Source organism: Lonsdalea quercina (assembly GCF_900107885.1).
Classification (GTDB): domain Bacteria; phylum Pseudomonadota; class Gammaproteobacteria; order Enterobacterales; family Enterobacteriaceae; genus Lonsdalea; species Lonsdalea quercina.
Genome location: NZ_FNQS01000002.1, coordinates 1 through 57,671, shown reverse-complemented (window position 1 = coordinate 57,671; position 57,671 = coordinate 1). Strand labels below are relative to the sequence as shown.

Annotated in this window: 51 protein-coding genes, 1 tRNA gene and 1 pseudogene; 26 read left to right on the top strand and 27 right to left on the bottom strand. The window is 53.1% G+C overall.

Features of this window, described 5'->3' with window-relative positions:
- Positions 1-83: 83 nt before the first annotated feature.
- From prc to BLU64_RS03130, 3 genes are all read right to left on the bottom strand, one after another.
- Positions 84-2,102, bottom strand: a complete 2,019-nt coding sequence (gene prc / locus BLU64_RS03140; protein ID WP_026742370.1) for a carboxy terminal-processing peptidase — start codon at positions 2,100-2,102, stop codon at positions 84-86.
- Positions 2,103-2,121: 19 nt separating this feature from the next.
- Positions 2,122-2,844, bottom strand: coding sequence for an RNA chaperone ProQ (gene proQ / locus BLU64_RS03135; protein WP_026742369.1), 723 nt, complete (start codon positions 2,842-2,844; stop codon positions 2,122-2,124).
- Between the two features lie 95 nt (positions 2,845-2,939).
- Positions 2,940-3,434: a GAF domain-containing protein gene (locus tag BLU64_RS03130; protein ID WP_074728050.1), complete on the bottom strand. Its 495-nt coding sequence runs from the start codon at positions 3,432-3,434 to the stop codon at positions 2,940-2,942.
- Positions 3,435-3,700: 266 nt separating this feature from the next.
- On the opposite strand from BLU64_RS03130, the gene rsmF reads away from it, so the two are divergent.
- Both rsmF and BLU64_RS03120 read left to right on the top strand, forming a co-directional pair.
- Positions 3,701-5,149, top strand: coding sequence for a 16S rRNA (cytosine(1407)-C(5))-methyltransferase RsmF (gene rsmF / locus BLU64_RS03125; RefSeq protein WP_026742367.1), 1,449 nt, complete (start codon positions 3,701-3,703; stop codon positions 5,147-5,149).
- Between the two features lie 117 nt (positions 5,150-5,266).
- Positions 5,267-5,458, top strand: coding sequence for a YdfD/YebW family protein (locus BLU64_RS03120; protein ID WP_026742366.1), 192 nt, complete (start codon positions 5,267-5,269; stop codon positions 5,456-5,458).
- A 205-nt stretch (positions 5,459-5,663) separates the two neighbouring features.
- On the opposite strand, the gene BLU64_RS03115 is transcribed toward BLU64_RS03120, so the two are convergent.
- Positions 5,664-6,533: a phage repressor protein CI gene (locus BLU64_RS03115; protein ID WP_026742365.1), complete on the bottom strand. Its 870-nt coding sequence runs from the start codon at positions 6,531-6,533 to the stop codon at positions 5,664-5,666.
- 460 nt (positions 6,534-6,993) lie between these two features.
- On the opposite strand from BLU64_RS03115, the gene BLU64_RS03110 reads away from it, so the two are divergent.
- Positions 6,994-7,158, top strand: a complete 165-nt coding sequence (locus tag BLU64_RS03110; protein ID WP_235195089.1) for a hypothetical protein — start codon at positions 6,994-6,996, stop codon at positions 7,156-7,158.
- 1,147 nt (positions 7,159-8,305) lie between these two features.
- The gene (gene smrA, locus BLU64_RS03105; RefSeq protein ID WP_026742363.1) at positions 8,306-8,872 is read left to right on the top strand and encodes a DNA endonuclease SmrA; all 567 of its coding nucleotides are present in this window, start codon (positions 8,306-8,308) and stop codon (positions 8,870-8,872) included.
- A 48-nt stretch (positions 8,873-8,920) separates the two neighbouring features.
- Here the strand turns inward: smrA and BLU64_RS03100 are convergent, their stop codons facing one another.
- A complete protein-coding gene (locus BLU64_RS03100) occupies positions 8,921-10,264 on the bottom strand; it encodes an MFS transporter (protein WP_026742362.1) in 1,344 nt (447 codons plus the stop codon).
- A 423-nt stretch (positions 10,265-10,687) separates the two neighbouring features.
- Between BLU64_RS03100 and BLU64_RS03095 the strand changes: the two genes are divergently transcribed.
- The 6 genes from BLU64_RS03095 (at position 10,688) to BLU64_RS03070 (ending at position 17,702) form a co-directional block, all read left to right on the top strand.
- A complete protein-coding gene (locus BLU64_RS03095; protein WP_071999771.1) occupies positions 10,688-10,891 on the top strand; it encodes an ogr/Delta-like zinc finger family protein in 204 nt (67 codons plus the stop codon).
- Positions 10,892-11,224: 333 nt separating this feature from the next.
- On the top strand, positions 11,225-12,535 hold the full coding sequence (gene guaD, locus BLU64_RS03090) for a guanine deaminase (protein WP_026742361.1): 1,311 nt from the start codon (positions 11,225-11,227) through the stop codon (positions 12,533-12,535).
- A 434-nt stretch (positions 12,536-12,969) separates the two neighbouring features.
- Positions 12,970-14,820 (top strand): bifunctional diguanylate cyclase/phosphodiesterase, encoded by a 1,851-nt coding sequence (locus BLU64_RS03085; protein ID WP_051625484.1) that lies wholly within the window; start codon positions 12,970-12,972, stop codon positions 14,818-14,820.
- Between the two features lie 365 nt (positions 14,821-15,185).
- Entirely contained in the window at positions 15,186-15,506 is a 321-nt protein-coding gene (locus BLU64_RS03080; RefSeq protein ID WP_026742360.1) for a phage holin family protein, read from the top strand.
- A 309-nt stretch (positions 15,507-15,815) separates the two neighbouring features.
- Positions 15,816-16,049, top strand: coding sequence for a hypothetical protein (locus BLU64_RS03075; protein WP_074727906.1), 234 nt, complete (start codon positions 15,816-15,818; stop codon positions 16,047-16,049).
- 1,275 nt (positions 16,050-17,324) lie between these two features.
- The gene (locus tag BLU64_RS03070) at positions 17,325-17,702 is read left to right on the top strand and encodes a helix-turn-helix domain-containing protein (protein ID WP_026742358.1); all 378 of its coding nucleotides are present in this window, start codon (positions 17,325-17,327) and stop codon (positions 17,700-17,702) included.
- Between the two features lie 154 nt (positions 17,703-17,856).
- Here BLU64_RS03070 and BLU64_RS17570 read toward each other — a convergent pair.
- From BLU64_RS17570 to ftnA, 3 genes and pseudogenes are all read right to left on the bottom strand, one after another.
- Positions 17,857-18,081: pseudogene (locus tag BLU64_RS17570) on the bottom strand (IS256 family transposase); the annotation flags it as partial.
- Between the two features lie 652 nt (positions 18,082-18,733).
- Complete coding sequence (locus BLU64_RS03065) at positions 18,734-19,072, bottom strand: YebY family protein (RefSeq protein WP_026742357.1); 339 nt, start codon at positions 19,070-19,072, stop codon at positions 18,734-18,736.
- A gap of 175 nt (positions 19,073-19,247) precedes the next feature.
- The gene (ftnA, locus tag BLU64_RS03060; RefSeq protein ID WP_026742356.1) at positions 19,248-19,757 is read right to left on the bottom strand and encodes a non-heme ferritin; all 510 of its coding nucleotides are present in this window, start codon (positions 19,755-19,757) and stop codon (positions 19,248-19,250) included.
- Between the two features lie 319 nt (positions 19,758-20,076).
- Here ftnA and BLU64_RS03055 point away from each other — a divergent pair, with 319 nt between their 5' ends.
- The gene (locus tag BLU64_RS03055) at positions 20,077-20,307 is read left to right on the top strand and encodes a DNA polymerase III subunit theta (RefSeq protein ID WP_026739311.1); all 231 of its coding nucleotides are present in this window, start codon (positions 20,077-20,079) and stop codon (positions 20,305-20,307) included.
- Positions 20,308-20,470: 163 nt separating this feature from the next.
- A complete protein-coding gene (gene purT, locus BLU64_RS03050) occupies positions 20,471-21,649 on the top strand; it encodes a formate-dependent phosphoribosylglycinamide formyltransferase (protein WP_074727904.1) in 1,179 nt (392 codons plus the stop codon).
- A gap of 402 nt (positions 21,650-22,051) precedes the next feature.
- Here purT and BLU64_RS03045 read toward each other — a convergent pair whose 3' ends face one another.
- From BLU64_RS03045 to zwf, 3 genes are all read right to left on the bottom strand, one after another.
- On the bottom strand, positions 22,052-24,763 hold the full coding sequence (locus BLU64_RS03045) for an AAA domain-containing protein (protein WP_074727902.1): 2,712 nt from the start codon (positions 24,761-24,763) through the stop codon (positions 22,052-22,054).
- A gap of 553 nt (positions 24,764-25,316) precedes the next feature.
- Positions 25,317-25,958, bottom strand: a complete 642-nt coding sequence (locus BLU64_RS03040; RefSeq protein WP_026741381.1) for a bifunctional 4-hydroxy-2-oxoglutarate aldolase/2-dehydro-3-deoxy-phosphogluconate aldolase — start codon at positions 25,956-25,958, stop codon at positions 25,317-25,319.
- Positions 25,959-26,078: 120 nt separating this feature from the next.
- On the bottom strand, positions 26,079-27,557 hold the full coding sequence (gene zwf / locus BLU64_RS03035) for a glucose-6-phosphate dehydrogenase (protein WP_026742353.1): 1,479 nt from the start codon (positions 27,555-27,557) through the stop codon (positions 26,079-26,081).
- Between the two features lie 360 nt (positions 27,558-27,917).
- Here zwf and BLU64_RS03030 point away from each other — a divergent pair, with 360 nt between their 5' ends.
- On the top strand, positions 27,918-28,787 hold the full coding sequence (locus BLU64_RS03030) for a MurR/RpiR family transcriptional regulator (protein WP_074727900.1): 870 nt from the start codon (positions 27,918-27,920) through the stop codon (positions 28,785-28,787).
- A 155-nt stretch (positions 28,788-28,942) separates the two neighbouring features.
- The gene (gene pyk / locus BLU64_RS03025) at positions 28,943-30,385 is read left to right on the top strand and encodes a pyruvate kinase (RefSeq protein ID WP_026742351.1); all 1,443 of its coding nucleotides are present in this window, start codon (positions 28,943-28,945) and stop codon (positions 30,383-30,385) included.
- 214 nt (positions 30,386-30,599) lie between these two features.
- Here the strand turns inward: pyk and BLU64_RS03020 are convergent, their stop codons facing one another.
- The 4 genes from BLU64_RS03020 to znuA form a co-directional block, all read right to left on the bottom strand.
- Entirely contained in the window at positions 30,600-30,953 is a 354-nt protein-coding gene (locus tag BLU64_RS03020) for a hypothetical protein (protein ID WP_026742350.1), read from the bottom strand.
- A gap of 331 nt (positions 30,954-31,284) precedes the next feature.
- Positions 31,285-32,247: a lauroyl-Kdo(2)-lipid IV(A) myristoyltransferase gene (lpxM, locus tag BLU64_RS03015; RefSeq protein ID WP_026742349.1), complete on the bottom strand. Its 963-nt coding sequence runs from the start codon at positions 32,245-32,247 to the stop codon at positions 31,285-31,287.
- Positions 32,248-32,398: 151 nt separating this feature from the next.
- Positions 32,399-33,778, bottom strand: coding sequence for a murein DD-endopeptidase MepM (gene mepM / locus BLU64_RS03010; RefSeq protein ID WP_026742348.1), 1,380 nt, complete (start codon positions 33,776-33,778; stop codon positions 32,399-32,401).
- Between the two features lie 12 nt (positions 33,779-33,790).
- The gene (gene znuA, locus BLU64_RS03005) at positions 33,791-34,837 is read right to left on the bottom strand and encodes a zinc ABC transporter substrate-binding protein ZnuA (RefSeq protein WP_026742347.1); all 1,047 of its coding nucleotides are present in this window, start codon (positions 34,835-34,837) and stop codon (positions 33,791-33,793) included.
- Between the two features lie 75 nt (positions 34,838-34,912).
- On the opposite strand from znuA, the gene znuC reads away from it, so the two are divergent.
- Positions 34,913-35,665, top strand: coding sequence for a zinc ABC transporter ATP-binding protein ZnuC (gene znuC, locus BLU64_RS03000; RefSeq protein WP_026742346.1), 753 nt, complete (start codon positions 34,913-34,915; stop codon positions 35,663-35,665).
- A complete protein-coding gene (znuB, locus tag BLU64_RS02995) occupies positions 35,662-36,447 on the top strand; it encodes a zinc ABC transporter permease subunit ZnuB (protein WP_026742345.1) in 786 nt (261 codons plus the stop codon). Before znuC ends, znuB begins: the two co-directional genes overlap by 4 nt.
- Before the next feature lie 137 nt (positions 36,448-36,584).
- Here znuB and ruvB read toward each other — a convergent pair whose 3' ends face one another.
- The 6 genes from ruvB to aspS all read right to left on the bottom strand — a co-directional run bounded on the left by ruvB (position 36,585) and on the right by aspS (position 41,872).
- Positions 36,585-37,595 carry a Holliday junction branch migration DNA helicase RuvB gene (ruvB, locus tag BLU64_RS02990; protein ID WP_026742344.1) on the bottom strand — a complete coding sequence of 337 codons (1,011 nt, stop codon included), beginning with the start codon at positions 37,593-37,595 and terminating at the stop codon, positions 36,585-36,587.
- Positions 37,596-37,602: 7 nt separating this feature from the next.
- The gene (gene ruvA, locus BLU64_RS02985; RefSeq protein ID WP_026742343.1) at positions 37,603-38,220 is read right to left on the bottom strand and encodes a Holliday junction branch migration protein RuvA; all 618 of its coding nucleotides are present in this window, start codon (positions 38,218-38,220) and stop codon (positions 37,603-37,605) included.
- An 84-nt stretch (positions 38,221-38,304) separates the two neighbouring features.
- Complete coding sequence (gene ruvC / locus BLU64_RS02980; RefSeq protein WP_026742342.1) at positions 38,305-38,826, bottom strand: crossover junction endodeoxyribonuclease RuvC; 522 nt, start codon at positions 38,824-38,826, stop codon at positions 38,305-38,307.
- A gap of 37 nt (positions 38,827-38,863) precedes the next feature.
- Positions 38,864-39,607 carry a YebC/PmpR family DNA-binding transcriptional regulator gene (locus BLU64_RS02975; protein WP_026742341.1) on the bottom strand — a complete coding sequence of 248 codons (744 nt, stop codon included), beginning with the start codon at positions 39,605-39,607 and terminating at the stop codon, positions 38,864-38,866.
- Positions 39,608-39,630: 23 nt separating this feature from the next.
- Complete coding sequence (nudB, locus tag BLU64_RS02970) at positions 39,631-40,074, bottom strand: dihydroneopterin triphosphate diphosphatase (protein ID WP_026742340.1); 444 nt, start codon at positions 40,072-40,074, stop codon at positions 39,631-39,633.
- 1 nt (position 40,075) lies between these two features.
- Entirely contained in the window at positions 40,076-41,872 is a 1,797-nt protein-coding gene (gene aspS / locus BLU64_RS02965) for an aspartate--tRNA ligase (RefSeq protein WP_026742339.1), read from the bottom strand.
- A 309-nt stretch (positions 41,873-42,181) separates the two neighbouring features.
- Between aspS and BLU64_RS02960 the strand changes: the two genes are divergently transcribed.
- From BLU64_RS02960 to cmoB, 5 genes are all read left to right on the top strand, one after another.
- Positions 42,182-42,763, top strand: a complete 582-nt coding sequence (locus BLU64_RS02960; RefSeq protein WP_026742338.1) for a hydrolase — start codon at positions 42,182-42,184, stop codon at positions 42,761-42,763.
- 17 nt (positions 42,764-42,780) lie between these two features.
- On the top strand, positions 42,781-43,596 hold the full coding sequence (locus tag BLU64_RS02955) for a DUF72 domain-containing protein (protein WP_026742337.1): 816 nt from the start codon (positions 42,781-42,783) through the stop codon (positions 43,594-43,596).
- Positions 43,597-43,751: 155 nt separating this feature from the next.
- Positions 43,752-44,147, top strand: a complete 396-nt coding sequence (locus BLU64_RS02950) for an MAPEG family protein (protein WP_026742336.1) — start codon at positions 43,752-43,754, stop codon at positions 44,145-44,147.
- 120 nt (positions 44,148-44,267) lie between these two features.
- Positions 44,268-45,011 carry a carboxy-S-adenosyl-L-methionine synthase CmoA gene (cmoA, locus tag BLU64_RS02945; RefSeq protein WP_074728048.1) on the top strand — a complete coding sequence of 248 codons (744 nt, stop codon included), beginning with the start codon at positions 44,268-44,270 and terminating at the stop codon, positions 45,009-45,011.
- Complete coding sequence (cmoB, locus tag BLU64_RS02940) at positions 45,008-45,979, top strand: tRNA 5-methoxyuridine(34)/uridine 5-oxyacetic acid(34) synthase CmoB (protein ID WP_026742334.1); 972 nt, start codon at positions 45,008-45,010, stop codon at positions 45,977-45,979. Before cmoA ends, cmoB begins: the two co-directional genes overlap by 4 nt.
- A 398-nt stretch (positions 45,980-46,377) precedes the next feature.
- Here cmoB and cutC read toward each other — a convergent pair whose 3' ends face one another.
- Positions 46,378-47,136, bottom strand: coding sequence for a copper homeostasis protein CutC (gene cutC / locus BLU64_RS02935; protein WP_026742333.1), 759 nt, complete (start codon positions 47,134-47,136; stop codon positions 46,378-46,380).
- A 131-nt stretch (positions 47,137-47,267) separates the two neighbouring features.
- Positions 47,268-47,867, bottom strand: coding sequence for a VOC family protein (locus tag BLU64_RS02930; protein ID WP_026742332.1), 600 nt, complete (start codon positions 47,865-47,867; stop codon positions 47,268-47,270).
- Positions 47,868-48,528: 661 nt separating this feature from the next.
- Between BLU64_RS02930 and argS the strand changes: the two genes are divergently transcribed.
- A complete protein-coding gene (argS, locus tag BLU64_RS02925; RefSeq protein ID WP_074727898.1) occupies positions 48,529-50,259 on the top strand; it encodes an arginine--tRNA ligase in 1,731 nt (576 codons plus the stop codon).
- A gap of 277 nt (positions 50,260-50,536) precedes the next feature.
- On the opposite strand, the gene murJ is transcribed toward argS, so the two are convergent.
- Positions 50,537-52,072 (bottom strand): murein biosynthesis integral membrane protein MurJ, encoded by a 1,536-nt coding sequence (gene murJ / locus BLU64_RS02920; RefSeq protein WP_074727896.1) that lies wholly within the window; start codon positions 52,070-52,072, stop codon positions 50,537-50,539.
- 187 nt (positions 52,073-52,259) lie between these two features.
- Positions 52,260-52,844 (bottom strand): ribosomal protein S5-alanine N-acetyltransferase, encoded by a 585-nt coding sequence (rimJ, locus tag BLU64_RS02915; RefSeq protein ID WP_026742329.1) that lies wholly within the window; start codon positions 52,842-52,844, stop codon positions 52,260-52,262.
- 307 nt (positions 52,845-53,151) lie between these two features.
- Between rimJ and mdtH the strand changes: the two genes are divergently transcribed.
- From mdtH to BLU64_RS02900, 3 genes are all read left to right on the top strand, one after another.
- Complete coding sequence (gene mdtH / locus BLU64_RS02910; protein WP_026741407.1) at positions 53,152-54,357, top strand: multidrug efflux MFS transporter MdtH; 1,206 nt, start codon at positions 53,152-53,154, stop codon at positions 54,355-54,357.
- 173 nt (positions 54,358-54,530) lie between these two features.
- Positions 54,531-55,181: a glutaredoxin 2 gene (gene grxB / locus BLU64_RS02905; RefSeq protein WP_026742328.1), complete on the top strand. Its 651-nt coding sequence runs from the start codon at positions 54,531-54,533 to the stop codon at positions 55,179-55,181.
- Positions 55,182-55,332: 151 nt separating this feature from the next.
- Positions 55,333-55,896, top strand: a complete 564-nt coding sequence (locus BLU64_RS02900) for a lipoprotein (RefSeq protein ID WP_026741409.1) — start codon at positions 55,333-55,335, stop codon at positions 55,894-55,896.
- Between the two features lie 69 nt (positions 55,897-55,965).
- Here BLU64_RS02900 and BLU64_RS02895 read toward each other — a convergent pair whose 3' ends face one another.
- Together BLU64_RS02895 and BLU64_RS02890 are read right to left on the bottom strand one after the other, a co-directional pair.
- Complete coding sequence (locus BLU64_RS02895; RefSeq protein ID WP_074727894.1) at positions 55,966-56,535, bottom strand: TorD/DmsD family molecular chaperone; 570 nt, start codon at positions 56,533-56,535, stop codon at positions 55,966-55,968.
- A 31-nt stretch (positions 56,536-56,566) separates the two neighbouring features.
- Positions 56,567-57,304 carry a phosphatase gene (locus BLU64_RS02890; RefSeq protein WP_026742326.1) on the bottom strand — a complete coding sequence of 246 codons (738 nt, stop codon included), beginning with the start codon at positions 57,302-57,304 and terminating at the stop codon, positions 56,567-56,569.
- A gap of 260 nt (positions 57,305-57,564) precedes the next feature.
- Between BLU64_RS02890 and BLU64_RS02885 the strand changes: the two genes are divergently transcribed.
- A tRNA-Ser gene (locus tag BLU64_RS02885) sits at positions 57,565-57,654 on the top strand.
- Positions 57,655-57,671 lie beyond the last annotated feature (17 nt).

Below are 57,671 nucleotides of genomic sequence, written 5' to 3'. Positions count from 1 at the left end.
AAAACAGGGATAAAAACGGGGGATAGAAACAAACAGGCCCCGGCGTTATTCGCCAGGGCCTGTTATTCATACTGCGAGGTTTATCATTTAGCCTGTTTTTGCAGAGCTAAATCTTCAGCAATCTGCACAGTTTGATCCAGATACGGATCCGGCTCCTGATAATCCTTCGGCAACGCATCCAGAGACTTCAGCGTCGGTTTCCCCTGACGGGCCAACCGCTCATTGATTCGCTGCAGACGAATTGCTTCATCGTCATTGTTCTCTTTCTGGCGCTGAGCCAAATTCAAAGAAACACGGTCGCGTTTCTCCTTGAGCGCCTTGAAGCGAGCGACATCCTGCTGGATGTACTGGAACTCGGGATCTTTGGCGATACGCTGGTCGTAATCCGCCTTCAGGACCGGCAACAATGCGGTGAAATCACCCATTTTGGTGTAATCAGCCGGTTTGATACTGTCCCACGGCAAGGCGTTGTCTTCGAACTTCTCTCCGGTCTCAATCGTTTCCAGCCCAGTCGGCATAATGATGTCAGGCGTTACGCCTTTACGCTGGGTGCTGCCGCCATTGATACGGTAGAACTTCTGGATCGTGTACTGCACCGAACCGAGCGCTGGCCAATCCGGGCGCAGCATCTGATCGTAGATGCGATTTAGGGACCGATATTGCTGCACAGTGCCTTTACCGAAGGTCGGTTCGCCCACAATCAACGCGCGTCCGTAATCCTGCATCGCCGCGGCGAAGATTTCCGACGCTGAGGCGCTGAAGCGGTCTACCAGAACTACCAACGGACCTTTGTAATAGAGGGTGGCATCGGTATCGCTGTCCTCACGGATCTTGCCGTTATTATCGCGAATCTGTACCACGGGACCGCTCGGGATAAACAGTCCGGAAAGGCTGACGGCTTCAGTCAGCGCTCCGCCGCCGTTACCCCGTAGGTCAATGATCACGCTGCTGACGTTCTCGGCTTCCAGTTTCTGGAGCTGAACTTTTACGTCATCCGTCAGCCCCACGTAGAAACCGGGGATATCCAGTACGCCGACTTTATCCTTACCGGCATTTTTGATGGTCATTTTGACCGCACGATCTTCAAGGCGAATACGCTCACGCGTCAGCGTTACCGTTTTGGCTTTCGTACCTTTGCCGGCCGGGAGGATCTCAAGGCGTACCTTGCTGCCTTTCGGTCCCTTGATCAATGCGACGACATCATCCAATCGCCATCCGATAACGTCCACCATCGGTTTTCCCGTCTGACCGACTGCGACAATGCGGTCGCCGACTACGATGCGTTTGCTCTTCATCGCCGGGCCGCCCGGCACCATGGAGTTGATCACGGCGTAATCTTCATCCATTTGCAATACGGCACCGATGCCTTCAAGAGACAGGCTCATTTCGGTATTGAACTGTTCGGTATTGCGTGGGGAAAGATAGCTGGTGTGCGGGTCTATCTCACGCGCGAGTGAGTTCATCACGAGCTGGAAAACGTCTTCGCTGTTGGTCTGAACCAGTCGGCGAATCGCCGACTGATAGCGCTTAGTCAGAATATCTTTGATTTCGCTGTCGGTTTTTTCCGTCAGTTTCAGGCTGAGCCAGTCGAACTTAACCTTCGCGTCCCACAGACGGTTCAGCTCGTCCTGCGAGTTCGGCCAAGGCGCTTTGTCTCGATCGAGGTCGATGTAGTCGTTGCCCGTAAGGTTCATCGGTTTGTTCAGCAGCGACAACGCATACTGATAACGCTCGAAGCGACGTTTCTGCGCCAGGTTGTATAACGCATAAGGCAAGTCCAGTCGACCATTGTTCAGGTCTTGACCCAACTGCCCTTTTTGCTTGTCGAACTGCGCTACATCAGACGCTAACAGCACATTGTGGCTGTAGTCGAGCATGTTGAGGTAGCGAGCAAAAATTTTGTCTGAGAACTGTTCATCCAGCATGAATTGCCGGTAATGGGAACGCAAAAACCGTGACGAGACGCGCTCACTAACGGTGGCATCTTGCGCTTCCGGCTGCAATTGTGGAATCTGATCGACCCGCGTGATGTTCTCATTGGCAAAACTGCTGCCCGCCAACAGAAGGCAGCTCAATACGGTCGATTTTACGAATTTGTTCATGCCGAGGTTGGCCTCCGTATCAGAACTGCAAGTGTTCTGCGCGTACGATCATCGCCATTCCTGAAGCCAACTGAACTCTGACTCCATCTTTGGCGACTTCAAGCACAGTGGCATCCATGGCGCTTTTGCCCGCTCTGACTTTGATTTCCTGGCCGATGTGCAGGCTGGAGATATCCGTCACAGCCTGTCGCGGCGCCTGCTGATCTTCTCGAGCCGCACGAGACTGGCGCGGTCGATCCGATGAGGATGTTGGTGCTGTACGAGAAGAAGGCTGGCGCGGCTTACGTGTGGTGGAAGCGCCGTTGTCGCGGCGGGGCGAGTTTTTACCCGCGGAAGGACGTCTACGTGCAGGTTCGGCAGCATCGCCCCCTTCCGCCCGTTTCTTAGCCTGCTGTTCAGCACGACGTGCCTGGACTCGGGCTTTCGCTTCTTCCAACTGTTTACGCGCATGCTCTACGTGCTGCTCTTCCAGCTCTCCGCAAGGATTACCGTCCAGATCGACACGCTGCGCTCCCAGCTTGATGCCATACAGATAACGCCAGCTGGAGGTGTAGAGCCTCAACGCTGAACGCAACTGCGTTTTACTGATGTTATCGGACTCGGGCACGCGAGCGGCCAGATCCTGAAAAATACCGATTTTTAACGGCCGTGCTTCGCCTTCAATGGAGAAACAGAGCGGGAAATGCTCTGCCAGATAAGCGATGACTTCTTTACTACTATTCAACTTAGGTTGATTTTCCATGAAATTTCCTGATTACAACGGGTTCGCCAACCGGCGCAGGCATGAACAGGCGTCATTATAATGACGTCATCGGCAATTGCTACGTTATCCGTGTCTCAACTGAGAGAATTGATGAAACTAAGTACATCGCTGTTTTCCAGTTGAGCATTGAGCGTTGAAACAACGGCACTCAACCCGGCTTCGTCATCGGCATCAAACCGCTGGTATTCCGGGCTATCGATATCCAGCACGCCAATAAATTGTTCATTGACCACCAGCGGCAATACGATTTCTGCATTGCTTGCCGCATCACAGGCGATATGGCCGGGAAATGCGTGAACATCCCCCACCCGCTGTACCTGTTTTTCCGATACCGCCCGACCGCATACACCTTTACCCGCAGGAATACGGACGCACGCGACGCGCCCCTGAAACGGGCCAAGGAACAGCGTGTCCTGATCGAGCAGGTAAAAACCGGCCCAATTAACGCGTTCCAGCCGTTCGTACAACAAGGCGCTGCTGTTTGCCAGTATAGTAATAAATCGGTTTTCACCCGCGATCAGTGACGATAAATCCCTCACCAACTCTTCGTAAAATTCTTGTTTTTTCATCATACGGTAAGATTTTCTTTCCAAACTGCCCAGTGTTTCACGCCGACGCGCCATTAAATAAGTATTCAGACCAGGATGCTACTAGATTTCTTCATTCGCATAAAATCAGCAAATGCGGATCCATTAAAATTCAGGACAGTCTCACTTCCCAACTGACGTCTTACCCGCTTATCCCCGGAACAAGGCGGCAGGGACCGCCCCGAACCAGCAAGTCATGACTTTATGCTAAAATCCGCGCTTTGCTTTTGCCCTAACGGAAATTGCCAGTGGCCAAACCTATCCCAGCAACGCTCTCAGCCGAATTCATCGATGCCACTCAGCGCATCATGCCAAGCCATCTCTCAATGGATGATTTCATTGCGGCCTGTCAACGACCTCTGCGTCGCAGTATCCGGGTCAACACCCTCAAGATTAGCGTAGCGGACTTCTGTGCGCTTGCCGCAGCCCATGGGTGGGCGCTGGAATCCATCCCCTGGTGTGAGACGGGATTTTGGCTGACGAATGCGGATGAAGAAGTGGTGCGGCTCGGCAATACGCTTGAGCACCTCGCCGGCTTGTTTTACATCCAAGAAGCCAGCTCGATGCTGCCCGTCAGCGCACTCTTTTCAGGTGGAGCGCAGCCACAACGTGTGCTGGATGTTGCAGCGGCGCCAGGCTCGAAAACTACGCAAATCGCAGCGCTGATGAATAATCAAGGCGGTATCGTCGCCAACGAGTATGCGGCCAGTCGGGTAAAAGTATTGCATGCCAATTTACACCGATGCGGTGTCAGTAATACCGCACTGACGCATTTTGACGGGCGCGTCTTCGGCAGCGCGTTGCCGGAGAGCTTTGACGCCGTGCTACTGGATGCCCCTTGTTCCGGCGAAGGCGTAGTCAGGAAAGATCCCGCAGCGATGAGTCACTGGTCGCTTGAAAGTATCGCGAACATCGCTGCAACCCAGCGCGAGCTGATCATGAGTGCGTTCCACGCCTTGAAGCCGGGAGGAACGCTGATTTACTCCACCTGCACCCTTAACCACCATGAAAATCAGGAGGTTTGCCGCTGGCTGCTAGCGCAATTCCCGGACGCCTGTGTGATTGAACCTTTAAACGACCTATTTCCAACAGCTCATCAGGCCGCGACTGAGGACGGTTTTCTGCACGTTTTCCCTCAGATTTTCGATAGCGAGGGATTCTTCGTCGCACGCCTGAGAAAAACCGCCAGCGTGCCGCCATTGCCGCATCCGGGCTTTAAAATGGGCAAGTTTCCATTTAGTCCGCTACAAGGCAAAGTAGCGCAGCAACTCATTGCCGCAGCTCGTGAACAAGGTATCGAATGGTGCGGAGAGCAACTTCAATTGTGGCAGCGCGATGATGAAATCTGGTTATTCCCCGTCGCGTTGACACCGTTGCTTGGAAAAGTCCGCTTCTCCAGAGTCGGGGTCAAGCTAGCCGAGCGCTATGCCAAAGGCTATCGCTGGCAGCATGAGGCAATTGTCGCATTGGGGGATGTAACCGCCTCCGCCGCGTTTGAACTAAATGCCGCAGAGACCCAGGCGTGGTTTCAGGGAAAGGATGTCTATCCCGAAGCGTTGCCCGATGTCAGCGAAGCACTGTTAATTTGGCGCAACGCCACGCTGGGAATCGCGAAACGCATCGGCAGCCGGTTTAAAAACGCGCTTCCACGGGACCTGGTTCGCGATGGCGCCAGCGCCGCTCCTTGCGGCGACTAATACTGTGACTTCCGGGATGCGGCTCAGGCATCCCCTTTCTTACTCACTTTCAACTACACTTCCCGCATTAGCCTGTTAGTTCTCAAGCCCTCATTCATCCAGAGAGGAAGGCATTTCATGTTCGTATTGATCATTTTTGTCTGCTATGTGGGCGGGAGTTGTGAAGACCTGGTTACGGGCATTTATGAGACAGAAACACAATGTTTGAAAACCATGGGTGAGCAACGCATTCGAAATGGCGGATGTTATCCCATCGAAGACTTTATCGACGGGTTCTGGCGCCCCGCGCAAGAATACCGCGACATGTAATCAGTCGCTAATGTCTGCACCGCATCACACTGGCAAGCAGCGGTATAAACCGATAAACACGGCGCACACGCACAGGACTGCGTCATCAGATTCAGCTTATCCACAAAGCGCGCTTTGTTAATTCCGCAAATTCATGCTCCAGTAAATCTGGTATGACCCATTCACCTGCGGTGACGTAGAGCGAAGCGATAGGCGCTTCGCCCCTTCAGACATTGCGGATAATGGTTAAGACCACCAGTCCAACCGGCGACACTTCATCAGCTCCGCACTGGAATTGCGCGGCACTGCCTGTCACGGAGATCTTTTTACCCGGCAGCAGCGAAACATCATAGATATCGTTTCTGCCGTCTATATCCAGCAGCCAACGACCGTTAGCCAGGCAGGTAACGCCAGTATCCACCAGCCATGACGCGGTACTGCCTTCCACTAACAGAGGCGAATGCACGCCTGCAGGCAGGAGCACGGAATCTGCTTTCCAGTCACTGTCTAGTTGAAGCTTGCCCGCCTTGAGCGTCTTACGCGGCACCAAAACGGTATCCCCGGCATCATTTGCGTCAGTATGCCTTATGTGATGGGGAGATCCTTTGCCGATAGCCAGCCACTCCAGCGATACGCCGGTATCCAGCGCGCACGCCACCACGACATCACCCGGGAAAAAATCACGGCGGATCCAGGTGCTGATGGTACCGGGCGCGATATCCAACAGCTCGCCCAGCTCTTTTTGCGTGCTAAAGCCGTAGGCATCAAGCATCCGCCGCAACACGGCACGACCGCCAGAAGCCAGAACTTGGTCATAGAGCGCTTTGCCCTTGAGATCGACGTCTTGATGCAACATCTCAGGCGTGTCAACGAACTCGCCGGTCACCAGCCACCCTGCATCAACGCCGTTATCAAGCGCGCATTTTAGGATAATATTGCCGGGGACACTGCCTCGCTGAACCCAGTTGCTGATGGTATTTGCCGGAATACCTGTCACTTCGCTCAATTCCTTTTGTGTTTTCACCCCATAGCTTGACAGGATTCTCCCCAGCACAGAAACCGCTGCTGTGGTATTGCTTTCTCTGTTCAAAAACACCTCTTGAGCATGGAAATAGATAAGATATGTGCCTTAACCGCCCTAAAAACCGTCACAGCTTTGATTATCGAAGTAAAACTGCGCGACATCTGATGATATTACAATTTTACCGCTATCCAGGATGGAAATATTGCGGCCTTTTCCCCAAATTTCCAGTGCAACGATTCAGTTAACTTACTTACTAATCAAAAAATCGCCACATCAGGCCGCAAGCCCGCTTTTTCCTTTCTCAAGATCACAACCAGCTTAACGACTCATTTTTAATCAATAGGTTATAATCATAGCACTGGGTGTAACGCTAAGAAGTCCATTTCTCAAATTCCGTGGGCAGTTATGGGTTGACGAATATGGCATTCTATAAAATACTGTACATAAATACAGTTAAGAAGACGGGCAGACTATTGTGGAACATCTCGAAAATCAAGAATTGACCTTAGCCAGAATCAAGCTAATTGCGGATATGACGCTACTCTCACATATCCGGCCTGACGAGATGCAAGTCGCGATGTCGTTGATTGCCGATCTGGCTCATGGTGCGGTAGAAGCGGAAGACTTTCAGCAAGCGCTGCAGGACAGCGGCGATATTCAGCGGCTCAAAGCCTGGTTAAATCGGCATTCCTTGTAGACAGCGTTCCCGCACGGCATCCCTGAATAGTTGATGTTTCTGTTAACAAAAAAGTCTTGTCCAAAGGCATTATCTTGCCGTCATTTTTGATATTTATCAGCCTGGACGCGGAAGTTAACAAACCTATTCTCATCCAGTGATTCATCAACACGGGTGACTCACTAAAAATAGTGTCGTTTTGACCTAATGTCTATTAACCGCCTAGGTAGGCTTGTTGGAATAATTTCCAATCTTCGATGGCAAGTCGTATGTGAAAATTTCTACTCGAACCTCAGTATCCCTATCAAGAACGCTTCATATGCAACGGTGATTACCTACCCGAGTCATCAATGATCATTATTATATTTCTTCTGTCAGGCGCACTGATGAATAAATCGTCGTTGGTTTTAAAGCTTTACCGTCAATTAGCCGCAGATTAGTAAAACACCCTCAGGAAAGCCCGACTATCACTGTATCAATCATTGATTTGCGGTGTAAGCACGGCCTTATTACCTACTTATTCTCCTCGGCCAGACAGACTTGCTCATGCGACTCTCGCGCATTACAGCAGCCCACGATAGATCCGGTCAGCCGTCATATGTGGTTAGCCGTGTCGCCGGGTTAATACGCGTCGCGCTTAAGAGGATGGAGCAAATGAAAGGATCGCTCATAGCAAACTTCCAATGCTCATGTTTTGAATTGTATTTTTCGCTGCCGCGACTACAGCTTTATCAGAAAAAAGTGAAATCCCCCTGAATACACAATGTTTTCATAGCATGAAAAATAGCGTTACGCGTCACTCGTCAACGCCTCTCTTTTTTATTTCTCAAGTCATCTGAAATGAATAATTTACTCATACAGAGCCGAACAGAAAACAATATTGTATTTCCTGCTTTTCCTACAGCACCACTGATTGATGTAAGCAATCCCAGAATGAAATATTGATGAAACCATGAATATTATAAGGTCAAATCAAGACATTGAAAAAAGGGAAAACAATAAGACTATGCGCTGATTTATGTCAGATAATTGTGCACGCCTTTATCGTCGCATCCCCTGGCATCCAGGATGGGGGCGTGCTCCGGTAACTGGATTCAAGCAACCCGATGATATTTTTTTCAGCTCCCGTTATAGTCATCATGCTCCGTAGCTAATTGAGGGGACTCACATGACGCCTGATGAAAAATTTCTGTTCAGACACGCGGTTGACGATGTCACGCCACTGCCCTCCTGCTGCACGAAGGTACACCTTCAAAAAGCGCCTGCTTTGAAGAAAAAAAAGAGTGTAGCGTTCAGCAAACCGACTAATTTCCTGATCAGCGGCTACATCGACATGCTTCCTCTGGATGAACCCTTGATGCACACTCAAGATGGGATCCAGCGAGGCGTACTGGATAAACTACGTCAGGGAAAATACTCGCTGGATGCCAGTCTGAATCTGATAAGAAAACCGGTGTCCGTCTGCCGTGACAGCCTATTTCAGTTTATGCTTCAGGCGGAGCACGACCACCTGCGCAATCTGCTCATTATTCACGGTAAAGGCCGCGATGAGGTATCTCATGCCAATATTATACGCAGCTACCTTGCCCGCTGGCTGTCTCAATTTGAGTCAGTACAGGCATTCTGCGTCGCACAGCCCGTACACGGCGGTCACGGGGCCTGTTATGTCGCATTAAGAAAGTCAGCGCGGTCGCGTCAAGAAAATTGGGAACGGCATGCGAAACGCAGCCGATAAAATGTGGAAACAGTATTGCCCCGGCATTCAGGGCAACACCACAGAAGTCTAATAGATAAAAGCGACGGAGCGATGACGACGACCAAGCTGTCCTTTCGCCAAGATCATTAAGGCCGTCAGGAAGGCTGGCAAAGCCAGAACGGCGAACATCATACCGAAGCTCCATTCCATGCCCAGCACCTGCGCGCCGGCAAATGCGCTCATGATCGCGCCCATACGCCCAACGCCATGCATCCATCCTGACCCCGTCGCACGCGCCGCCGTCGGGTAAAAACGCGCGGAAAGCGCATTCATGCCGGTATTCGCGCCGTTGAGACAAAAACCGCTGGTCGATGCCAGTAGGGCGAGTAAAACAAAATAGGATTCCGACAACCCGATCATCGCCGTCGCCGCGCCGCCCGCCGCGTAGATAACGCCGAGCGCCAGGTGAGGATTGATTCGATCCATGAGCCAACCGGCGAACAGAGAACCAAAAGCACCGCCAGACTGGTACAGCGCGGTGATAACCGTCGCCTGAGTGACCGTCATCCCGGCCTCTTTGATGACAGTAGGCAGCCAACTCCCTAACAAGTACACCATGAATAACCCAAAGAAATACCCCCCCCACAGCATGAAACTGCCGAAGCGGTACTCTTTAGATAAGACTAGACGTACGGCGAACGTGGCTTTTTTGTTTTCTGCGGGCATGGCGAACTGAGTCCCGCTGTGACTGACACCGGGAGCGATTTTTTCGACGATGTGATGAATACGCTCTGAATTTGCGCGTTTGGCCACCAGGAATCTGACGGACTCAGGCAGTTTCACCACCAGGAACGGCAGCAGCAATAGCGGCAGAATCCCGCCCATCAGCAGCACGGTATGCCAGCCCCACTGTGGGATCAGCCAGGAGGCGGCAAATCCGCCCGCCGCAGCGCCCACACTGAAGCCGCAGAATACGATAGTGATGATAAACGAGCGTTTCTTTTCCGGTGCGTATTCCGCGACCAGTGTGCCTACATTAGGCATGGCGGCGCCCAGCCCTAACCCGGTCAGGAAACGGAAAATAATCAGGTGCTGTACGTTTTCGGAGAACGCCGCCAATAGCGTCCACAGCCCAAACAGGAATACGCTGGTGATGATAACGACTTTGCGTCCGCGCCAGTCTGCAAGCGGGCCCGAAATCATCGCGCCCATAGCCAGCCCCACTAGTGCCGCGCTGATCACAATCGCCAGCTCAGCGTTGCCTATTCCCCAGGCGGCTTTCAGCGAAGGTCCGATAAAGCCCATGATGGCGATATCCATGCCGTCCAATGCAATGATGCAGAATGAAAGGATGACAATCAGCTTTTGATAGGCGCTAAGGGGACGTTCGTTGATGAGCTGCCTCACGTCTAAAGGGGTGGAACCTGTCACGCTTACTCTCCGATAACTCTTCTGCGGGCTGTTAACCAAGGCTTACACTGTAAACAATTATTTCCGACAGTAAAACAGCCCGACCATAATAATTTGCTGTCAAGACGGATTCCGTGACAGAGCGCGCGAATGATAGCCAACGCGCTCCACCAATGAAAGTACGAAACCGACATCCGCTCTCTTTTACACCGTTAACTGTAATATCATAAACTCATTTTGTGAACAAAAAATCAAATAAAAAACACTTTATCGAATCGTCAAATTTCGACAAACAAACAATAAAATATTGATAAATCGCGGTTTGTTTTCGCTACCCGTCTTTTTTTGCAAGAATTGCTTTAGAAAAAAGTTTGCAAATTCAAATAAAAGGTTTCACCATTAAGTTATGTCGAAAAGATGAATATGTTTGAGGAGATACCCAACATGATGCATTGCCCTTTATGCCACCACGCCGCCCATGCACGTTCCAGCCGATATCTTTCAGATGGCGCCAAGGAGCGCTACCACCAGTGTACTAACGTTAACTGCGGGCACACATTCGTGACCTTGGAAGCCGTCACACGATCAATCATGGTGCCAAGAAAAGTGGACCCCGTAGAACCTCTTGCCGATACCCCTCCGCCCTAATCACTTCCTCCCCCCTTGCTTAGTGAGGGGGAAACGCCCCCCATTCTGGCTATTACTGAAGAACCTTCGATTCGCTTATCAGCTTTATCATTTCAGCCGTCTTCTGTTATTGACGTCCGCCGGACCGTGCTTTTAGTATCAAGTGACTTTTACTGATTTTCAGTCACTTGCACCTATGGTCCTTCATTACGTACGTGCAAACAAACAGACGAATTCCTGCTACAGACAAGCACACTCAAAAATCAGCTGATGCCCTCCATTCTTCGCCATCGATGAATATTCAGAGGTCTCATTTATGGATAAAACCTGTTTTAGCTTCTCAGGGAGGTGTGAATGATTGATGCCGCTGACACTCAGGCGTACCGCGCCAGCCTGCTTCACTTTACCGCCGACCCTCGGCATAACCCCGCAGAAGCCACCCACTTTATTGAGGATGGCTTGTTGATTGTTCGCAACGGTAAAGTACTGAATGCGCTGAATTATAGAGACGTTGCTGCCAACGAGTTAGCGCCTCTGACAGTCAGAGATTATCGGGGCCGGTTGATCATGCCCGGGTTTATCGATACGCACGTCCATTTCCCCCAGATTGAAATGATCGCCTCTTACGGAGAACAATTGTTGGAATGGCTTGATACCTATACGTTCCCGACCGAGCAAAAATACGCGGATGCCGAATACTCTCGCCAGATGGCTGACATATTTATCCGGGAGCTGCTGCGGCACGGTACCACCAGCGCGATGGTTTTTGCGACCGTGCACCCGCAGTCTGTCGACGCACTTTTTACCGCAGCGGCGGATAAAGCGATGAGGTTAATTACCGGGAAAGTGTTGATGGACCGACACGCGCCTGACGCCTTATGCGATGGTGCGCAACAGAGCTACCAGGACAGCCGCGCCCTGATTCAAAAATGGCATCATCATGGGCGTCTTTTATATGCGGTAACGCCACGTTTCGCGCCGACATCCACGTCAGAACAATTAAGGCTGGCGGGTGAACTGCTGCGAGAATTCCCAGACGTTTATATGCAAACGCATCTCAGCGAGAACAAGCAGGAGATTGCCTGGGTGAAATCACTTTTTCCCGAGCATCGCCACTATCTGGATGTGTATCACCACCACGGTCTCACCGGTCCTCGCTCCCTGTTCGCACATGCCCTCCATCTCGAAAAGGAAGAAGTGGACACGCTGTCGCACAGCCGCTCTTCTGTCGCCTTCTGCCCGAGTTCCAACCTGTTCCTAGGCAGCGGACTGTTTCCGTTGCATTCTCTGAAAGCCGCCGGGATCCGAGTGGGGCTGGGCACGGATGTCGGAGCAGGCACCAGTTTATCTCTCCTGCAAACACTGAATGAGGGTTACAAGGTTCAGCAGTTGCTGGGCGAAAAACTGTCCGCCCGAGAGGGGCTGTATCAAGCGACATTAGGGAGCGCGGCGGCGCTGTCATTGGATGATAAACTGGGAAATTTTCTGCCGGGGAAAGAGGCGGACTTCGTGGTCCTCGACTGGGCATACACCCCCCTACAGCGCTTGCGACAGGAGCAGGCGACCACGCTGGATGAGAAGCTTTTTGCTCTGATGATGCAAGGTGATGACAGAAATGTGGCTAAAACTTACGTCAATGGCATTTGCGTCCACACACGCGAATAGTCGGCATAGAGCCATTGTAGGCGTCACTGGCTTATCACCTGACGAGTCCCCCTGAGCGGCCGATTGGCATAAACGCGTCGTTTTCCATATAATTTTTCTTTCATATTAGTGAGTTCGGGCGAGAAATCTCTTCACAAGGAAGTTTCTGGCTATAATTCAAATTAACAGCAGTCACTTACGCTACTGGCGGCCCGCGGCTGTGGAATAAATAACTAAAAGTTGCATTATGCTGAAATGGTAGCGTAGCGTTCTTTCCCGAAGAGGTTCGTTTCTTCTGTGGCTTGTCACCTCCTGAACAGGGTGAACTGGCGGCCAGTCTGGCGTGCAGGATTAATCGGCCTTACAACCTTTATACATGCCGGGATGGCCACTCTTTTTTGAACGACACTCCATCCGGGCATCGACCCTAACAGTAAATTACTTAAGGCATAACCATGACTCCGCCTCTCGATGCCGGCGCTAAGGAACAACGGAGTGCCCTCTTGCGCATGATGAACATCCTGGATACGCGACCGGTCGAAGAATTGGAACGTGTTACCCGCATTACCCAGTCCTTTTTCGAGGTCGATAGCGTGGTGATCTCTTTAATCGACTCCGACCGACAATGGTCGTTATCACGGCGAAACTTTCCCTATTCGGAGACGCCTTTATCGATCTCCTTTTGCGTTCACACGGTGGCTTCCAACGAACCGCTTATCGTTTCCGACGCACGGAAAGATCCCCGATTCAGCGATAATCCCATGGTGACGGGCAAGCAACAGGTCCGATTCCATGCCAGTTATCCGCTACGTTCGTTCTACGGCATCCCGCTGGGGGCGCTTTGTCTGTATCACAGCCAGCCCATTGAATTCGACAGCAAAAAGCTTGAACAGCTGAGCGACATGGCTTATGTAGTGCAAACCTATTTGCAGAGAGTCGAGATGCAGGCGGAAGCCGAAAGCACGCGAGATATGCTCCACAGAGCAGATTACGTCAACCGTCAGATCTTTTCTCAGGCGGCGATTGGCCTCGTACTGATGACGCCGGATAAAAAACCTATCAGGGTCAACCACACGATCTGCAAAATGATGGGATATTCCGAGGAAGCGCTGTTGCAGACCACCATGGAAAGTGTCACGTACCACGGTGATCTCGAGTTAACCAGAGAGCGTTATGACCACCTTTTAAAAATGGGCCATCGCAATACAACGTTCCAGAAGCGCTATTGCCGGATGGATGGCTCGCTGATGTGGGCGATGGTGTCGGTGGCGCTTCTGTACAATCCCGATGGCAGCCAGCATGGCTTGCTGCTGGCAATTACCGACATCAGCAATCAGAAAGCCTCGGAAGCCGCGCTTCTCACGTTAAGTAAAGAGTTGGAACAGCGTGTTGAACAGCGTACGGAAGAGCTGCAGCATAGCCATCAGTTCATCCAGGACATCACCGATAATATTCCCGCGATGATTTCATGCATCAGCCCTGACAACGTCTTCACCTTCGCCAATCGTCATCTTAAGCTGCTGCTGGGAAGTACGGGCGATGAGCCTATCAATTGCAGCATTAACACAATCTTGCGTCCTAAGGAGCGCAAGCTGTTTACCCCGTTGTTGGATAAGGTGCGCAATGATCGGCGGCCGTTGCATATTGAGCACACCGTCGACTTGCCTTCGGGGGAACGAATCACCTATCACACTCAGATGGTGCCCGCAGAGCCGCCAGAGCAAGGGGTATATGTGTTCTCCACTGACATCACCGACCTGACATCCCTGCGCGATCAGCTGAAATTCGAAGCCAATCACGATCATCTCACCGGATTACCCAACCGACGCGCCGTGATCTCCTACCTCAATCAGCTCGCAATGAAGCAACGACAGAGCGGTCTGGCGCTGCTGTTCTTCGATCTGGACAACTTCAAACACTACAATGACCGTTACGGACACGAATTCGGCGATCGAGTCATCAAAACCTTTGCACGCATTTTAGGTCAAAATACCCGCCCAGAAGATTTAATCGGACGGCTCTCAGGAGATGAGTTCGTGATGGTGCGGCATGAGCACCATGATATGGAGCACGAAGTGAATGAGCTTTGTCGTACACTAAAAGAGCGCTTTCAAAAGCCCATTCGCATCCGCGGCCAAAACATCCTCCTGTCCGCCAGCGTGGGTATCGCCATTTTGGGTAAAAATGACCGTCTGGATGTCAATCATTTCATCCACCAGGCAGACACGGCGATGTATCAGGCTAAACGCCAAAGTATTCACTCATCTCGCGGTTATAAACACGACGTGAAAAACAGTGATAAGTGACGCTGTCACCGAATAGATCAGCAAAAAAATTCTACCTGTCTATACTCCCTGTCGGTTGCCGCTGACTTCAGCGGCATGTTTCAACCCGGCTTTCCCTGCATTGGCAGACACACTGTTTGCTCCCCGCTTATACAACCCAAAGCGCTGGCTCCCAAGGGCCGTAAACTGATTACATAACGTGACTGGTATCGCAACGTTGCAATCAGGAATGATCCGCATGACAGCAACATTTCATCTTCCTTCCGACGCGTGGCGTGCCATCGGAAAGCTAGTCAAATCCAGCTTAGATGAACGTTTGGACGGGGTATGCGTTAGCCAAAAAGAAAATTCATCCCCATCAATGACCTACAAGAGGAGTTAACATAATGAGTGAAGCAGATAAAAGTGTATTGTCGCTATTCCTTATCGGCCTGCTGATTGCCGTCGGCAAGGTTTTGATCGGCGGCAAGCCCATCAGTATGGGACAATTTACCGGCCGGTTATTATTGGGAGGTTTTGTGTCGATGATTGCCGGAGTCGCATTGATACAATTCCCGACGCTGTCCCCAATTGCCATTAATGGGATTGGCGCAGCGTTGGGGATTGCGGGTTATCAAACGATAGAGTTATTCCTACAGCGTCGCGCCCGCAACCAAGGTGATAAGGATAAAAGTCGCGACACAAATGATAATAATCGGACAGAATAGTTATTCTGATCGTGGCGCGCCCCATCCCTGGGCTGACTTCAATCAAGGTTCACCTCATGACGCTATCAGGAGGCATTCTTAATACACGCAGCGGGTAATCAGTCAGCCCAAAACTTTCCTACGCTCTCCATATTCGTCACGATAGCCCCTTTCGATACCTTCATCAGCAAACGGAATGTCGCCTGGTGCCGTTGTCACCCGGCAGAACATTGCCACCTCCACCAGGAAGCCGAGCAGCGATAAGCTGCAGATGAGTTAAGAACCTAGGGACGGCAACGTGCTATACTGCCCTTCCCAGAGAATTTTAATATGAAATCAGAAGACGCCTTGAACTGGTATCCTGCCCAGCTACCGCCGGTCAAAATCATCTTAGGCAACGCCGTTCTGGAAGTGATCAAAGTCGGTCGTCCAGTCAACACGCGCACCCTGCTTGATTTTCTGCAAGTCATGCAAGGCAAGCAGAAACGGCGTGATGATAAAATTGCCATGCAAACCGCCATTGACGTTTTAAAAAATAATCAGAGTATACATGGCAGGATATAGAGCCTCACCCCGAAATATCGACGTGGTAGCCACACAGCTCAATCCTGGCTTATCCAAGTCTTAATCATCGCTTTTGATACTTCACTTTGTAGCAGATAGGGGCAAATGCACCTAATCGACTCCATGCTATTCAGCCGCCCCGCCACACCGGCTCGTATTTTTGTCAAGTTATAAGGGCATGAGCCTTTTCCCCGATAATTGTTGGAGAGCGCCAAAATAATCTCTTACCTTACCTGCTCATTGCCTAAAATAATTTTTTAAGACCAACGCTTTCATAAAAAATAAAGCCATAATCGCAATCGTTTTCACATTAATAATTTCTATCCAAACGTCCTTCTCAATCCTCTGTAAAATAAACCCTGTCATAGACAACATCTGTTGAATATTAAAGGTGCTACCCGAACTTGCCCCACACGTCTATGATCGTTCGAGAATAAAAATATTTGTTCAATTCAGTGAATTCTCATCAACTAATTTCACAGTAATAAACAACTAAAAATGATAAACCGGTTATAGTGAAAATCATTTACATAGCTGAGAAATAGCCTACGTTCAATGAAGGCGATGTTGTCCAAAGCCGATCCATTGGTTCTAAGATGGTTATCTATAAATGAAGGGTGACAAACTCTGGTGTGTCCAGGTCGATGATTCATTGAAAAAAGAAGTCATCGTTGCGGCTGACTCCGTGACACATTAGCGTGAAGAAGGTCCCTTGGTATTTGCGGCCGATGCCGCCTGAATCTCGCTTATTCTTCGCTGACTCTCGAATTTTTCTGGATGTGAGCGCTAAGCAACCCAAGGCTCTTATCCACATCGCCATGTTATGACCTGACTAAACGTTATATCTGATAAACTTCATTTTCTTAGACCCTATTGCCTTAATACGAATGGTTATCTCCTCCATGAGAATTCAACTTGAAAAGGTTCATCGATGCCGAATTAGACTATTCTCCCATTCAATTTATTACTAATAACTATTGCTCCCAAAACGTGAAGCTAGTTAAATATAGTCACGACTAAAGAAATTATGCGCCGATGTCACCCACTGTTTAAGAGGGAGGAAACATTACCAGCGTGACATCATTTCATCACACAGCATCAAAAGCGAATCAACCATTGAATGACACTAAGCTTTACTCACTGTTATATTTAACCAAATCATTGCTTAACATGATTTATCCTAAATATATCTATAGGGATATAAAGAATTACTTTATTAAAAAATCAATTTTCAATTAACCATGCCGAACTCAGTTCCGGAACACAATGAACGCTATGCCAATGAACGATTTTGATAACAGCCTTATTTCCAGGCTCGCTGAACTTAACAAAAAAGGTTTTTCCAAGGCCGATATGGCCAGAGCCGCAAACGTCAGCAAGCAAGCGGTTACTGGATGGTTTAAAACGGGAACCATTAGCAAAGCCTCCGCACTGGCCGTAGCGGATGCGAGTGGTGTTTCCATCGCCTGGCTCTTTGGTAAAAAGGTCGACGAAGACTCGGGCTTGAAAGATCGTGAAATTCGAATGCTTAATTTATTTCGTCAACTGCCTGAGCCAGAACAAGATCACATGATTGACTCATTTCAGGGGCGACTGAAGGAACTTGACGACTACGTCGAAAGTTATTTGCGTGGAAGAATGAAACAGGAATAAAGAAGCAATTTATTTCAACCTTATTCTAGGCTAGCTTTTTGGTGTGATCAGTTTTGTGCGATCACCAGGATGACTTTGATAAACGCGATGAATATTGCGGTAGAATTAGTTTTATTCGACTCTGTAAATAATTCTTTGTCACTTCTACCCGATTAAGGTGATCGCCCAGGCGGTCACCGAACTTGATAATAAAGCGGCTTATCGCCAGCCACCTGTTTTGGATCGGCATACCCCTTTTTTTGACGCATCCCCGACAGCCAGATAAATCACCTTCCGAGCTGAGTTGTCTGTCCGGAAGTCGGAAGACTGTGCATTTCGTTATCCCCAGCTGGATTACGCTGTTCCACGATTCGTTGGCGTTGGTGGTGTAGAAGGCTTTTTCGCGGGTCGTTATGCCTTCGCGTAGAGGAATTAAATCTGGTGTCCATCAGAGTGATACACTTCTGGCTTTTCTTTATCAACCGAGGCGCGAAGGTATTTTACCGAACACGAAGCGTGCGCAGTTCCGTCTCGCCGTCATCCCAAAGCAGGGTTTTGACGAATAGCCTGATCCTGACCCAAATTCTTGCTTAAGCAAAAAAGAGTAATCCTAATGTTGGACTTTCGAATAGCAGAAACCAGCTAGGGTGGCGGCGGTAAGTTCTGGCCCATTAACAACCGTGTTCAAAAGCCGGCTAACCGCTTTCTGCGCTTAATCGCTACTGAATGCTGACAACACGATAAGCTGATATGCATTTAGGGGGGCTAAACCAAATTGGAGTTTTCATAAATTAACCATAAAAAAAAGACCGAATACGATTCCTGTATTCGGTCTAGGGAAATGGCTCTAGGGTAGAGCCGTGCGCTAAAAGTTGGCATTGACGCAGGCTCCGAGGAACCCACGCTTTAAGCGTAGACGAGGCATTTCCCTTTTCCAGCTATGTATGAGCTGACTTAGTACTTCAGCGCCATCATTCGGCCCATTTTGTGATCGTTAGCTCAATCACTATACCTGCCGCACCTCGATAACCCTCGGGATAACGGCCCTATTGTCATTGGCACAGTTGTTCAGCGCGGGTCACAAAGGGTTGCAAACTTTTTTTCTGCCCAGGCTGTTTGGGATCGTCCAGCAGGATGATATCCAGTGGCTGAGCGTTGACTTTACCCTGTCTGACCTGCGTCCAGGCAACATCGTTAAGCGGATATTGCATCAGTGTGCTGGGATTGATGACATACAGCGCGTTGCCAGGTCGGCAGATCAACTGCACTTCTTCGCGAGTGAACGCCCAGTTGTCGCCATATTGCAGTTTGCTGATGTTGGCGATCCCCGTCGCCGCGAGCGCTGAAGAGCAAAAAGAGGTCGTTATCAGAAGCCAGATTAATTTTTTCATTTTGATTTCCAAAGCAAGACAGACCGTTGTATTTACAAGGTTTCTTGATTCAAGCCGTCAAGAATAAACCTCGGTAGAATCATACCGACGCACTGGGGGGAAGTCGAGCAAGGGGGGAATCAGGAGATATGCAGAGAAAAGGCGATGTCGGATGAACACCGCCTCTGTATCGTTATCAAGCAGAAGGCGTAGTGCTTGCCGCCATTCTTTTGAGGTCTTGGTCGATAAAGAACAACCCGCCTTCTGAGGTACTTACCATCGCTAGTTTATCCAGAATAGAGTTGAACAGCTTCTCTTCTTCATGCTGCTCAGCCACATACCATTGCAGGAAGTTGAACGTTGAATAGTCTTGCAACGTCATGGCCGCATGCGCCAACTCGTTAATTTTTCCGGTAATCAGCTGTTCGTGTTCAAAAGTCAGCTTGAAAATATCAGTCAGAGAATCGAACTCTACCGGGGGAGCTTCAATCGCGCCAAGGACAGGCATACTGCCGGTATCGTCAAGGTAGTCGAACAGACGCTGCATGTGCTCCATTTCTTCCTGAGAATGAGACTTCAGGAAAGCCGATGCGCCTTCGAAACCTTTATTTCCACACCACGCGCTCATCTGCAAATACAGGTTGGCTGAGTAGAACTCGAGGTTCAGCTGTTCATTCAGCTTTTGGATCATTTCTTTTTTTAACATGTTGAATCCTTTTCCACTGGCTAGGGACTATTTGAAGGGCATTATGCACGGAAAAATTAAAATTAAACACATACTATTAACGAATAATCTCATTATTTTTATCCTAAATTCAAAGTATTATCATTCATCTATGAGAATGGTTTTTATTACTTTTCATGGTATCGATTTCGTTTAAAGACAATGTTCAACATTGGCGTTTGAATTCATTCATTGCTCTTATTTTACTGTGATTAGGGATGAATCTAACGAGGGTTAGCGCGTCGCTTGCCATTTGAACCGGGCTGTTTTATGTTTGTCGCGCCACACACAGGAGGACATCATGGGACATAATCTGGCCGACCTCTCATTCGAAGAGATGGAAAAAGTAAACGTCGATCTCGCCGCTTCCGGTGTCGCTTTCAAAGAGCGCTATAACATGCCGGTCATCCCTGACGTACTCGAACAGCAGCAGCCTGCGCATTTACGCGATTATTTCCGTGAAAGGGTTAGCTTTTATCGTCAGCTTTCTTTGCAGTTCTCCACTCTGCCTTACGACCCCAACAGTAAATGATCCAATCGTACCGTCATCATCCGCAGGATGACGGTCTTTCTCTTACCCACCTTGACGCAATGAAATGTCGGTCAAACGGTCTTAAAGATGACCTCCGGATGCGTACGCAAACGGTTTCGTTTATACTGCGCCGGAATTCTTAACCGCATCGGATACGACGTTTATGTTAACAATTGGAACAGCCCTACGCGCCGGGGCCACCCGCGTCATGTTGCTGGGATCGGGCGAACTGGGAAAAGAAGTGGCTATTGAATGCCAACGTTTAGGAATTGAAGTCATCGCCGTCGATCGCTATACCGACGCACCCGCCATGCAGGTCGCACACCGTAGCCACGTCATAAATATGCTGGACGGCGAAGCGCTGGAACAGCTGATCGCTTTGGAAAAACCTGACTACATCGTTCCCGAAATTGAAGCCATCGCTACTGATACGCTCGTCGCGCTTGAGAAGCAGGGACAACGCGTCGTGCCATGCGCTCAGGCCACCCGATTAACGATGAATCGGGAGGGAATACGCCGGCTAGCGGCGGAGACACTAGGCGTTCCAACCTCTCCCTACCGGTTTGCCGATAGCGAGGAAGGCTTTCGCGCAGCCGTGGAGGACATCGGTTTTCCCTGCATCGTAAAACCCGTCATGAGCTCTTCAGGGAAAGGCCAGAGCCTGATGCGTGAAGCGCGGCAACTAGACTCAGCCTGGCGTTACGCGCAGGAGGGCGGACGAGCCGGGGGCGGTAAAGTGATTGTCGAAGGGCTGGTCAAGTTTGATGTCGAAATCACCCTCCTCACCGTCAGCGCCGTCGATGGCATTCACTTCTGCGCTCCGATCGGACACCGTCAGGAGGATGGCGACTACCGTGAATCCTGGCAGCCGCAACAGATGAGCGCTGTAGCGCTTGAGCGGGCGAAAGCTATCGCCGGCAAGGTCGTTAAAGCACTCGGCGGCTACGGCCTGTTCGGCGTTGAGCTGTTCGTTTGCGGCGATGAGGTCATTTTCAGCGAAGTGTCGCCGCGACCGCACGATACCGGGATGGTGACGCTGATCTCTCAGGATTTGTCGGAGTTCGCATTACACGTACGCGCTTTCCTCGGCTTGCCGGTGGGCGCCATTCGCCAGTACGGCGCAGCAGCTTCCGCGGTGATACTGCCGTATCTGACCAGCAGTGACGTTCGCTATCAGGGATTGGAACACGCCCTGCTGCCACAAACGCAAATCCGCCTGTTCGGCAAACCGGAAATCAGCGGCCAGCGTCGAATGGGCGTCGCATTAGCGATGGACGAGACGACAGACGCTGCCGTGCAACGCGCCAAGACCGTCGCGGCGGCGGTAAAAGTCAAGGGTTAGTGTTGAAGGCGCAGTCTGTCTGCGCCCTTTTCCTCGTTCGTGTCTCGCCGTTATGAGCCGGCTATTCTGGGTGTATTCCCCTTTATCTTCGCAAAATTAAGTGTGTAACTTAAACAGCCGAAAGCTGGTCGATGCGTCTAATTTCAGGCGCATATGCTTTGCATAGACAGGGCCGGCTAGCTTCGTATCCCTGTCATTGAAGGCGATTTTCAGCGCCACCCAATGGATACTGTCCTACATGCTGTCGGCGGGCGGATTTCATCCATAAAACAGGCCACCAAGAATGAGACGCAAGCTTAGCAAGTTGCGCCGTTGCACGCAGAGAGATCCTGAATACCCCGGCTTTATGCTGCTAACAATCGGTCTGGATCAAGGCCGATAATGTTGCACGCCGATGTCGCCTCACTCACTGCGCACAGGGCTGGCCCACCGGCCGATAAAGTCGGCGATTCTCTCTTCGATACGACTCTCGATGGTGCGTAGGCGCAGAATAGGTATGCCGCCTTTCGACAGAATACCGTTCTTTAAGGCATCCCGTGCCGCCTGGTCGGGTCGGTCATGGGAGCCGCCATCAACTTCAATCACCCCCAGAGGGGTCTTTCCTACCTTGTAATAGATCACAAAATCGCAGCTGGCACGCGCCATGAAGGCACGCTCGCGTTCTGTTAAATCAGGTACGCCCGGCGATATGATCTGATTAAGTTTGACCTGATCGTGACACAGCAACGCCCGGCACGAGGGGTCAGATAGCGCCTCGCGCAGCCGTTGCGCGACGATCTGCTCGGATTTATAGCGTGAGTCCTCAGGTCGCAATCGGGCATTCAACCGCGCCAGAGACTGATCGTATTCGCGGTACAGCAGGTCGAACGCCGATACCACAGGCGCGCGCACGATCTGCTCGTCCTGCGCGTAATAAGCGATGTAGCGCATCAAAGCGGCGAGATGCCCCTTATTACCGGTAAAGACCTCATCGCCCGTCACCAGTGTGAAGCGATGCTTGGACCGTGACACTGCAACGTTAATCATGCGCGGGTCATCGACGAAATGCAGACGCTTGGGGTCTTGGTTGTAACGTTTTTTGTCCAGCACGGTGGAGAAAACAATCTCATCACACTCCCTCCCCTGGAACTTGTGCACCGTATCCTTGACGAAATCCGTCGGCAGACATGTTCCGGAGAGGTCAACCTGCGCTCGGAATGGCGCGATGAAGCCGCGCCCGTCGCCGTCTACCCCCACGGCTTCGCCCTCGTCTTCCAGCAGCTTCAGCAGAGAGTCCAGCTCCCTCAAGTTAGTGTTCTGCCGGGTGTGATTGCCCTTGGCTGTCACCACCAGACGTAACGGCGCTTCACCTTTACCCTCCTTCGTCATAGGCACCAGCTCGTTGTCGTAGAACTGCTGGTTGCAGAATTGAATGATCCTGGGATGGCAGCGGTAATGTTCTTTCAACAAAGTCCGGGGCAGCGCCTGCTTGAATACTTTAATGCACGAATCCAGCAGGCTGTAGCGCTCGCAATCGTAAGCCTCCGCGGGTGCCTCCAGGCCTAACGCTACGGGAATATGCGCCAACTGACGGTTGTCGCCGACGACGATCAGATTCTTCGCGCAGCCCAACGCCAGAATCCCCGGCACAATATCCTGCAATGAAGCTTCGTCGATGATGACGTAGTCAAAGACAGCACCCGGCGCGATGGAATTGACGATGGAATGCGTGCCGCTGCCGAGGATGGGAAAGCGTTGCACAAAGGCATCGAATCGTTTGCGGTAGGTCTTATCATCGAAGCTGTCTAAAACCCTGGGCAATCCGTGCAGATGCTGCTTCAGGAGACACATCGACGCCCTCTTCAATTCCTCCAGAGCAGCCGTAAAATTTACGCTCTCCAGCGATGCTCGACACGCTCGCAGCTCCGCATCTTTTTCCTGTAACGCTTTGTCGTAGTAGTGCAGTTGCAAGGCATAGAAAACGGACAGGCGCGTGTCACCCTGAATGAATGGGCGGGCGCGGAAAATTCTGAAGTTGAATAGCAGCTCAATACGAGCTTTAAGGCGGATGCGTTGCTCTCCAAGATAGGCGAGGTAAGCCATCAGGTCGGCAATCTTGCGTGGAGACAGTCCGTACTTGTCCAGCGAGGCGACGGCCCGCACGCCGCTTTCTGCCTGCCACTGGTGCAGGTAACGCCGCTCAATCATCAGCTCGTCGAGTTCGACCTGTAATTGCGCCTCCCGATTGTGATTGTGCAAGTGCTCTTTCAAACGGGCCAGCATGGTTTGAATCTCGTTCAGAGTCGGTGCGGGTTCGGGTTCACTCGTTGGCTGAGACGGCAGGTTGGCGAAGAAGTCCTTGCGGTTGTCCTGATTGCCGAGTTTTGCAATCACATGACCCAAGCCGTATTTCTCCAGTTTTTCGTAGACATTATCCACCGCTGCATTGTTGTTGGAGAGCACGGCCACCGTCTGTCCACGCAACAAGATATTGGCGAGAATGTTTAAAATGGTCTGGGTCTTGCCGGTGCCCGGCGGGCCTTCAATCACGCTGACCTGGGCGCGGAAAGCTTGCTCGACCGCCTTAAGCTGGCTCTCGTTCACCCCAAATGGATAGATCAGACCTTTTCCCTCTGCGAGCGTTTTATTCCGCGCCGTGCAATAGGCCTCTAAGGCTGTGTCAGCGCGAGCGGGCAGTTTTTCTAATTGGCGAACGACATTGGCAGCAATCTCGCGGTCGCTCTTGCAGTCCGCCCTATCCTGCCGGGCATTCGCCACAGCCATAAAATAGCGGAAAACCGGGGTGTTTTTCATCGCCGTCGGCGCGACAAAGCTGATGCTCTCCAGCTTGTAGACATACGGCTTGTCGGCATCCGTGTAGTACACGACGGCATACCTCTCACCATAAATCGTTGCCTTCGCGATGGGCGTGACGATGGCGCTGCCGGCCTTGGTCAAGAACATCTCGCCCAGCTCGCGAACGGGCGAGATGTTGCAATCACAAAGAGGATGTTGGGTCGTTTCTTTATTGAAGTCAGTGCACCTCAGTTGTAAGCCTTCGTCCCTGTCGCTCCAGATCGACCAGTTGGCGATCTCTGCAGTCTTGTCCTTACCCCCCATTTGGATAGAAATCATATTTCCCTTATTTCCTCGCGAACAACATCCGAATTCAGTTTTATGCTGACGTTCAAATGTCGTTATGTCCCTGATGTGGAGATAATCTTGCCACCATTTTCTACATGGCAAAAGAGGGTCGTTTGATTGGCCTCGTTTTGTTGTAGACCAGCGTAGTTCCTGACGAACCATGTCCGAATAGCTGACTCCTTGCAGATGCTTCCTGTGGGATGTATCCGAGGTCAAAGCGCTCCTGACCGGGCCTTGGGTGGTGCTGCGGCAACGGCCACGAGGGAAGTTGCATTTTGCTGGTATAAAATCTCAGAAAATCCGGTCAGCCAGAAAAGCGCGGATGCCACATACAGGGTCAGTCAGGGTCAGTCAGGGTCAAGTTTGAAAGCTACGGCAGGATGGACTTAATAGAAGGATACGTTGAGGTAAGGGGCGCGCGGTCCGACGAAATACTAATCGGGGTCATCATCAAAAAAAACCACCTCCGAAGAGATGGTTCAGAAGCAAAATTTATACGCGGTTATCACGTCATTGACGCCCATTTACCGTGTGATGTGCCGAATCAGGCTTTAGCGCCTTCCACTGCTGTACGAGCCAGATCGGTGATTCGACCGTAATCGCCGGACTCCAGCGCATCAGCCGGCACCAACCATGAGCCACCGACACACAACACGCTTTTGAGCGCCAAATAGTCGCGGTAGTTATTCGGTGTAATGCCGCCTGTGGGGCAAAACCGGATTTTGCCGAACGGACCTGCGATAGCCTGCAGGGCTTTCACGCCGCCGTTAGCCTCAGCCGGGAAGAATTTGAACTCCGTCAATCCGTAATCCATACCCAGCATCAGTTCAGAAACGGTGCTGATACCCGGAATCAGCGGAATATCGCCCGCCGTCGCCGCTTTCAACAGCGGCTCAGTCAACCCAGGGCTGATGGCGAACTGCGCGCCGGCATCGACAACCTCGGCCAGCTGTTGCGGATTGGTCACCGTTCCCGCGCCCACAATCGCGTCCGGGACTTCTTTCGCAATCAGGCGAATCGCTTCTACCGCACATTCGGTGCGCAACGTGAGTTCCAGTACGCGGATACCACCAGCGACCAAGGCTTTCGCCATGGGAACTGCATGTTCCAGTTTATTCACGACGATCACCGGAATGACCGGGCTTGCCGTCAGAATTTGTTCCGCACTGGTTTTCCAGTTTTTCATTAAGCGCTTTCTCCACTCATGCCCAACGGGCATTGATTAATTGGGCGCGGTCCCTCCACAAGTGGACCGCGCCGTGATTCGTAACCGCTCGGCCCCCGACGAAACCGGGGCCGCGGATAATCACGACTCGACTTCGTTCCAGGAACGACCATCACGGGTGATCATCGCTACGGACGCAACCGGACCCCACGAGCCAGCCTGATAGGGCTTAGGCGCATCGTTGTCTTGATCCCAGGCTTCCATAATGGAGTCAACCCACTTCCAGGCTTCTTCCACTTCGTCGCGACGAACGAACAGCGCCTGAATACCTCGCATCGTCTCCAGCAACAGACGCTCGTACGCATCGGCCAAATGCTCCTGATCGAACGTTTCTGAGAAACTGAGATCCAATTTGGTCGTCTGCAGACGGTGTTTATGATCCAACCCTGGGATCTTGTTCAAAATCTGAATCTCAATGCCTTCGTCAGGCTGAAGACGAATAATCAGTTTGTTTTGAGGTAGTTGCTGATAAGAGTCGTGGAATAGATTCAGCGCCGGGTTTTTGAAGTACACCACGACTTCTGAGCATTTGCTGGGCAAGCGTTTACCGGTGCGCAGATAGAATGGCACGCCGGACCAGCGCCAGTCGTCGATATCCACGCGAAGGGCGACGAATGTTTCGGTGTTGCTGGATTTATTGGCGCCCTCTTCTTCCAGATAACCCGGTACCTTCTTGCCCTGAACAAATCCGGAAGTGTATTGGCCGCGTACAGTCGTCTCATGAATATTGGAACGGTCAATGCGGCGCAGCGAGCGTAGTACCTTGACCTTCTCATCGCGGATGCGATCCGTCGTCAGGTCAGACGGCGGCGACATGGCGATCATGGTCAGGATCTGCAGCAGATGGTTCTGGATCATGTCGCGCATCTGTCCGGCCTGGTCGAAATATCCCCAACGGCCTTCAATACCCACTTCTTCGGCGACGGTGATTTGAACGTGGTCGATGGTGCTATTATCCCAGTTATTGGCAAACAGCGAGTTGGCGAAGCGCAGCGCCAGCAGGTTCAGCACCGTTTCTTTTCCGAGGTAGTGGTCGATGCGATAAACCTGACATTCGTTGAAGTACTCCGCCACCTGATCATTAATCACCTGAGAAGAGGCCAGATCGGTTCCCAGTGGCTTTTCCATCACGACGCGAGCCGGCTCTTTGTTCAGCCCCGCTTTACCAAGACCGCCGCAGATAGCCCCAAAGGTGCTGGGCGGCATGGCGAAATAATTTATTGTTACGCGGCTTTCCTGGTCAAGCATCTCGCCCAATCGCTTGAAACCCGCGGCATCCTGTACATCCAAATTGCAGAAATCCAGCCGCCCGCTCAATGTTTTCCACAGTTTTTCGTCCAGCGGCTCTTTGAGAAAAGTATCCAGCGCTTCCCGCACGACTTTGGTATAGGCCTTTTTGTCCCATTCCGCTCGGCCAACGCCGATGATACGGGTGTCCGGGTGGATGTGACCTGCTTTTTCCAGTTGATACAGTGAAGGCAGCAATTTACGGCGCGCCAAATCCCCTTTTGCACCGAAAATCACCAAGTCACATGCCTGGGCCGTTGACGTTACCGCCATGTTCTATCTCCTCATTGCAGGATGCTGTAATTTTATTACAGATGTAATGTACTATTTTTGGCTGGGACCAGTAAACCGTTAGCCTGCGACATACCCTACAAATCGCGGTGTATCAACGTGATACCTAATATTCTCGTTGACACACAAATAACGATACGAGTCTGAGAGAGAAAATGAGCTGACAATTTTGACAGCGAGTGACTATTTTGAAAGTTAGACACACGTCATGTTCTGGTGAAAAAACCACACTTTCGCCGCGCCTTCCTCTGCCACGCCAGAATAGCGCATAGTATATTTCCACGAAATTCGCATCGATTCACCTTTGACTGAAATCGACATGACCATTGATGGTATCACTCTATGAAAATGCTGGATAACATCCGAACGCACCTACATTTGTTGAGTAAGTCGGAAAGAAAAGTGGCTGAAGCCATTCTCGCCTCGCCTCAGTCAGCTATCCATTCCAGTATAGCGACACTCGCAAAATTAGCGGGTGTGAGCGAACCCACCGTCAACCGATTCTGCCGACGGCTGGACAGCAAAGGCTTCCCCGATTTCAAACTGAAGCTGGCGCAGAGTCTCGCCATCGGCACGCCCTACGTCAACCGCAATGTGGATGAGGACGACTCGGTCGAGGCTTACACAGCTAAAATCTTCGAGTCCACTATGGCCGGTCTTGAACACGCCAAATCGTGCCTCGACATCGCCGCGATCAACCGAGCGGTCGACCTGCTCACCCAGGCCCGCAAAATTTCCTTCTTTGGCTTTGGAGCCTCAGCGGCCGTCGCGCATGACGCAATGAACAAATTTTTTCGCTTTAACATCCCCGTGGCCTATTTCGACGATGTGGTTATGCAACGCATGAGCTGCATGAATTCAAGCGAAGGCGACGTCCTCGTATTGATTTCTCACACTGGTCGCACCAAAACCCTGGTGGACATGGCACGTATTGCCCGCGAGAATGACGCGACGGTTATCGCTATTACCTCCGAAGGTACGCCGTTGGCACGAGAAGCGTCCTTGACCCTCCAGTTGGAAGTTCCGGAAGATACCGACGTCTACATGCCGATGGTGTCTCGCATCGCCCAACTCACGCTGATTGATGTTCTGGCGACAGGGTTTACATTACGGCGCGGCGCGAAATTTAGAGATAACTTGAAACGCGTCAAGGAAGCCTTGAAAGAATCGCGTTTTGATAAAGAAGGACCGTTCAGCACCCCTTATAACTGATTTGCATTCAGCCGGCGTCGCGCCTTTTCGTCGGTACGGTTCAACCGCCACGGTATCCCCATTGTGCGGATCGCCCTCTCCACTCAGAAAGGGGCGTCAGCCGTGTTTTAGCTACTTTCGCCCTATTTCAGCTTCACCAGTCAACGGAGTCATCCATGTCCAGACGGTTAAGAAGAACGAAAATTGTAACCACACTAGGGCCGGCAACCGACCGCGACAATAATCTGGAAAGAATTATTGCCGCCGGTGCGAACGTCGTCCGCTTAAACTTTTCTCACGGCACCGCAGAAGACCACCAACTACGTGCCGATAATGTGCGTGAAATCGCGGCAAGATTAGGCCGCCACGTGGCTATTCTTGGCGATCTCCAGGGACCGAAAATTCGCGTTTCCACTTTCAAAGAGGGCAAGGTTTTCCTCAACATCGGCGACAAATTCCTGCTTGACGCCAACCTGGCTCGCGGGGACGGCGACAAAGAAGCGGTCGGCATCGACTACAAAGGTCTGCCCGATGACGTTATTTCTGGCGACATCCTGCTGCTGGATGATGGCCGCGTTCAGCTCAAAGTACTCGAGGTCGTTGATTCGAAGGTCTATACGGAAGTGACGGTCGGTGGCCCCTTGTCGAACAATAAGGGCATCAACAAACTGGGTGGTGGACTCTCAGCGGCGGCACTGACAGATAAAGACAAAGCGGATATCGTGACCGCCGCTAAAATCGGCGTGGACTATCTGGCCGTGTCTTTCCCCCGTACCGGCGCCGATCTCAATTACGCCCGTCAATTAGCATTGGAGGCGGGCTGTGAGGCCAAAATCGTCTCTAAAGTCGAACGCGCTGAAGCCGTCGCGACAGACGAAGCCATGGACGATATTATCCTGGCTTCCGACGTCGTCATGGTGGCCCGAGGCGACCTGGGAGTAGAAATCGGCGACCCTGAGCTGGTCGGCATCCAGAAAAAATTGATCCGTCGCGCCCGCAAGCTCAACCGAGCGGTCATCACCGCGACGCAGATGATGGAGTCGATGATCACCAACCCGATGCCGACACGCGCAGAAGTCATGGACGTCGCCAACGCCGTGTTGGACGGCACCGACGCCGTCATGCTGTCAGCCGAGACTGCTGCGGGCCAGTATCCGGCGGAAACGGTAGCCGCCATGGCCAACGTGTGCTTGGGCGCTGAAAAAATCCCGAGTATCAACGTGTCGACTCACCGTCTTGACGCCGAATTCGATAACGTTGAAGAATCGGTAGCGATGTCAGCCATGTACGCCGCCAACCATTTGAAAGGCGTGACCGCTATTGTCGCGATGACCGAGTCTGGTCGCACTGCGCTGATGATGTCCCGCATCAGCTCCGGACTGCCTATTTTTGCGATGTCGCGTCATGAAGGCACGCTGAACCTGACCGCGCTGTATCGTGGCGTCACGCCCGTTCAATTCACTCGTTATTCCGATGGCGTGGAAGCCGCGAATGATGCCGTCATTCTGCTGCGCGACAAGGGATTCCTGATGTCCGGCGATCTGGTGATCGTCACGCAGGGCGATGTCATGGGCACGGTTGGCACGACGAATACGGTCAGGATCTTGCGGGTCGAATAAACGGATTATTATTCGCCATCATCCCTGGTGACGAGGATGTTTGGGATAGAAAAAAGCCGGAGCTTCCGGCTTTTTTATTAGGGTGAAGATTAAATGTTATCTGCAAGAGTCAATGCTTTGTCTCGGGATGTGCCATCAGCGTGTTTCTTTAATCAGCCGCGTTAAGTTCCTGACTTCATCACAACCCATGTCTATTGTTGACACCTTTGCCGTCTCATTTTTTCGGCGGGAATAATTCCTGCTGTTTATCTTTGGACGAATTCACCTTATTCTCGTGATGCACGATGGTTGATTTTTTCGTCTTCGCCTTTTCGTGCAATTGATTATTTTTCTTTTGTACCGCTTTTTGGCGACTTTCTGCGTGGGCTTTGGCAGCCTCACGTCCCGCCTCCGCTTTCTTCGCCGAATGCGTGCCGACGTCATGGCTAGCAGCTTCGATGCGCCCCGGGTCCGTTATCACCGGCGCCACAGAATTACCGTGAGCAGACTCGACAGCCGCGTTCGCCGCCGTATAACTCAATGCTGATGTAGCGAATAAGACACCTAAAAACACCGGTTTGAAATGCATAATCAATATCCTTTTACCGCATTATTTAATCAGTATGGTCAGTCATATAAAACGCGTCAGATATTTATCCTTCGCTTAATGGATAGGCCTGACACAAAAAGCCCTCTTAATGAGGACCGGAACAGAGTAATAACAAGCGACAGAAAATATTGATACGCGGAATTGTCCGAGAAAATAATATATCGGCCATAAATAAGGCGCTAATTATGTCTTGCGTTTGGATAGGGTAAGATTTAATGACTAATTATTTCCAGATTCACCGATGCCGTTATTTTCGACACCGGTGAAGTGTGATAAAGACGGCGTCATATTACACTCAGCAGTCTTTATTTTATAAATCTTTGCGCTGATAAGGTTCCGTTTCTCCCGGCTTGCGGGTCTTCAACAATTTCAGGATCCACGTGTACTGTTCCGGATTAGGACGCACTAAATACTCCAATTCTTCATTCATCCGGCGCGCGATGCCTCTATTATCCGCCTCTGCGATATCGCTCATCGGCGGACGGATATGAATATTCAACCGTGAAGTCCGAGCATTGTAGACCGGAAACAACGGAACGATCTCACTACGGCAGACTTTCATCAAACGACCAACTGCGGGCAGCGTGGCTTTGTATGTGGCGAAAAAGTCGACAAATTCGCTATGCTCGGCCCCGTGATCCTGATCCGGCAAATAGTAGCCCCAATAGCCTTCTCGCACTGAACCTATAAAGGGCTTGATACCGTCGTTTCGCGTGTGCAATCTGCCGCCGAAGCGGCGTCTCAGCACGTTCCACAGATAATCGACCAGCGCATTTTTCTGGTTGTGGATCATCGCCGCCATTTTCTGACCGCGCCAACTCATCAGCATCGCCGGCAGGTCGACCGCCCAGCCGTGCGGCACCATGAAAATCACATTACGATCCTGGTCTCTCAATGTATCGATGATGTCTTCGCCGTGCCACCGCACTCGCTCATAAACGCGTCTGGCCGGGAGAATAGCCAGCTCGACCATCAGTACAATGGACTGAATGGATGTCGCGAACATGTCATCGATAATCTTCTCTCGCTGGGACTCGGTTATCTCTGGCATACACAACAGCAGGTTGATGCGAGCGCGGCGGCGCGCGCCTTTAGATAGGCGGCCAACCGTTCGGCCTAACGCGCCCAGCACCGGATCGCGTAGCTTGGCCGGAAGGCAGGCGACTAGCGCCAGCGCACCTGCTCCCAGCCAAATTCCCCAATAACGTGGGAGAAAAAAAGCAGGTTGGAACTGGGGAATGAACTCGGACCGATTTTTCTTCACTTTTTCCATGCGTTTACTCTTGAGTACTTAACGGTGACCGCGTTGTGGGCAGTCAGCCTGGTAACAGTCATTTAGCCGGATCGCCGTCCTGAGAGGACGCGACCCACAAAAAAAAGCCGGTGGCGATGAGGCGACCGGCTGTTGCAAGACGTTGAGGAAGTTAATCCAGCTGCAACTGCGGCAGCATCTCGCGCACCTGAGCCAGATAGTCACGACGCTCTCTGCCGTCCAGCCCTTCAGAGCGCGGCAGCTGCGCCGTCAGAGGATTGACTGCCTGCTGGTTGATCCAGACTTCGAAGTGCAAATGCGGTCCGGTTGAGCGGCCAGTATTACCCGATAGCGCGATACGGTCGCCACGTTTGACTTTCTGTCCCGGTTTAACGAGAAGTCGGCTCAGATGCATATAGCGCGTAGTGTACTGGCGACCATGACGTAAGGCGATGTAATTACCTGCCGCTCCATCGCGCTTCGCGACCACCACTTCGCCATCCCCGATCGCCAACACGGGCGTTCCTACCGGCAACGCAAAATCGACGCCGCGATGCGGCGCCACACGGCCAGTGACAGGATTAAGCCGACGAGGGTTAAAGTTGGAGGAGATTCTGAACTGCTTCATGGTAGGGAAACGCATAAAGCCGCGAGATAACCCAGAGCCTTCACGATCGTAGTACTTCCCGTCTTCGGAACGGAAAGCATAATAATCTTTACCGCCGCTACGCAGACGAACGGCCAGCAGTTCGCTTTGTTCATTGTGTCCATTCAGCACTTCGCGGGACATCAGCACAGAGAACCGATCGTCGAGACGCAATTTACGGAAGTCCAATTGCCATTGCAGCGCTTTAATTACTTCACGCACTTCCCCGTTGGTTAGCCCCGCATTCAATGCACTGTTGACAAAACTGCCCGTCAGTCGCCCAGTCAACACTTTGTTGTGCCAGTCGCCCTGCATGTTTTCGATCGCTTCTTTGAAAACATCGCCCTTACGGGTGTAGGTGCGGACTTCGCGTCGGGAAACCTGCCAACGCAGACTTTGCAACTCCCCGTCCTTCCCAAGCTCCCAGGAAATCTGCTGACCAATCTTCAGATTGCGCAATGCGGAATTCTGCTCCGCTAAGGTCGCGATATCGGACATATCGATGCCGTACTGGGTCAGAATGCTGCTGAGGGTGTCACCGGTAGAGACGACATATTCATGCGCGGCGTTGCCGTCAGAGACGTTATCGTCCAGTTCATCCTTCGGAATATCGTCCGAGGGCGTCGGCTGGTCGAGCATCGAATTGTCGTCGCTGTCGGCGGAGTTCGCATTAGCGGATGAAGGCGCGTCAAGCGGTTCGCTGGCGGGAGGGGTTAACGTTTTAGGCTGATTTCTTTCATTATCAGCATCTTTAATAATCACAGGCGCATCATTGACCGGCGGATAAACCATGGGCCGCCAAACGGCGACGGCCAAGGTTACGATGGTCAGAGACCCCAACATCACTCGGTGAGGTCTTGGGAGGGTGTTATACGCCTGAGCGATAGTTCGGACTATCTGCTGCACTTATTCGTATCCTCATGATTTTTTCTCCAGGCAGCTCAGATACTGGTTAGACAATTGCAGCAGAAAACGTGCATAGCTGTCTTTATCCAGAGCGATGTCACTTCCCAACGGGTCCAGGACGCCCATGCGTACCTGCGTTCCCTTGGCGACAGCACTGATGACCGCTGGCCTGAATTGTGGCTCAGCAAAAACGCATTCCGCTTTGTGCTCAACCAACTGTGTTCGTATTTGATGTAAACGCTGTGCTCCGGGCGAAATAGCCGGATTGATTGTGAAGTAACCAAGTGGGCTTAATCCGTAGTGTTGTTCAAAATACCCATAGGCATCATGAAACACGAAATAGCCTTTGTTTCGCACAGGCGCGAGCATATTAACAATATTTTTATCCGTATGCGCAAGTTTCTCAGTGAAATGAGTCAGATTGGCGTCTAATTTGTCCCTATTCTGCGGCATTAGTTCCAATAATTTGTCATGAATGGCGATCGCAGACGCTTGCGCCATCTCCGGCGACAGCCAAAGGTGCATGTTGAACTCGCCGTGATGATGGCCGTCGTCATGCTCTTCATGTGTCGCCGCCGCGCCGTGCGCGTGCGCGTCGTCGTGCCCGGCATGCGCCTCTCCAGCGTGGGCAGCATCGTCATGATCCGCGTGCTCACTCTCTTCCTCATGTTCATTCTTGCCGTGGTGATGAGACGCTTTACTCATCGCCGCTTTGATTGCAGGTAGTTCGGAAAGCGTGATCTGGCGGTTTGCAGGAAGTTGGCTCAAGGGCTTTTGCAGAAAGGCTTCCATCTCCGGCCCGACCCAGATAACCAATTCAGAAGACTGTAAGCGCTGGACATCAGATGGACGCAGGGCATAATCGTGGGGCGACGCGCCGTCCGGCAGCAGCACTTCCGTCGGCGTGACACCGTCAGCAATCGCGGCGGCGATGAAAGCCAGCGGGCGAATGGACGTCACCACGTCCGCAGACGCGATTGGGGCAGCCCCAGCCGCCACCATTAGCGTGCTGGCCGTTAACGCTTTTTTTATCCATTGGTGTAAATTACGGCGTGTCATGATAGGTCATCCATCGATTTCAGAAAAAATTTTCGTTATATTATAACGTCACACGGTATCTGCAAGCAGAATTCTATGTCTACACTGGTTTCTCTCGATAACATTTCCGTCCAGTTCGGCAGCCGGCGCGTACTCTCAGACATCTCGCTGACGCTGCAACCTGGACGTATCCTCACGCTTTTGGGGCCAAACGGCGCCGGAAAATCGACGCTGGTCAGAGTCGTCCTCGGTCTACAGGACATTGCCAGCGGCACACTAACGCGAACCCCAGGCCTGCGTATTGGCTATGTGCCTCAGAAGCTGCATCTCGACGCCACCCTGCCTCTAACGGTCAGCCGTTTTATGCAACTCAGCCCCGGCGTTAAAAAGCAGGATATTCTCCCGGCATTGAAACGGGTTAACGCCGGACACCTGCCGGAGCAGCCGATGCAAAAACTTTCCGGCGGCGAGACCCAACGTGTACTGCTGGCTCGGGCGATTCTTACCCGTCCCCAATTGCTGGTGCTGGATGAGCCGACACAGGGCGTCGACGTCAACGGCCAGTTGGCGCTCTACGATTTGATCAATCAGCTGCGTCAGGAGTATGGCTGCGGGGTGCTGATGGTTTCCCATGACCTGCACCTGGTGATGGCGAAAACGGACGAGGTCCTGTGTCTAAACCAGCACGTTTGCTGCTCCGGCGCCCCGGAAGTCGTTTCTCTGCACCCTGAGTTTTTGGCGATGTTCGGCCAGCGCGGCGCCGAACAGCTGGCTGTTTACCGGCATCACCACAATCATCGACATGATTTAAATGGAAAAGTGATTCTGAAAAGGCAGGATGGCGTATGATCGAATTGTTATTTCCCGGCTGGCTGGCGGGAATATTGTTGGCTGTGGCGGCCGGACCTTTAGGCTCCTTCGTCGTGTGGCGCAGAATGTCTTACTTTGGCGATACGCTCGCGCATGCCTCTCTGTTGGGCGTCGCCTTTGGGCTGCTGCTGGATGTGAATCCCTTCTACGCCGTGATCGCCGTAACGCTGGCGCTGGCGCTGGGCCTGGTATGGCTGGAAAGGCGCCCTTACCTTGCCATCGATACGCTACTGGGCATTATGGCGCACAGCGCGCTCTCGTTGGGTCTGGTCGTGGTTAGCCTGATGAACAACGTTAGGGTCGATCTTATGGCCTACCTGTTCGGCGACCTGCTTTCCGTCACCACCGACGACCTGTGGTTCATCGGCTGCGGGGTCGTGGTGGTCGTGGTGGTTCTATACTGGCAATGGCGCGCGCTGCTATCCATGACGATCAGTCCGGAGCTGGCGCACGTCGACGGGGTCTCTCTGCAGCGCAGCAAACTCCTGTTAATGCTGGTGACCGCATTGACCATCGGTCTGGCCATGAAATTTGTCGGCGCGTTGATTATCACGTCTTTGCTGATCATCCCCGCCGCCGCCGCCCGGCGCTTTGCCCGCACGCCCGAACAGATGGCGGGGATCGCCATTCTCATCGGGATGATTGCCGTGACGGGCGGCTTGGCGCTTTCAGCCGATGCCAATACCCCGGCTGGCCCTTCTGTCGTGCTCTGCGCCTCTCTGCTGTTTATGCTGAGCCTGATGAAGAAGCAATCCGCCTAGTTTCTTCGCTGGTCTGCGTGATCCTCATTCAGGCCAGTTCAATCCCCTCTCCCCTGACTTTTGCCTTATCGGACGTTTTAAAAAGAAGAAGGCCGCACTATAGGCGGCCTTCTGCAAAACACCTTCAGACAAACACATCAGCGTGACTCTTCCCGCGTCAGACCGAAATGACGATAGGCGTGCTGCGTGGCGATACGCCCACGCGGCGTGCGCTGTAAAAAGCCCTGCTGAATCAAAAATGGCTCCAGCACATCCTCGATGGTTTCACGCTCTTCGCCGATGGCCGCAGCCAGGTTATCCAGCCCAACCGGGCCGCCCATAAACTTATCGATGACCGCCAACAGCAGCTTGCGGTCCATATAGTCGAAACCTTCGGAATCAACCGCCAGCATATCCAACGCCTGAATCGCGATGTCGCCGTCAATCACACCGTTCGACTTCACCTCGGAAAAGTCCCGTACGCGACGCAACAGCCGGTTGGCGATACGCGGCGTACCGCGCGCACGGCGGGCCACTTCCAGCGCACCTTCCTCCGTCATCTCCAGTCCGAGACAAACGGCGCTGCGGCCAACGATATGCTGCAAATCCGGAACCTGATAAAACTCCAGACGCTGAACGATGCCGAAGCGATCGCGCAGCGGCGAGGTCAACGATCCCGCACGGGTGGTGGCGCCCACCAGCGTGAACGGAGGGAGATCCAGCTTGATTGAACGCGCCGCAGGACCTTCGCCGATCATGATATCCAGCTGGTAGTCTTCCATCGCAGGATACAGCACCTCTTCCACCACCGGCGACAGGCGATGAATTTCATCAATGAAGAGCACATCGTGGGGTTCAAGGTTAGTCAGTAGCGCGGCCAGATCGCCGGCTTTTTCAAGCACGGGTCCGGACGTGGTGCGCAGGTTTACCCCCATCTCGTTGGCCACGATATTAGCCAGCGTGGTTTTGCCCAGTCCGGGAGGACCAAAGATCAACAGGTGATCCAGCGCATCGCCCCGCTGTCTCGCCGCCTGAATAAAGATTTCCATCTGCTCGCGCACCTTGGGCTGGCCGACGTACTCCGTCAGCAACTTGGGGCGAATAGCGCGATCCAGCACCTCTTCTTCGGAGACGACCTCGGGGGAAATTAAACGATCGGCTTCAATCATGGCTACCTCAAAGAACGGCGCGCAGCGCGTCTCGGATCAGGGTTTCACAATCAGCACCCGCTTTGGCGACCTTGCTAATCATCCGGCTGGCTTCCTGCGGCTTATAACCCAGCGCCACCAGCGCAGATTCCGCTTCGGCTTCAATATCCGCAGACGATGCTGCGGCATCCGTTACCGGCGGCAGCGTTAGATCGCTAGCTGAATTGAACAACTCGCCATTGAGTCCCTTAAAACGGTCCTTCATTTCCACGACCAGACGCTCGGCCGTTTTCTTGCCTACGCCGGGCAGTTTCACCAGTGCGCCGATTTCCTGACGCTCGACCGCGCCGACAAACTGCTGCGCCGACATACCGGACAGAATGGCCAACGCCAATTTGGGTCCGACGCCATTGACTTTGATAAGCTCTCGGAACAGGGAACGTTCCTGCTTGTTGTTGAATCCAAACAGCAGTTGCGCATCTTCACGCACGACAAAATGGGTGAAGATGATCGCTTCCTGTCCCTGCTCGGGCAACTCGTAGAAACAGGTCATCGGCATATGCACTTCATACCCCACGCCGTTGGCTTCAATCAATACCTGCGGGGGTTGTTTTTCCAGAATGATGCCTCTGAGACGACCTATCACGTGACGTTTCCTTTTGAATTTACGCTTAACGATGGGGTATAGCTTATACCATAAAAAAGGCTGGATGAATATCCAGCCTGGTCTCTAGCGAAGCCGCCCTCGCGCTAAGGTCAGCCTCTCCTGCCCCATGCGGGTCAAGTTCTGACTAAAGTGACAATGCGTGATGGCGATAGCCAGCGCATCAGCGGCATCCGCCTGGGGATTAGCGGGCAATTTCAGCAATGATCGCACCATATGCTGCACCTGGCTTTTTTCCGCAGCGCCGGTGCCGACCACCGTTTGCTTCACCTGCCGCGCCGCATATTCAAAAACCGGTAGCGATTGGTTGACCGCCGCGACGATCGCCGCTCCCCGCGCCTGTCCAAGCTTTAGCGCCGAGTCTGCATTTCGCGCCATGAAAACCTGTTCGATGGCGAAACAGTCCGGCTGAAACTGCGTGATGATTTCACTCACTCCCGCATAAATCAGCTTGAGCCGCCCTGGGATATCGTCTACCACAGTGCGAATGCAGCCGCTACCCAGGTAGCTGATCTGCCGCCCCTGCTGGCGGATGATGCCATAACCGGTGATTCGCGAACCAGGGTCAATACCTAGGATGATCGTCAACGCCTGTCTCCCCACCGGTTCATCGCCGGCAACGCCATTACAGCAGCGCCGCCACCTCGTCGGAGATATCACCGTTGTGGTAAACCTCCTGCACGTCGTCACAGTCTTCCAGCATGTCGATCAAACGCATCAGTTTCGGTGCGGTTTCTGCATCCATATCGGCCTTGGTCGAAGGGATCATGGACACTTCTGCGGCTTCAGCCACCAGACCGGCCGCATCCAGCGCATCTTTGACTTCACCGAAGGTTTCCCACGGGGTGTAAACGTCGATAGCGCCATCGTCATAGGTCACGACATCGTCAGCGCCCGCTTCCAGCGCCGCATCCATTACCGTGTCTTCATCCAGACCCGGCGCATAGGAGATCACGCCTTTCTTGGTGAAGAGATAGGCGACGGAGCCGTCGGTCCCGAGGTTACCGCCGCTTTTGGTAAAGGCGTGACGGACTTCGGAAACCGTACGGTTACGGTTGTCGCTCAGGCATTCCACCATCACCGCCGTGCCGCCGGGGCCGTAGCCTTCATAAATGATGGTTTCCATGTTATCAGCATCATCGCCGCCCACGCCGCGAGCGATCGCGCGGTTAAGGGTATCGCGCGTCATGTTGTTGGACAGCGCCTTATCGACCGCAGCACGCAAACGCGGGTTGGATGCGACGTCACCGCCGCCCAGACGGGCTGCCGTCACCAGCTCACGAATAATTTTGGTGAAAATTTTTCCGCGTTTGGAATCCTGCGCCGCTTTACGATGTTTCGTGTTGGCCCACTTACTATGACCTGCCATAAAAATCTCCGAAAAAAGCCTGTTCAGGCCGGATAAATAACAAATTCTTCAATCGCCTGCCGGTTACTCCATGACTTAGTCAGACGCGCCGCACTGGCCGCGTCCAGCCACTGATATGCGAGGTGTTCGCTGATCCGCACCTCACGTTCCGTAGGTAACGCCAGACAGAACCACGATTCCTTATTGTGCGTGACCCCCGGGGCATAGCGATGTCTTAAATGAGCAAAAAGCTCGAACTCAACACAGCGATGACAGTCGACAAGCGATAGCGCTTCCGCCGCGATATCGATGTCCACCTCTTCCTTTACTTCACGCTGTGCGGCATACCGCGCGGTTTCTCCCTCTTCCAGACTGCCGGTAACCGACTGCCAGAAGTCAGGATCGTCGCGCCGTTGCAACATGAGCACCCGCCCGGTATCACGGGCATAGATAACCACCAGAACCGAAACGGGTCGCTTATAGGTCATATCATGGATTCTCTGACCGTTGATCCTGTGCCGTTTTGCCTTTGCCCACGACTGCGATGGAGAGTTCATCTAATGCCGCCGGGTTGGCGAAGTTCGGGGCTTCGGTCATGAGACAGGCTGCCGCCGTGGTTTTCGGAAACGCAATGACATCTCGAATGTTGTCAGTCCCGGTCAACAGCATGACCAGACGGTCGAGACCAAATGCGAGACCGGCATGCGGCGGCGTGCCGAATTTGAGGGCATCCAGCAGGAAGCCGAATTTCTCGCGCTGCTCATGTTCGGTAATACCCAGAATGCGGAATACCGCCTGCTGCATGTCGCCATTGTGGATACGTACGGACCCGCCGCCCACTTCATAGCCATTCAACACCATATCGTAGGCGTTGGCGATGGCCGAAGTCGGCTCGGCTTCCAACTGCGCTGGCGTCATGTTGCTGGGCGCGGTAAACGGATGATGCATCGCCGTCAAACCGCCTTCGCCATCGTCTTCAAACATCGGGAAGTCGATGACCCACAGTGGACGCCAAGTGCCTTCTTCCGTCAATTTCAGGTCGCGACCCAGCTTCAGTCGCAGCGCGCCCAGCGCGTCAGAGACCACGCTAGCTTTGTCTGCGCCGAAGAAGATGATGTCGCCGTCCGCCGCACCAGTGCGTTCCAGCACTGCCGCGATGATCGCTTCATTCAGGAACTTGGCGACCGGACTCTGGATACCTTCGAGGCCTTTCGCACGCTCGTTAACCTTGATGTAGGCAAGCCCTTTAGCGCCGTAAATCTCCACAAACTTCGCGTATTCATCGATCTGTTTGCGGCTCAGCTGCGAGCCGCCCGGCACGCGCAGCGCGGCAACGCGGCCGCTGGCGTCGTTGGCAGGACCGGAGAACACTTTAAATTCGACCTCTTTCAACAGGTCGGCGACGTCCACCAGCTCCATCGGGTTGCGTAGGTCCGGCTTGTCGGAACCGTAGCGACGCATGGCTTCCGCAAAGGTCATGATCGGGAACTCGCCGAGATCGACGTCGAGGATATCCAACCATAGCTCGCGCACCAGTCTTTCCATCAGCTCGCGCACCTGCGGAGCCGTCAGGAATGATGTTTCCACATCAATCTGGGTGAACTCCGGCTGACGGTCTGCACGCAGATCTTCGTCACGGAAACATTTTACGATCTGATAGTAGCGGTCGAAGCCTGACATCATCAGCAACTGTTTGAACAGCTGAGGTGACTGCGGCAGCGCGTAGAATTTGCCTTTGTGTACTCGGCTTGGCACCAGATAGTCGCGCGCGCCTTCCGGCGTGGCTTTGGTCAGCATCGGCGTTTCAATATCCAGAAAACCGTTGTTGTCCATGTAACGACGTACAAAGCTGGTGATGCGTGCACGCGTTTTAAGACGCTGCGCCATTTCAGGACGGCGTAGATCGAGGTAGCGGTACTTCAGGCGAGCTTCTTCGCTGTTGACCTGATTGCCGTCCAGCGGCAACGGCTCAGCGCGGTTAATGATGGTCAGTGAAGTCGCGATAACTTCCACTTCACCCGTCGCCATGTCTTTGTTCACCTGATTGTCCGGACGGGCGCGCACCTGACCGGTCAGCTGAATACAAAATTCGTTACGCAGTTCGGAAGCCAGGGTAAATGCGTCCTGTCGATCAGGATCGAAAAAGACCTGAACCAGACCTTCGCGGTCACGCATATCAATGAAAATCAAGCCACCCAGATCGCGTCGACGGTTAACCCAGCCGCACAATGTCACTTCCTGGCCCACGTGGGACGAGTTTAACCGTCCGCAATATTCAGTACGCATCACGATGTCCTTTATACTCAACCGCCGTTGCCGCGCCCGGCCAACCCGATTGACGGCTGGCGAAGCGACGGCATGATTTGCGGGAATACTGTCCGATGAAAAAAGGGGGGCATTATAAAGGAATTTCCCCCTTTCGATAAGAGTCCCGACGGGCTGTGGCGGCTTTCTTCACCGCGCTGCCCTTTGTTTGGTAAAAAAGTTAACATGATTATCATCTGGTAAACGTTTTTTGCTGGCCTGTTTACGGGCCTCCGCCTAGTCTGAAGCCAAGATTGAAGACCAGAGTCATCACACAACGGGGCCATCACAATGCTGAAACTGACACCCTCCTCCACCGCATTGGTACTGATCGATCTCCAGGAAGGTATTCTTCCTTTCGCCGGCGGTCCTTATGCCGCCCAAGACGTGGTAAGCCGTGCAGATAAGCTGGCGACAATCTTCCGACAGAACGGCGCGGCGGTCATCCTGGTGCGCGTCGGCTGGTCCGCAGACTTTGGCGACGCTCCGCGGCAAACGGTCGACCAACCCAATGCAGCCGCAGCCCTGCCGGAGAATTGGCTGACGTTTGCGTCTGGGCTAAACCTCAGCGACAGCGATATCCGCATCATCAAACACCAGTGGGGCGCGTTTTATGGTACGGATCTCGATTTGCAACTCCGTCGCCGCGGCATCGACACCCTCATTTTGGGCGGCATCTCCACGAACATCGGCGTAGAATCCACCGCGCGCAACGCCTGGGAGCACGGCTATAACCTGGTGATAGCCGAAGATCTCTGCAGTGCCGGCAGCGCGGAACAGCATCAGAGCAGTATGACGCATATTTTCCCGCGTATCGCGCGGGTACGGAACAGCGCCGAGATCGCGCAAGCGTTAACCAGGGACACGGAATAGAAGGCATAACGCAAACTATGTATATCGGATTGCCGCAGTGGCAGCACGCGGCCTGGGGAAAATTGGGTTTAAGCGATCTGGCGGACTACGCCAGACATTTTAACTGCGTGGAGGGCAATACCACGTTTTACGCGCTGCCGTCCGCAGACGTGGTTTTACGCTGGCGGGATATGACGCACGATGATTTCCGTTTCTGCTTCAAATTCCCGTCGACCATCAGCCATCAGGCGGCGCTGCGGGATTGCCAGCCGGAAGTGACTCAGTTCTTTCGCTGTATGGCGCCGCTCGCGACTCGAATGGGACAATTGTGGCTGCAGTTGCCTGCTGCGTTCGGTCCCGGACAACTGCCGGACCTGTGGCAGTTTCTGGATGCGCTGCCGTCGGGCTATACCTACGGCGTCGAGGTTCGTCACCCGCAGTTTTTCGCCAAAGGCGAGGATGAGCGCCGGCTCAATCAGGGGCTGCATCAGCGTGGCGTCAACCGCGTCATTATGGACAGCAGGCCGGTTCATAGCGCAATAGCCGACAGTGAAGCGATGCGAGAAGCTCAGCGTAAAAAACCACGCGTTCCCGTCCACGCCGTAGTGACCGCCTCACAGCCGCTGGTTCGATTCATCGGCAACGACAGTCAGGAGGATAACCAGCGCTGGTTCGCGCCTTGGCTCGCGAAACTGGCTCACTGGCAGAACGAGCATTCGCCCTACCTATTTATTCACACGCCGGATATCGGTTTCGCGCCGGAGCTGGCACGTCGGCTTTGGCCCAAACTAAGCGCCGTAATTTCGGATATGCCGCCGCGGCCGCATTGGCCAGAGCAGTCAACGCTGTTTTAACCGACTCTGACAAGGCATTTGTTAGTTCTTTTTCTTATACTCAATTCGTATTGGCAGAAAATTTTAGATAAAAAACCGTGCCGTTGCAGGCGACAGCTGGGCAAAAGAGAGGCTATTATTCTGCCAGCCGCTTTGGACAGGCAATGGAGTAGAAAATGGTAAGCACGCTATATGTGGTGCTCGGTGCATTGTTGTTAATCAAGCTTTCCTTTGACGTCGTGAAACTCAGGATGCAGTACCGTGTCGCCTACGGCGACGGCGGTTTTTACGAGCTGCAAACCGCGATTCGGGTTCACGGTAACGCGGTCGAATATATTCCTATCGGCGCTATCATGCTGGTGTTGATGGAAATGAACGGCGCATTAATCGGCATGATCCATTTCTGCGGCATTCTGCTGATTGTCGGTCGTCTGTTTCATTACTATGGCTTACGGCAGCGAGAATTCCGCTGGCGCCGCTATGGCATGATGTCGACCTACCTTTCTCTGGCATTGATGGTTTTGGCAAATCTGTATTATCTGCCCTGGGAACTGATCCTGACCCTGCGCTAACCCCTATTCCACGGTAAGACGGGACACCCCGCGCTTACCGTATTGCCTTGACACTCTCTCTTTGCTCCACGTTTCTGATAGAATGCGCCCCAATTTCTTGCTCACATGTATTTTTCCGCTATGACCAACCGCGATATGCTTTTTTCCGCTCCCATCGCCAATCTGGGAGACTGGACGTTTGACGAACGCGTGGCCGAGGTCTTTCCCGACATGATCCAGCGCTCGGTGCCCGGCTACTCCAATATTATTTCGATGATCGGAATGCTGGCCGAGCGCTTTGTTCAGCCGAACTCTCAGATTTACGATCTGGGCTGCTCATTGGGCGCGGCCACACTGTCCATGCGTCGCCATATTCAGGTGCCTGGCTGCCAGATTATCGCCGTCGACAACTCTCCTGCGATGGTTGAACGCTGTCGCCGACATATTGACGCCTTCCGCGCCGACACACCTGTCGACGTACGCGAAGCCGACGTGCTGGCGACGCCGATCGAAAATGCTTCGCTGGTCGTGCTGAACTTCACCCTGCAGTTTGTGGCGCCGGAACAGCGACAAACCCTGCTGACGCGGATTTATGAAGGGCTGCGCCCCGGCGGCGCGTTGGTCTTATCGGAAAAATTTAGCTTTGACGATGACACCATCGGCGACCTGCTCTTCAACATGCATCATGATTTCAAACGCGCGAACGGCTACAGCGAACTGGAGGTCAGCCAAAAACGCAGCATGCTGGAAAATGTCATGCTGACGGACAGTGTGAACACGCATAAAGCGCGTCTGGCGCAGGCCGGTTTCGAACACAGCGACGTCTGGTTCCAGTGCTTCAACTTCGGCTCCCTGCTGGCAATCAAAGCGGAGAGCGCGCAATGATCGACTTCGGACGCTTTTATCAGCAGATTGCCATCGGGCCGCTCAGTCACTGGCTGAACACATTGCCGGCGCAAATTACCCAGTGGCAGCAGGAGTCGCTGCATGGCCGTTTTAAACAGTGGTTCAACACGCTGGAACATCTGCCTGAACTGACGCCGACGACGCTCGACTTGCAAAACGGCGTCACGGCCACGATGACGCCCGACATCCATGACGGCCAGCGCGCAGGCATCGAACAGCTGCTGCGTAATTTGATGCCGTGGCGCAAAGGACCCTTCTCGCTCTACGGCGTTTCTATCGATACCGAGTGGCGGTCAGACTGGAAGTGGGATCGCGTGCTACCGCATATTTCGTCCCTACAGGACCGGCATATTCTCGATGTCGGCTGCGGCAGTGGTTATCACCTGTGGCGCATGGTCGGCGCGGGCGCTCGCCTGGCCGTCGGCATCGACCCTATGCAGCTGTTCTTATGTCAGTTTGAAGCCGTTCGCCGACTGCTTGGCGACGACCGTCGCGCCCACGTATTGCCTTTAGGCATTGAACAGCTGCCGGCATTGGCCGCGTTCGACACCGTCTTTTCGATGGGCGTACTCTATCACCGACGATCTCCGTTGGATCATCTGTGGCAGTTAAAAGATCAGCTGGTCAGCGGCGGTGAACTGGTATTGGAAACGCTGGTGATTGAAGGAGATGAAAACAGCGTGCTGGTGCCAGGTGAACGCTACGGCCAGATGCGTAACGTCTATTTCCTTCCCTCACCCGCGGCGCTCACCCAGTGGCTTGAAAAATGCGGCTTTACGGACGTCCGGGTTGTCGATCTTTGCGTCACCACCACGCAGGAACAACGACGCACTGACTGGATGGTGAGCGAGTCGTTGGCGGACTTCCTCGACCCGGCGGATAGCACCAAGACGGTAGAAGGCTACCCGGCTCCACTCCGCGCAGTCGTCGTCGCCAAAAAACCCTGATACGTTGTCGCACATACCCCCGGTTACGCGCCGGGGCAAATCACCATTATGCTCGCCTGGCCATCAAACCGCCCACAAGACGATCGCCATCACGTCCTCTCAAGCCCTCTACTCTTTTGATCGAACCCGATGCCTTCTCTACGCTATTTTTCCGGGAACACTTGTGTCTGAGGGGCCGTGCCGATTGAAATAGGGGTTTGCTTTCAAGTGTTCCGACCTGTGGGAAAAAAGGATTTCTCCTCACTTTTCACTATCGCCTGATGGCGATATCACCGATAAGCGAGTCAGATGGCCTGACGATAGGCGAAAAAAAGCCCCGGTAACACACCGGGGCTTGGTACTCGCAAGCAAACCTGCTGAAGTATGCTGCGCGGCAAAGGTAGGCACACCGCGTCACATCACGTCACTGAAGCGGTGTGCTGATCGGAGGTCAAGGCGCTCTTCATGGCCGCCACCACATCGCCATCAACACAGTAATGTTGGAATTCGTCGCCGTCGACGTCAGCACTCATGGTCACGCCCGCTTTGCGATAACGCATGGGCGACGGCAGCCACTGGCCCGCGGAGCTGTGCAATTCTTTAATTCCGCTAGCGCGAAACTTATGCAGATTGGTCAGACGTACGCCAGAACCCGCCATAATGATAGGACCACGGTCTAGTGCGTTAAGTTCCCGCAATAACGGCAAACCGCTTTCGGCACTCTGCTGCTGGCCGGAAGTCAACACGCGGGAAACGCCCAAATCGGCAAGCTGCATCAGTGCCTGTCGCGGGTTGAAGCACATATCGAACGCGCGGTGAAACGTCACGGCTAAACCCTCGCAATGCGTCATCACCCGCTTCATGCGCGCTAAATCGATATGCCCTTCGTCATCCAATATACCGACGACCACGCCCGGAAATCCCAGGTCGCGTATCTGATCGATATCATACAAAATCGCTGAGAACTCCGTCGCGCTGTAGCAAAAGTCGCCGCCACGAGGCCGTACCATCGGATGCACCGGGAGCGTGAGGTGCTCCCGCGCCTGGCGTAGCATGCCGTATCCCGGCGTCAGTCCGCCCTCCCGCAGGCCCGCGCACAGTTCCACACGGTCAGCCCCGGCACGTTCTGCCGTCAATGCGCAATCAATGCTGTAGCAGCATACTTCCAGCTTAGGCATAGGTCCCTCCCTAAAATCGCGGCCAGGAGCAACAGTGCTCCTGAATCAATGTCTCAATATACTATGGCACCGCGTTACTGTTCTTGAGGAGAGCAACATTACAGGATATGAAGTGGCGCACAATATCGACTTCAGCGCCCGGCGCGATCGCCGCGTAGCGGGAGCGAATCCCTTTCGCTCTCGACGATGTTCTGCAAGCTAAAGGGGTGAAACTTAAGGGTGACCGTACCGTTGGTCACGGCCAGCGTGGGATTAGGCAATCGTTCTTGCTCTCCCTGCGGCTGACTGAATTTAAGACGAATGCCCGGAGTGAGTAGCGCCGCATCCGGCAGACACGCCAACGCCCGCTGATGAAGCGTGGCCGGATCCCCCGGAAGGACCACTTCCACATGCTCCCAGCCTTCATGAGGATAGCGCTTGTTCCCCGGCCACGGCAGCTCGATGCACGCAATTTGCCAAGGGCCGACCGTCATCGGTTGAGGAAGCAAAAACAGGCAAATAGGCCGATCGTTGATGATATTTTCAGATAACAGCGTCGCGCCTTTGTCCAGCAGCGCCTCGCGCCAGCGCGCCGCCGTTGCGTTTTGATGGCAACGCAGTGAAATGTGATCGGCTTCAAACTGCGCAATATCTAACGAAAGCTGCTCAGCCAGTTTGAACATCTCTGATTCGAATCGAGACAGATCTTCCATTAATGACGCGGGTAGCGGTTGCGATGTATTAGCAGCCATTTTATTTTCAAATACCTCCGTTAACTTAATTGCTTTATTAATTTACAGAGAGTTAGCATCAGCATCCAGCTTTAAACGGAATTGTCAGTCGATTGTCAGTTTTCTGTATGTTTTTTTATCGTTTAAGATCATCACGCTGATTAATTTATTAACGAAAATCATTCCTGGCCATGATGTTTTTTTTTGCTTGCCTCCAACAATACCCTGACGTAAATAACGACCTTAATTCACTGTTTTTACGCATATTCCTATATATCATGGGAGTAATCTTAAATACACTTTCCCCCATTGTTAATAAACAATAAAAGGGATAATTTCATTATTCCAAAAGATATAAAAAGGTCGTTCGCCATGTTTCTACTTATTGTATCGGTTTTATTAATTGCATTAGCCGGTTACGCTATCTTTCGTCATCTCAAAAACATGAAAAACACGCGTTTGGTGACTGATAGACGAAATAAAAAACGTTAATGACTCTCTGGTTATTTATTTTTTAGATTTATCTGTATGGCTGTTTTCTTCCCTATTTCCTCTGTGCTTTTTTAACCGTGATGCGTCAACATCATGAGCACCCCGATGAGCCTGTGACACCGCCGCTCTGCTGACTCAATCTATCAAATATGGTATAAGCAGGGCTTAATTTGTAATGTAAGGTAACCCGGTGAATATTCAGGCTCTTCTTTCCGAAAAAGTCCGTCAGGCATTGGTTGCGGCGGGCGCACCCGCTGACAGCGAAGCGCAGGTTCGCCAATCGGCAAAAGCGCAATTTGGTGATTATCAGGCTAACGGCGTGATGGCCGTGGCTAAAAAATTAGGCATGCCTCCGCGTCAATTGGCGGAGAAAGTCGTCCAGCTGTTGCAGTTGGAAGGAATTGCCGCCAAAACTGAAATCGCCGGTCCCGGCTTCATCAATATCTTCCTCGATCCTCAGTGGCTGTCCGCGCAGTTAGAGCGCGTGCTGACCAGCCCGAAACTGGGCGTGGCGCCGGTAGAACCCCAAACGATTGTCGTCGACTACTCCGCCCCCAACGTGGCTAAAGAGATGCACGTCGGCCACCTGCGTTCCACCATCATCGGCGACGCGGCGGTAAGAACGCTGGAATTCCTCGGTCACAACGTCATCCGCGCCAACCACGTCGGCGACTGGGGCACGCAGTTCGGCATGCTGATCGCCTATCTGGAAAAAGTTCAGAACGAAAACGCCGGTGAGCTGGAGCTGTCCGACCTGGAAGCATTCTACCGCGAGGCGAAACAGCATTATGACGCCGACGCCGCATTCGCCGAACGCGCTCGCGGTTACGTAGTGAAACTGCAGGGCGGCGACGAATATTGCCGTGCCATGTGGCGCAAGCTGGTGGACATTACCATGAGCCAAAACCAGCATAACTACGATCGACTTAACGTCACGCTGACGAAAGACGACGTCATGGGCGAAAGCCTGTACAACGACATGCTGCCGGGCATTGTCGCCGATCTGAAAGCCAAGGGCCTTGCAGTTGAGAGCGAAGGCGCCACGGTCGTTTTCCTTGAAGAGTTTAAAAATAAGGAAGGCGAACCGATGGGCGTGATCGTCCAGAAGAAAGACGGCGGTTACCTGTACACCACCACGGACATCGCCTGCGCCAAGTATCGCTACGAGACGCTGGGCGCCGACCGCGTCCTCTACTACATCGACTCTCGTCAGCATCAGCACCTGACGCAGGCCTGGACCATCGTCCGCAAAGCTGGCTACATCCCCGATAGCGTGAGCCTGGAGCATCACATGTTCGGGATGATGCTGGGCAAAGACGGCAAGCCGTTCAAGACCCGCTCCGGAGGAACCATCAAGCTGGCTGATTTGCTCGATGAAGCCTACGAACGTGCGGTAAAACTGATCGCGGACAAAAACCCTGAAATGCCGCAGGACGAAGTGGCCGAGCTGGCGAACGTCGTGTCCATCGGCGCGGTGAAATACGCAGATCTTTCCAAAAGCCGCACCACTGACTACGTATTCGACTGGGACAACATGTTGGCGTTTGAAGGCAATACCGCGCCTTATATGCAGTATGCCTACACCCGCGTCGCCTCTATCTTTAAGCGCGCCGGCGTTGATGAAGCCAGCCTGACCCACCCCATCGTACTGACCAACGAGCGCGAACAGGCGCTAGCGACGCGTCTGTTGCAGTTCGAAGAAGTGATTACAACCGTGGCTCGCGACGGTACGCCGCATGTCATGTGTGCTTATCTCTACGATTTGGCCGGCCTGTTCTCCGGCTTCTACGAGCACTGCCCGATCCTGAATGCCGAGAACGAAGCGGAACGTCAGAGCCGTCTTAAACTCGCCATGCTGACGTCGAAGACGCTGAAGCAAGGTTTGGACACGCTAGGTATCCAGACCGTCGAGAAGATGTAACGCGTTTACCTCCTCACGCCGTCTTTCTGAAGGCGGCGTGTTTCTCCCCTCTTAGCATCCCTGATCCATCATCCCAGACGACGTTTTCACATGCGTATCATTTGCTATCAACCGGGCTTGCCTTGTTCCCGGCAATGCAGCTGATAACGCTTTTCTCAGAGAAGGTGTATTAAGAGCAGAGGCGTGAGTCAGACGGCCATTCATCGCAACGACCACCGCAACTAGGGCGAGCGAACTCGCCGTTCGTATTGTTGATGTGGGTTGTTGATGTGGGTTATTAGATACTGCGGCGCGAGAAATCTTTCGGACGGAATCCCATCAGCCCCAGCGAGACGAAGTAAGCGCCGGCGCCGGCCACCACCATCGCCATCAAGCGTAAGATTCGAGCCGTCATATTGCCCTGATCCCATGGCGGCATGATCTGGTCTAGCGCCAACAGCGCCGCCGACATCACGACGACCGCCAGCAATAGCCGCACCAGAAAACGTGCCCACCCCGGCGACGGCTGGAAAATTTGCTGCTTACGCAGTTGCCAGAACAGCAGCGCGGCGTTGAGACAAGAGGCCAGCCCTATCGACAGCGCTAATCCTGCATGCTGAAGCGGACCGATAAACGCCAGGTTCATCAACTGAGTTAGCGCCAGCGTCACCAAAGCGATCTTCACCGGCGTCTTGATGTCCTGTCGCGCATAAAATCCGGGTACCAGCACTTTCACCAGAATCAGCCCCATTAGCCCGATGGAATACGCCACCAGCGCCCGCTGTGTCATCGCCGCATCGAAAGCGCTGAACTTACCGTATTGGAACAGGGATACCGTCAGCGGCTTTGCCAAGATGCCCAGCGCGACCGCGCTCGGCAACGCTAACAAGAAGCAAAGTCGCAGCCCCCAGTCCATCAGGTGGGAGTACTCTTTATGATCACCGCTGGCGGCGCTTTTTGACAGCGAAGGCAACAGGATAGTGCCCAAGGCTACGCCCAGAACGCCGGAGGGGAACTCCATCAGACGGTCTGCGTAATACATCCATGACACCGCGCCCTGACTCAGAAAAGAAGCGAAAATCGTGTTGATGATCAACGAGATCTGGCTCACCGACACGCCGAGAATTGCCGGCGCCATCAGCTTCATCACGCGCGCTACGCTCGGATCACGCCATTTGATACGCGGCAAGACCAACATACCGATTTTTTTGAGATGCGGCAGTTGATATCCCAGTTGCAAGACGCCGCCGACCACCACGGCCCAGGCCAGCGCCAGCACCGGCGGGTGAAAATAGGGCGTGGCGAACAAGGCAAAAAAGATCATGCTGACATTGAGCAGCGTCGGCGCGAACGCGGGCACCGAAAAACGGTTCCAGGTATTGAGCACGGACCCGACCATCGAGGTCAACGAAATCAATAAGATGTAGGGGAATGTGATGCGCAGCAGCGAAGAGGTCAGTTCAAAACGCGCCGGGGTTTCGGCAAAGCCAGGCGCCGTCACCATGATCACCCAGGGCGCGGCCAGCATGCCGGCGATCGTCACCAACGTCAGCACCAGCGTCAGCATCCCGGCGATGTAAGCCAGAAACGTGCGGGTGGCCTCTTCTCCCTGCTGGCTCTTATATTCGGCCAAAATGGGAACGAAAGCCTGGGAGAACGCGCCCTCGGCGAAAATACGACGCAGCAGATTCGGAAGTTTGAAAGCGACAAAAAAAGCATCGGTCGCCATACCTGCACCGAATACGCGGGCGACGATGGCGTCACGCACAAAGCCCAGCAGGCGCGAAAGCATTGTCATTGAACTGACCGCAGCCAGTGATTTAAGTAAATTCATGCGAGTGTTCTGAATACCGGGGAAGATAATGACGCAAACAGCCGTCTGGCCGTACGCATCTATTGGGTGCGCCTAGTCTACGCATTGTGCGAGCAAAAGCTACCGGTTGGTGCCCCCGCTCCGCACCGTTAAGCTGCAGAAGTGACTGATCGCCCGGATTTTTGCGACAGTTCTGATCGCCGGGCAATCACTTCCGCTGCGCCCAGCGGTCATTGGTCAAGGAAGTTAAAACGTGATCCTGCCATTCGCCGTCGATCAGCAGGTAATCTCTGGCATAACCCTCTTTTTCAAATCCGAGACGCGCCAGCAGACCGCCGCTGCGGTGGTTGTGCGGCATATAGTTGGCCATAACCCGGTGCATGCGCTGTTGAACAAACATGTAGCGCAGGCTGGCTTTCAGCGCTTCAAACATCAGCCCCTGCCCCTGCCATTTCTGCCCGAGCGAATAGCCCAGATAGCAGGCGTGGAAAGATCCGCGCAGAATATGGCTGAAGTTGGCGACGCCGCGCACCTCCGTTTCCTCAGGGTCAAGCAGCAAGAAATAGAACGCGCTGTTCTGTTTGTGCATATCGGTGATCGCGCTCAGACGCGCCTGCCAGCCCGAGGGATAGCAGTGGCTGGCATCACGTACCGGCTCCCAGGGTTTTAGAAATTCGCGGTTTTCCGCGTAATACTCTGCCAGTCGCCAGGCATCACGTTCATGAGCCAGACGTACCACCAGCCGGTCCGTCGTCAAACGTACCGTGGCAGATGTGGAACGATAGCCAAACATTTCTCTTCCCTCAGGTTCGGGGTGGTTAATCGATTATGTTTATGGAACTGAAAAACGTCTATTCGCCAGCAATAAGCGGATAAACATGACGTTAAGCTTACTATAAACCGCGTTGACTGCATCAACGTAACCGCTCCAACGCGCGGTTATCACGCAATTTGAATACGTCTGCAATCTGCAATTATCACAGCTCTGCATCGAGCGGTGTTTGACGATAAAAAAATATTATCTCCAAGTCACCTATCGCCATAACACAATTGGCGAGAGAATAAACAAGTAGGATCCTTTCTTTCCGTGACGGTGCAACATGCCTTTGATGACGCAGGCGCGCAGCCTGGGTAAATATTTCATTCTGCTTGATAATATGCTGGTGATTTTAGGGTTTTTCGTCGTGTTCCCCCTGATTTCCATACGATTTGTCGACCAAATGGGCTGGGCCGCGCTGACGGTCGGCACCGCATTAGGGCTGCGCCAGCTCACCCAGCAAGGCTTAGGGATCTTCGGCGGCGCGATTGCCGACCGATTCGGCGCCAAACCGATGATTATCACCGGCATGCTGATGCGCTCGGCCGGTTTCATCTGCATGGCGCTGGCGACTACGCCGCTGGTGCTGATGCTCTCCTGTTTTCTTTCCGGACTCGGCGGCACGTTATTCGACCCGCCGCGCACCGCGCTGGTCATCAAGCTGACCCGTCCCAGCGAACGCGGGCGCTTCTTCTCCCTCTTGCTGATGCAAGACACGGCTGGCTCAGTCACCGGCGCGCTGCTCGGCAGTTGGTTGATGCAATACAATTTCAACGTCGTCTGCTGGGTCGGCGCCTTTATGTTCCTGCTGGCTGCGGGCGCGAATGCCTGGCTGCTGCCCGCCTATCGCATTTCCACCACGCGAACGCCCATGCGTGAAGGCATGCTGCGGGTTCTGCGCGACAGCCGTTTCGTCATCTATGTCCTGACATTGACCGGGTATTTCATGCTGGCGGTGCAGGTACTGCTGATGATGCCGATCGTCGTCAACGAAGTCGCCGGAACGCCCGCGGCGGTGAAATGGATGTACGCCATCGAAGCCGCGCTCTCTTTGACGTTGCTCTACCCAGTCGCGCGCTGGAGCGAAAAACATTTTCGGCTGGAGCAGCGTCTCATGGCCGGGCTGTTCATTATGACGCTCAGTCTGTTTCCGATGGGGATGGCGACGCACCTTAACCTGTTGCTGGTTCTAATCGGCCTGTTTTATTTCGGCTCTATTATCGCAGAACCCGCGCGCGAAACGCTGGGCGCTTCGCTGGCGAACGCCCGCGCCCGCGGCAGCTATATGGGCTTCAGCCGTATGGGGTTGGCGCTGGGCGGCGCGCTCGGCTATAGCGGCGGCGGCTGGTTGTACGACAGCGGGCGTGCGCTGGGCCAGCCTGAACTGCCGTGGTGTATGCTCGGGATCATCGGCCTGATGACGCTGGCCGCGCTCTACTGGCAATTCCATTTGCGGCGTATTGAGCCTGCGATGCTGGGCGATCGTTAATCTCCCCTCCGCCTGTTTTGTGTCGGGCGCCCTCGCCACCCGAATTGATCTCAAGCGAAAACCCCCCCATACTTTTTCGTCACAGATGCCCCCTTTTTAAATCACGTGCTCGCAGGGACGCCCTGTGTATACGGCAGCGGCATCGCATTGATCGACAACAAAGGAAGATTGGTATGAAACTTTATATTTACGACCACTGCCCATTCTGTGTGAAAGCTCGTATGATTTTCGGCCTGAAAGATATCCCGGTGAAACTGGAATACCTGCTTAATGATGACGAAAAAACGCCCATCTCCATGGTCGGTAAAAAGATGCTGCCCATCCTGCAAAAAGAAGATGGAAGCTTTATGCCAGAAAGCCTCGATATCGTGGAATATATCGATGCGTCTGATGGCAAGCCTCTATTGACCGGCCCGACGAATCCACAGATCGACGCCTGGCTGCGCAAAGTCTCCGATGACGTATATCGCCGTCTCGTCATGCCTCGCCTCAGCCGTGCGCCCTTCGAAGAGTTCGCCACACCTGCCGCACGCGACTATTTCATCAATAAAAAGCAGGCCCAGGGCGGCGATTTTGAAGAGCTGCTGAGCCACTCCGCCGGTTTGATCAAAAACATCAGCAACGATCTCAAAGATCTCGAACCGCTGATTGTTCAGGCCAACGCCTGTAACGGCGAGCTGTCGATGGATGATATTCACCTGTTCCCGCTGCTTCGCGCCCTGACCATCGTCAATGGCGTCAGCGTGCCGTCGAAGGTGGCGGACTACCGCGACAACATGGCCAAACAAACCCAGATCCCGCTGCTGAGCGGCATGGCTCAATAAGCACCAGAATCGCCGTCACATACCGGAACATGACGTGCCGGTATGTGCGTTACCGTTTCAGGACTTTCCGATTGGCGCTGTTCACGCAAAAGCGCACGCTGCCCCGCTATCAGATATCGATAGTATTAAGGGAATTAACGAGGTTATTACAATGAAAAAAACAGGATGGGCGACACTGGCATTGCTGGGCGGACTGATGCTCAGCGGCTGTAATCAGCTGACCCAATACACCCTGAGCGAACAGGAAGTCAATCAGTATTTACAGGAACATAATGACTATCAGAAACAGATTGGCGTGCCGGGTGTCGTGGATGCTCATATCGTTCTGACCGATCTCACCACACAGATCGGTCGCGAAGAACCGGGCAAAGTGACCCTCAGCGGCAATGCCAAAGTCGATATCAGCTCACTGATTGGCGCACAGTCGGCAGACATGAAGCTAACGCTCAAGGCGCAACCGGTCTTCGATAAAGCGCAGGGCGCCATTTATCTTAAAGAGATGACGCTGACGGATTACAGCGTGCAGCCGGAAAAAATGCAGTCGATGTTTAAAACGCTGACGCCTTATCTCAATCAATCGCTGAAAAGTTATTTCGACCAGAAACCCGCCTACGTGTTGAATGCTGAGCACAGCACGAAAGAAGCGATGGCCAAGAAATTGGCGAAGGGTATAGAAGTCAAACCGGGTCAGTTGGTGATCCAGCTGACCGAGTAATTTTGTGGCTGGCCGGAGACGATCTCGCTCACGGTCAGCCTTATCTTTTTGAGGGAAACGTTGGCTCGCTTACTCCTCGCCCTCTCTTGTCTCTGCCAGCTCTTCGCGCATCGCTTCCAGCGCTTCGCGCGTTACTATCGCCAGCGAACGGTAAAACCCCGTCGTCGCATGACTTTCGACTTTGCCCAGAAAGCGGTCGCTCCACGGTAGCAGGTAGGTATCGAATAGCGCAGTCTGCGCCTCGGTCTCATCTTCCTCCGCCTGATCCTCCAGCCATGAAGCGGCAAGCAGCAGTCCGCCAAAGTGGTCTGACGGACCTTCGCCGAGCGGCATGCCGCGTTGCTGTAAAAATTCGCGCACAGCCGTTTCCGGTGACGCTGGCTCGTATCCGGAACGCCAGGGCGTTACCGCCGGCTCGTCCCCGGCAAACAGCCGCAAATAGTCGGCACTCACGGTATCAAGCCCTTCGGCCTTCAAGCTGGTTTGCATTCGCGTCAGCAGCGCATCCTGTTCCAGCGGCCACTGCGGGGCTAGCTTGCCCTCTTTGACCAACGTCATGAGCGGGGTCAGCAGCGGATCCTGCGGCTGACGGTAAAACAGTGAGCCGAGAACACGGCACACAATCGAGAATTCATTCATGCATTAAACCTGTAGATAAAGAGTGACAACGTCACAAAGAGGCTAATTCAGGGATAGCCGGCTTACCGCGGCGTTCCAGAAAATCCAGTACCCGACGAGGGCTGACATTCAACACGCGTTCCGCCGGGAAATCAATCTCCCGCAAAATGCGTTCGCAGTAGGGAAATTCGCCCAACGCGAACGCCACGTGGCTATCCGACCCTAGCGCCAGATATCCGCCCGCATCGCGCACCGCTTCAGCGATGACTCGACAGTTGGCCTCGCTTCCTTTGCGGGAATGAATAAAGGAGGAGTTGTTCAGCTCCAATGCGACTTCATACTTGGCTGCCGCAGCGGCAACCGCCGGGATATCGATCGGGTAACGCGGATTGCCGGGATGGCTGATGATATGGACGTTTCCCTGCGCCATCGCCGCGATCATCGCGGTGGTGTGCGCCTCTTTATCCTGCGGGGGAAACACCGGTTCGTGGAAACCTGCGATGATCAGATCCAGACTTTCCAGCATCGGTCCCGTGCAGTCGATATCGCCGTTAAGATTTTTGATATTGGCCTCGATACCTCGCAGGATACCGATCCCGTCCACCATCCGGGGCCAGACGCGCATGTTGATAAAATGCCAATGATGCGGGGCATCCGCCATATCTGGACCGTGATCCGTAATGGCGAACAGTTGAATATGCTTACGCCGGGCTTCGGCAATGTAATCATGCAGTGTGCTATAGGCGTGAGTGCTGGCTACGGTGTGCATATGTAAATCGACGGGGTACATGGCTTCTCCTGGCGCTTATTTTACCGTGCCAGCATACCATCCTTCCCTTCCCCACACAGCTCACGGGGTAATTGTCACGTGATTCGTACAAATGCAAAACACGCTGTAGCGCCCGTCAGACGCCTGAATACGTACATCTGGCGAGTAAAACAGCAAATTGCGTTAACTTTAGCTAATCGCACCATAACGAGGCATAAGTGTGTTGACGCTGCGGGGGAATTTCCCTACAGTAGCGCCCGTTGTCTGAGAGGACAACCCCCGGTGAGGTGTCCGAGAGGCTGAAGGAGCACGCCTGGAAAGTGTGTATACGTGAAAACGTATCGAGGGTTCGAATCCCTCCCTCACCGCCATATTTACAGAGAAAGCC

Coding starts and splice junctions, on each gene's coding strand:
- ruvB (WP_026742344.1), bottom strand. CDS start 37,595: ATGATTGAAGCCGATCGTTTAATTTCCCCCGAGGTCGTCTCCGAAGAA.
- znuB (WP_026742345.1), top strand. CDS start 35,662: ATGATCGAATTGTTATTTCCCGGCTGGCTGGCGGGAATATTGTTGGCT.
- cutC (WP_026742333.1), bottom strand. CDS start 47,136: ATGCCTAAGCTGGAAGTATGCTGCTACAGCATTGATTGCGCATTGACG.
- BLU64_RS03055 (WP_026739311.1), top strand. CDS start 20,077: ATGGGACATAATCTGGCCGACCTCTCATTCGAAGAGATGGAAAAAGTA.
- zwf (WP_026742353.1), bottom strand. CDS start 27,557: ATGGCGGTAACGTCAACGGCCCAGGCATGTGACTTGGTGATTTTCGGT.
- BLU64_RS03080 (WP_026742360.1), top strand. CDS start 15,186: ATGAGTGAAGCAGATAAAAGTGTATTGTCGCTATTCCTTATCGGCCTG.
- BLU64_RS02960 (WP_026742338.1), top strand. CDS start 42,182: ATGCTGAAACTGACACCCTCCTCCACCGCATTGGTACTGATCGATCTC.
- BLU64_RS03045 (WP_074727902.1), bottom strand. CDS start 24,763: ATGATTTCTATCCAAATGGGGGGTAAGGACAAGACTGCAGAGATCGCC.
- BLU64_RS02955 (WP_026742337.1), top strand. CDS start 42,781: ATGTATATCGGATTGCCGCAGTGGCAGCACGCGGCCTGGGGAAAATTG.
- aspS (WP_026742339.1), bottom strand. CDS start 41,872: ATGCGTACTGAATATTGCGGACGGTTAAACTCGTCCCACGTGGGCCAG.
- BLU64_RS03110 (WP_235195089.1), top strand. CDS start 6,994: ATGACGCTACTCTCACATATCCGGCCTGACGAGATGCAAGTCGCGATG.
- cmoA (WP_074728048.1), top strand. CDS start 44,268: ATGACCAACCGCGATATGCTTTTTTCCGCTCCCATCGCCAATCTGGGA.
- cmoB (WP_026742334.1), top strand. CDS start 45,008: ATGATCGACTTCGGACGCTTTTATCAGCAGATTGCCATCGGGCCGCTC.
- BLU64_RS03075 (WP_074727906.1), top strand. CDS start 15,816: ATGAAATCAGAAGACGCCTTGAACTGGTATCCTGCCCAGCTACCGCCG.
- znuA (WP_026742347.1), bottom strand. CDS start 34,837: ATGACACGCCGTAATTTACACCAATGGATAAAAAAAGCGTTAACGGCC.
- BLU64_RS03030 (WP_074727900.1), top strand. CDS start 27,918: ATGAAAATGCTGGATAACATCCGAACGCACCTACATTTGTTGAGTAAG.
- BLU64_RS02975 (WP_026742341.1), bottom strand. CDS start 39,607: ATGGCAGGTCATAGTAAGTGGGCCAACACGAAACATCGTAAAGCGGCG.
- BLU64_RS02890 (WP_026742326.1), bottom strand. CDS start 57,304: ATGTACCCCGTCGATTTACATATGCACACCGTAGCCAGCACTCACGCC.
- BLU64_RS03040 (WP_026741381.1), bottom strand. CDS start 25,958: ATGAAAAACTGGAAAACCAGTGCGGAACAAATTCTGACGGCAAGCCCG.
- guaD (WP_026742361.1), top strand. CDS start 11,225: ATGATTGATGCCGCTGACACTCAGGCGTACCGCGCCAGCCTGCTTCAC.
- prc (WP_026742370.1), bottom strand. CDS start 2,102: ATGAACAAATTCGTAAAATCGACCGTATTGAGCTGCCTTCTGTTGGCG.
- rimJ (WP_026742329.1), bottom strand. CDS start 52,844: ATGTTTGGCTATCGTTCCACATCTGCCACGGTACGTTTGACGACGGAC.
- murJ (WP_074727896.1), bottom strand. CDS start 52,072: ATGAATTTACTTAAATCACTGGCTGCGGTCAGTTCAATGACAATGCTT.
- znuC (WP_026742346.1), top strand. CDS start 34,913: ATGTCTACACTGGTTTCTCTCGATAACATTTCCGTCCAGTTCGGCAGC.
- BLU64_RS03130 (WP_074728050.1), bottom strand. CDS start 3,434: ATGAAAAAACAAGAATTTTACGAAGAGTTGGTGAGGGATTTATCGTCA.
- lpxM (WP_026742349.1), bottom strand. CDS start 32,247: ATGGAAAAAGTGAAGAAAAATCGGTCCGAGTTCATTCCCCAGTTCCAA.
- purT (WP_074727904.1), top strand. CDS start 20,471: ATGTTAACAATTGGAACAGCCCTACGCGCCGGGGCCACCCGCGTCATG.
- proQ (WP_026742369.1), bottom strand. CDS start 2,844: ATGGAAAATCAACCTAAGTTGAATAGTAGTAAAGAAGTCATCGCTTAT.
- mdtH (WP_026741407.1), top strand. CDS start 53,152: ATGCCTTTGATGACGCAGGCGCGCAGCCTGGGTAAATATTTCATTCTG.
- BLU64_RS03085 (WP_051625484.1), top strand. CDS start 12,970: ATGACTCCGCCTCTCGATGCCGGCGCTAAGGAACAACGGAGTGCCCTC.
- BLU64_RS02930 (WP_026742332.1), bottom strand. CDS start 47,867: ATGGCTGCTAATACATCGCAACCGCTACCCGCGTCATTAATGGAAGAT.
- BLU64_RS03065 (WP_026742357.1), bottom strand. CDS start 19,072: ATGAAAAAATTAATCTGGCTTCTGATAACGACCTCTTTTTGCTCTTCA.
- ftnA (WP_026742356.1), bottom strand. CDS start 19,757: ATGTTAAAAAAAGAAATGATCCAAAAGCTGAATGAACAGCTGAACCTC.
- BLU64_RS02895 (WP_074727894.1), bottom strand. CDS start 56,535: ATGAATGAATTCTCGATTGTGTGCCGTGTTCTCGGCTCACTGTTTTAC.
- BLU64_RS03020 (WP_026742350.1), bottom strand. CDS start 30,953: ATGCATTTCAAACCGGTGTTTTTAGGTGTCTTATTCGCTACATCAGCA.
- BLU64_RS03120 (WP_026742366.1), top strand. CDS start 5,267: ATGTTCGTATTGATCATTTTTGTCTGCTATGTGGGCGGGAGTTGTGAA.
- smrA (WP_026742363.1), top strand. CDS start 8,306: ATGACGCCTGATGAAAAATTTCTGTTCAGACACGCGGTTGACGATGTC.
- BLU64_RS02950 (WP_026742336.1), top strand. CDS start 43,752: ATGGTAAGCACGCTATATGTGGTGCTCGGTGCATTGTTGTTAATCAAG.
- pyk (WP_026742351.1), top strand. CDS start 28,943: ATGTCCAGACGGTTAAGAAGAACGAAAATTGTAACCACACTAGGGCCG.
- grxB (WP_026742328.1), top strand. CDS start 54,531: ATGAAACTTTATATTTACGACCACTGCCCATTCTGTGTGAAAGCTCGT.
- nudB (WP_026742340.1), bottom strand. CDS start 40,074: ATGACCTATAAGCGACCCGTTTCGGTTCTGGTGGTTATCTATGCCCGT.
- BLU64_RS03070 (WP_026742358.1), top strand. CDS start 17,325: ATGCCAATGAACGATTTTGATAACAGCCTTATTTCCAGGCTCGCTGAA.
- BLU64_RS02900 (WP_026741409.1), top strand. CDS start 55,333: ATGAAAAAAACAGGATGGGCGACACTGGCATTGCTGGGCGGACTGATG.
- BLU64_RS03095 (WP_071999771.1), top strand. CDS start 10,688: ATGATGCATTGCCCTTTATGCCACCACGCCGCCCATGCACGTTCCAGC.